The organism is Actinomadura chibensis NBRC 106107 (genome assembly GCF_001552135.1).
GTDB lineage: Bacteria > Actinomycetota > Actinomycetes > Streptosporangiales > Streptosporangiaceae > Spirillospora > Spirillospora chibensis.
The window spans coordinates 57,506-115,176 of the sequence record NZ_BCQP01000043.1 but is presented as its reverse complement, the minus strand read 5'-3'; the positions used below and the strand labels follow the sequence as shown (position 1 = coordinate 115,176).

The following is a 57,671-nucleotide window of genomic DNA, read 5'->3' as shown; positions in this document are numbered from 1 at the left end:
TCAGGAGGCCGCAGCCGCAATCGCCGAACTGACGGGAGAGAAGATCTCACACAACACCCTGTGGAAACTGCGCACCGGCAAGAACGACAACCCCACCAAGCGGGTACTTGAGGCCCTGGCAACTTTCTTCGGGGTCCCTCCTTCCTACTTCTTCGACGATGAAGTGTTCAGGACCGTCGAAGAACAGATCGAACTGCTGGCCATGCTCCGCGACACCGGGATACGTAGCGGGCACCTGCGCAGTTTCCTGCGGTTGTCGCCGGAGGCCCAGCGGATGGTCGGTGAACTGATCGAGTCGACCGCGCGCTTGGAGCAGCGTGCCAGGCCGGACGATCTCGATTCTTCTCCGGAGAGTTGAGCCACCTGTGCCATAATCACGTTCCGTAGTGGAATCGCTCCAGAGAGTCCGCTCATGAGTGTGGGCACTCAGCATGGGTCCGGGGAGGTGACCGGGTGCGGGGAGACACGCTGCGACGGCGGTGTCGTGCTCGTGTGGAGACTCTGAAGGTTCCCAAGCCGTGGGATTTTGAGCAGTTCTGTGCCCGCGTTGCTTCTCATACGGGCAGAACGTTGCGGGTGATCCTAGTCCCGGCCATGCCGGAGGGACTGTGCGGGGTATGCATCTCCACCGCTAGTGCCGACTACGTGTACACCCCGACAGGAACCACGCCGTTCCATCGGGAACACATCGCGCTACACGAGATCGGCCACCTACTTGCCGGCCACCGAAGTGGGGTCGAAGTGGCGGATCTGGCGAAGATGTTGCTGCCCGATCTGAACCCCGCGGTGGTGCGCGCGGTGCTGGGACGCACCAGCTACACCAGCGAGCAGGAGCGCGAAGCCGAGCACTTCGCCACCCTGGTCATGGAGCGGTCGCGCCCCAACCGAACCGGCCCACGGCCCGCCGTCGCCGACCCGGCCGTTGCCGCCGTTCTTGGCCGCTTGGAAGACACCTGGGGACGCCGCACTATGTCTCGACGGTCCGAGGCGGTCGGCTCGGCCACAGCCATCGGATCGCCCGTGGGCGATGCGAGAGGGGCTTAAGCCCCTAGCGGCTCTGGCGAACGGACGACCACTCACATCGGGGGCTGTTGGTGATCAACGTTGTTTTCTGGGCCGCGGCCGCGGCGGCGTTCGTTGCGGCGGCTTACAAGGCATATGGCCTCCGCAGTCCAGATTCGCCACCTGGGCTGGGTTCAATATGCCTGCTGCTCATGACGGCCGGCCTGGCATTGGTGCTTATCTCGGACAAGGCTCAACATGCAGAGAGCGCAATATATCCCAATCTGGGCCGCCTCTTGTCCAATCTGTGCACCATGGTCGCTGCTTTCGCAATCTTGACGTATCTCCTGAGCATTACATGCTCACGGGAAGAAACCCGCATACGCATCCGCCGGTGGCTGATGGTGTTGCTCGTCACTGTGACCGCAATGATCGGTCTTTTTGTCGCCAGCCCACTTCCTCCGGTTGTCGGAGACTTCGGCCCCATGTACCACGGGCATCCCACGCTGGTCGGATACATCTTGATCTTCGTCATGTTCATGGGATGGGCCTTTTCCAGTCTGGCCGTAACCACCGCACGGTACGCGGGACTGGCCCCGCGAGCTGCCCTGAGTGCGGGCCTGCGCATTGTGACTTTTGGCTGCGTGCTGGTGATCATCTACCTAATCGAGAAGACGGTGGTGGTGGTCGCGCTGTGGCTGCAACTGGGCACATTGGTGCCGGGGCACGACCGGCCCTGTCCCAGTCCGCTACATCCTCCCGGCTGTGTGTTCTCAGTCGGTCTGCCCGTGCTGGCAGCGCTGTCGCTCACGATCGGCATGACGTTGCCCGCGTGGGGACCAGCCGTCGCCGCCCCCGCGCGCTGGTTGCGGTACAGGCGGACCTACCGGCGCCTAGACCCGTTGTGGAGGGCGCTTGCGGCGGCGATGCCCCAGATCGTGCTACCCCGGAGCGGGCCGGATCGTCTGAGCTACCGCTACGGAGTCCACCGCCGAGTAATCGAGATCCGCGACGGACTGCTCATCCTTGGGCCATACCGAACCTCCGACGCGTCATTCCGAACAGAGAGCACTTCGTGTGGTGCTGAGTCGGAGACCCGAGAGATGGCGGCACAGCGAGAGGCGCTGTCTGTCCGCAGGGCCTTAGCCGCCTATCGATCCGGCCAGCCAGTCGGCGAACACGCCCGCAACCCCACACTCACCGAACCCGAGTTCCAGACCGGCCACAAGGGCAAGGACCCGATGCACAGCGAGGCCGGAGGCGATCTGGACAGCGAAGCCGACTGGCTGATGCGCGTGTCCTCAGCATTTTCCGCCTCCGCCAACCTGCCTGAAGCCGTGACTCAGGGCCCACGCCCGGTAGACGTCCATGACGCCCCAGGTCCCTCTGATCCCGATTGAGGAGTTCCTTGTGTTCGACGCCGACTTCCACCGCAATCCCTACCAGGCTTACGACAGGCTGCGCGCCCAATGCCCGGTCCAGCAGGTGAGAGTCTCCTCCCGCGGCCACCACTCCTGGATGATCACGGGGTACGAGGAGGCCCGCGCCGCCTTGGCCGATCCACGGCTAAGCAGAGACACCCGCCGATTCGGATATCTGTTCGGCGACCGCCGCGACATTCCCTCGGCCCTGCGGGCCAACATGCTGGCCACCGATCCGCCCGACCACACACGACTGCGCCGCCTGGCCGCTCAAGGGCTCACCTCCGCCGCTGTGAACCGGCTCCGGCCCCGCATCCAGAAGGTCACCGACCAACTGCTGGACACGATCGCGCCACGGGGCGCCGCCGATTTGATCAACGACTTTGCCGTGCCTCTGCCGGTCACCATCATCTGCGAGCTTCTGGGAGTCCCCGAGCGCGACCGGCCACAGCTTCGCCTCTGGTCCAACACGCTGTTCACCAACGCCGATGCCGCTACCCGCGATCAAGCCTCCCACGGCATCGCCGACTACATGGCGGACCTGGTCGACCGTAAACATCGTCGCGCAGTCGACAGCCCTGCTCCCCACGACGAGGACGGAGACTTGCTCAGCACCCTGATCGAGGCCCGCCATCGCGGTGACCGCCTCACCCATGAGGAGTTGGTGTCGCTGGCAGTGCTCCTCCTGATCGCCGGGCACGAGACGACCACAAACCTGATCGGCAATGCCACGCTGGCGCTACTGCTCCATCCTGCTCAGCGCACCACCCTGGCGTCTGAGCCCGGCCTGCTCGACGCGGCCATCGAGGAGTTCTTGCGCTACGACTCGCCCCTCGGAATCGCCACCGTCCGATTCACTACCCAACCGGTCGCCTACGGCCCAACCACGATTCCTGCCGAGCAGATCGTCATGATCAGTATCGGTGCCGCCAATCGTGACCCCGCCCATTACCCCGGCCCGGCCACTCTGGACTTCGCCCGCGCCGGGGCCGGGCACGGTCACCTGGCCTTCGGCCATGGTCCCCACTACTGCCTGGGATCCGGACTGGCCCGAGTTGAAGCCCATATCGCCCTGACCGGCCTACTCACCCGCTTCCCCCACCTACGCCTGGACACCACACCCGAACAGCTTGCCTGGCGCCCGAGCCGGATGATGCGCGGCCTGCGCACTCTCCCAGTCCGCTGGCACCTCGGCTCATGCTGAGCCCTGCCCAGACGAATGGTCGTTGGGGGCAAGCCCCGTCCTGAGCGGAGGCGCCGTAACCCGTCGTGTGATCGCGGGACGACGTGCAGATGAGTGTGATTTCCGCCCGCAGGGTGAGCTCAGGGGGCATGGCGGCCCGTAGTGAACCACCGACCGTCGCGTTCCCTCCTGCGTGGACCCACTTGGCCGCGTGTTCACGGATGCTCGTGTTGAAGGCGTTCCGGTGCCGCCACGACTTGAGGTGTCCGAAGATCCTCTTGGCGAAGCACGGCGCGGTCTCCTGGTCGGGCCACACCTTCAAGACCCTTGCGATGCCGCTCACGGGACGTCGAGAGATCGCATGGCGTCCTGCATCCCAGCTGCCGGGTGGGTCGCATGGTGCGAGGGCAGAGGCGAGGCGCGGGGCAGTCCATCACTTTCAGTCCAAACTCGACGAGCAGTCTGTGGCCCACTCGTTGACAATGAGTGCGAGAGTAACTACTCTCCGTAGCCGTCGCTTCACTTATAAGTGAAGAGCCATCGTTCAGCTGGCAACACTACGGGGGATACACCATGAGCCAAGCTGCTCACCCATCAGGCGAGGAAGCCGTCGGGGCCCGGACGACCCTTGACCCGGCCGTGCAGGCGGTCGCGCGGATCGTGGACGCCTACGCACCACCGCAGGCGTCGACGTTCCTGCCTCATCAGTGGAAGGGCCTGCAGGCCGACCCCTACGCTCTGCGCCGCGAGAGCGACGCACTGGCCGATCGCGAGGACCTCGACCTCGAACTGATGGCCATCGGCATCGCGGCCCAGGCCATCGCCCTCGGCCCCGAGCTGCACCGCATCGCCATGGCCACCCGCGGCCGCGTCCGCTGCCACACCAGCATGGGGGTGAGCTGGATCATGATGGCCGCGCCGCCCGCCACCGGTTCCGCGGCATACATCACCGCGTGCCGGTTGCTCGCTCAGGCGGGCGCCACCGACCAGCAGCTGCGCCGCCGGGGCCTGCTGCTCAGCCCGCCGCAGGTGGCCCAGTCCGCCTGACCACTCGCACCAGCCGCCTGGACTCAAGGCGCAGGGCAGGTGGAAGCCGGAGAGCTTGCCGGGGGCGCCATCCCCGGCAAGCTCCGCTGGATCGCTCTGGTGATCAACGCAATGACGGCGATCGGGTGATGTCTATAAGGAGCCAAACGGCCGGCTTCTGCGACTCACCGTCGCTCCAACTGATCTCCAGCGGCAAGACCCCGAGGAATGTGAGCATCATGACCGTCACGGTGACAAGCCAGGTCAGTATCTGCCACTACCCCGCCAAGCCCACGGTCGTAGGCATGGCTCGCGATCACACCTCTGCCGCTCTTCGTGATTGGCGTGCCCCGGTGTCGGTCGACGATGCCGTACTGGTCGTCAGCGAACTGGTCACCAACGCCATTCGCATCTCGGGGTCGACTGACCGCGTCACCCTCCGCCTGCAATGGATCGGCCACGGGCTTGTGCTCGGCGTCTGGGACGGCTCCACGGAAATGCCGACAGTCGACACTACCGGAGATCCGACACTAGACGAAATCGATCCCGACCCTGCAGCCCTTGGGTGCGGCGATGACCGAATGGGCGGATGGGGGCTTCCGCTAGTCCGAGCACTAACCGTCGCGTTCCAGGTAGAGCGAACATACTCGCCGATCGGTAAGTGGGTAACCGCGCTACTCCCCGTCCGTGGCCACGGCGACAAAGTCGCGGCGGCCAGCAATCTACGGAGATCACCTTGAGCAGATACGAGCGAACAGTAATCAGGTCCATGCTCCAACGCTGGTTGCTGCTCCCAGTTGCCATGGTTCTCCTAACAGGGTGCGCAGGTGAGAATGGTGCCGTTCCACTACCACCCGCTGCCGACTCGCCGAAGGCTCCGTCATCACCACGCTCTGATGTCGCGATCAAAGTTGCCTACGTCGCATTCATCGAGATCCTCGACCGCGCCGACTCATTGCCGCCAAGCACGCGGGGAGAACAACTCTCGATGTATATGACCGATCCTCAACTGACACGAGTGATCGGCAGAGTCCAAGCAATGAAGAGGGACAACCTCGCCTCATACGGACGAGCAGTTCCCCACGTACAGCACATTGAAGTCACGGGCGGAGACGCTACGCTTCGCGACTGCCAAGACTCTAGCAAGGCCGGGATTCTCAACGCACTCACCGGACACAGGATAAATCGCGGAATCGAGATGGAGGGCATTACAGCCTATCTTTCCAAGAGCTCTGACGGTCGGTGGCGCGTCACTAAGACGATCTCTCGAGGGAAGGGGTGTTGAACGTTGGCCACCTCAATCGCGCTTTTCATGGGTGCAACGGCACCGATCATCCTTGCGCCCACTTCATCTCTCCCCGAGAAGCCGCTCCCACCGGTCAGCCAAGGCAACATTCGTGGCTACTGGTTTGGAGCCGAGCAAGACGGAAGACCAGGCCGCTCCAGTGGCCAACCTCGATCACCGGCCGATGGGAAACCCGCCTCAGAGGGCGATGAGGAGGAATCGATCGGGCCCCATGAGTGCAAAACCGTGGGTGACAACGTTCAGGTCTGCCGCCCTGTCCCTGATGGGAAAAGCGGTTCTGGTCCGTCACCCGCAGACCTTGCGATTACAGAATGGGCGCGATTGCCGGTCCCGGCTCCGCGTGTGCGTACGGCTCCGCCACGACGGAACGCCGGACTAGTAGGGCTGCCGGAGTGGTTCTGGGCGGTGAACTGGCGGTCGTTGAGCGGGCGAGCATCGGCTGGCGCTGTGTGGGCCAGGGTGAACGCCCTCCCGCAGCGAATGACTATCGAGCCGGGTGACGGCTCGCACCCCGTCGAGTGTGCGGGGCCGGGCGCGACGTATGACCGATCCAAGCCTGCGGTCTCGCAACGTACGCGGTGCTCGCATACCTATGCGCGGTCGTCAGCCACTCAGTCGCGGGGCGCTTATCGGGTGCGGGTGACGGTCGTGTGGGGCGGGACGTGGACGGGCTCGGACGGGTCCGGCGGGGTGTTGCCGCCGCGGAGCCGCTCAGCGAGTTTCCAGTTGCGCATCGCCGAAGCCCAAGGCTTGTACGGATGAGGAGCGACATGTCGTCGAGCAGCAGGACGCGGTCGAGGCTGGGCCTGTCGCCGTCCGCCTCGTCGGGACGAGGGGACGTCGACGGCGGTGCGGGGAGGCGGTTGGCGCGCCAGCGGCGGCCGGGGTGGATCGCGGCCGGGCTGATGCTCGTTGCGCTGGCCGTCTTGACGAACGTGTATCTGTTTCGTTCGTCAAGTGATCGGGTGTCAGTGGTCCGGCTGGCGCGCGACGTCCCGGTCGGGCAGCAGCTCGTGCGTGCCGACGTCGATATCGCCTGGGTGGCGTTCGACGCGGCAGTGGCGACGGTCCCGGGTCGTCAATTGACGCAGGTCATGGGGAAGCGCGCGACGGTCGGGCTGTACAAGGGGACGTTGCTGGCGGCGACTCAGCTGACGGCGCAAGCGTCCCCGGGGCGAGGGCAGGCATTGGTGCCCGTCCCGCTCAAGGCCAGCGCGATGCCGCCGGGGCTGGCGCCTGGGTGGCGTGTACGCGTGGTGTTCACCTCGGACGCTCCAAGCCGGGAAGCCGTAGCTGACGCCGGGTCGGCTCGCGCTTCTGTGCCCGCGCCGGATGACGTCCCGGCGGTCGTCGACCAGGTGAGCGAGCCGGACGCCGACGGGCTCGTGACGGTGTCCTTGCTGACGTCCGAGACGGACAGCAGCGCGGTGGCACGTGAGGCGGCGGCCGAGCAGGTCGTGCTCGTGGTGAGCGAAAGGCGAGGCTGAGCATGGCGCTGTACTGCCTGGTTTCGGCCGGTGGGTCGCCGGGAGTGACGACGACTGCGCTTGGCCTCGCTCTGGCCTGGCCCGGCAAGGTGCTGCTGGCCGAATGCGATCCGATGGGCCGCCGGGTACTGCCCGGCTACATGGCCGATCGGCTAGAGGGATCGGCGGGGCCTGGCTTGCTCGGTCTGGCGACTTCGGCTCGTGCCGAGCCGGAAGGTTCGTTGTCCTTGGAGGACTACGTCTTTCCGATCGCCGACGACGGCCCTGTCGGGTTGCTGCATGGTGTCCGGGATCCTCGGAACGCATCGCAGCTCGTAGCGCTCTGGCCTCTGCTGGTCCAAGCGCTGACGGCTCGTGACGGGGATGCGATTGCCGATCTAGGGCGTGTAGGAGGTGCGGAGACGCCCGTCCCCCTTCTAGCGGCCGCCGACGTGGTGGTCGTGGTACTCAAGCCCACGCTCGTTCAGGTCGACGCGGTGAGACCGCGCCTGGATGTTGTGCGGGCCCTCGTAGCTGACCAGGCGTTGGTCGGGTTGTGCGTGGTCGAGGACGGGCCCTACCGCACGGTCGAGATGGAGCGTGCGCTGAAGGTCCCCGTGCTGGCTGAGTTGCCGCATTCAACGTCCGATGCGCGGGTGCTTTCGGATGGTGCGCGCCCGCGTCGAACGTTCCGCACGTGTCTGCTTATGCGTTCGCTCACTCGCCTGGCTACGCGGCTACGTGAAGTCGTCGGCCCTCCTCCTGCGCTCAGTTCCACCGCGGACGGTCCGTCTAACCCGGTCGGGCAGACGTTGGCGGGCGAGCCGATATGTCCCGAGCCGACGAGGAGCCGCTCGTGACCAGACCAACTTGGAGATCGTCGGCATCTTCGGCGGTCGCCTTCACGGGCGACGTGCCGACATCGGCCTTCCAAGCGCCCGCGATCGACCTTTGGTCCGCCGTGCGCGAGGTGTCGGCGCAGTTGGTGGACGCGCTTACCGACACCGTGGACCGAGTTCGAGCGCGGCAGCTGATCGAGGCACAGGTGGAGGTCTGGGCTCACGAGCAGATGTCGGCCGGACGCACGGTCGACGTCGAGCTTCAGCAGCAGGTAGCGCGGCTGGTGTTCGATCGCCGATTCGGGCTGGGTCCGCTACAGCCGTACGTGGAGCGCGCGGACGTGGAGAACATCGTCGTCAACGGCTGCGGAGAAACATGGGTGACCTACAGCAGCGGGGTGAAAGAGGCAGGTCCGGCGGTCGCCGAGACCGACGACGACCTCATCGAATGGGTGCAATTGCTGGCGCGACGCGGCAACACCGGCCGGGAGTTCTCGCACGCCTCGCCACTGCTCGACGTCGCATTGCCAGGTGGTGTAAGGCTGGCGGTCGTGGGGTGGGTGTCTCGGCGCCCGCATCTGGCAATCCGGGTGCACCGGCTCGTCGACATCACCCTGGAACAGCTCGTCGCCCGCAGAACTGTGTCGCCGTCGTTGGAACGGTTCTTGTCAGCGGCGGTGCGGGCGCGGCGGAACATCATCGTCTGCGGAGAGGTCAACACCGGTAAGACGACGCTGGTCCGTGCATTGGCGGGTGAGATCCCCGCGGCAGAGCGGTTGATCACGCTGGAGAGCGACTTCGAGCTGTTCCTGGACGACCCGGACCTGGCGCATCGACACCCGGACGTGGTCGCGATGGAGGCGCGCCAGGCCAACGCCGAGCGCGCCGGGCAGGTGCGCCTGGAGGAACTGGTGCCGGCGTGCCTGCGGCTGAACCCCGATCGGGTGATCGTGGGCGAGGCACGACACGGTGAGCTGGCACCGATGCTGGAGGTGATGTACTCGGGAGCGCGTGGATCGATGTGCACCCTGCACGTTCATCGTCCTGAGCACGTGTTCAACCGGGTGGTACAGCTCGGCCACCGCGCCGATCTGGGGCTGTCGCCCGAAGACTTGCATCTGATGTTCGGACTGGCAGAGCCACTGGTGGTGTATCTGCGGCGGGACCCGGCCAACAACGACCGGTTCGTATCGCAGGTCATGGAGGTCGGCCCGCCTGCCGACTCTTCCGAGCCGACTCGCAACCAGATCTTCGTCCCCGGCGACGACGGCCGTGCCACCCCTTCGGGTGGGCACGTCAGTGCCGCGCTGCTGGACGAGCTGGCCGAGCACGGGTTCGACCCGGATCTGCTGGCTGCCGAGCCCACCGTGAAGGGCGGTGGCTGGTCGTGATGGGACTTCTGGCCGCGTTCACCGGCCTAGGCGGCGCTGTGGGCTTCCTCGCGCTCGCCGTCGGCGTCCGGGGCACTGATCCGACGGTCAAGGCGGTGCGTCCGCCGTCGCGGCTTCGGCTGCTGGTGCGCTCGTTGACGTGGCCCGGACGGCGGAACCGCCTGCTGGCGGGGCTCGGTGCCGCTTTGACGGTGTTGCTGCTGACCAGTTGGCCCGTGGCCGCCCTGGCGGTCGCCGCCGGGGTGTACGCGTTGCCGCCGATGCTGTCGGGACGGACACCGCAGCGGCGGATCGCGCGGTTGGAAGCGCTGGCGCAGTGGTCGCGGCGGCTGGCGGAAATGATCGGCGCCAGCCGCGGTCTGGAACAAGCCTTGGCCGACAGCCTTCGCGTCGCTCCCGCCCCCATCCGCGCCCAGGTCGACGTGCTGGCGGGACGGTTGAACAACCACGCGGGGACCGAGCAGGCAATGCGCGCGTTCGCCGACGAGCTCGACGACCCGATCGGCGACCTGATCGCCTGCTCGCTACTCCTGGCGGCCCGCCGCCGAGGTCCCGGCACCCGCGAGGCGCTGGGCCTGCTCGCCGACGCGGTCGAGCATGAGGTCATCGTCCGCCGCGACGTGGAGGCCGAACGAGCCAGCTTGCGGACCACGTTGATCGTGATCGTGGCGTCCGTCGGCGCGTTGAGCCTGCTGTTCGCCAGCTCGCAGACACTCGCCGAGCCATATGGCACGCCGCTCGGGCAGATCGTCCTGGCCGTCGTCGCCGGAATCTACGCGGCGGGGTTGTGGTGGATGCAGCGACTCTCCGACCTATCGATCGGCACTCGCTTCCTACACACCCGCGATATCCGGACGGAGGTGTCACAGTGACCGCGATCGCTGCGCTGGCCGGGTGCCTGGGCGCGTTCGGAATCGTCCTCATCGTTCGGGATCTGCGTCCCGCGCCACCGCGGCTGGACGCGGCACTGGCCCGGATTCAGCCCACCCCAATGCTGTCCGCGATGTCCGGTGTCAAGGCGACGAGCGGCACCGAGAAACTTGGCCGGTGGCTTGCTGAGCACTTGGCCCGCCCGACCGGGATGCTCGCCGTTCCCCGCGCGGACCTGGCCTTGCTCGGACACACCGTCGAGCGGTTCATGCTCCAAAAGCTCGCGCTCTTCCTCGCCGGGCTCGCCGCACCCGCATTCGCCACGGCGCTCCTCACCCTGGCAGGCGGCTCGATGCCCTGGACGTTTCCTGCCCTGGCCGGATCGGCATTGGCCGTGGTGCTGGCGATGGTCCCGAACTACGGCGTCCGCTCGACCGCACGGCAACGCCGTCGCGATTTTCGGTACGCCTTCACCTCCTATCTCCAGCTCGTCGTCCTGGAACGGCAGGCAGGAGCCGCCCTGAACACCGCGCTGGAGGAGCCTACGAAGATCACCGACGGGTGGCCGTTCCAGCGCATTCACCGCGCGCTTTCCCGTGCCCGCCACGCCCAACAGCAGCCCTGGCATGTCCTGGCGGACCTCGGTGAGCAGATCAATGTGCCCGACCTTGTGGATCTGGCTCACTCCGCGCAGATCGCCGGTGCAGAGGGCGCGAAGATGCACGACGTCCTGATCGCCAAGATCGGCTCGATGCGTCACGAGGCGTCCGCCAACGCCCGCGCCGAGGCCAACGCCCGCACCACCGCGATGTGGGTGCCCACCTCACTGCTGATGCTCGGCTTCGTCATCCTGATCGGCTTCCCGTTCTTCTCCAAGCTCCTGGCGTCCGGCTGACGCCCCACGAAATCGGGGGATCATGAACACTCTCAACACCGTGGCGACGCACCTAGCGGTCGCCGTCCTCAACCGCATCTCCGCCGTGGACGTCCGGCGCGACCGAGGCTCGGGCGTGGTCGAGACGATCATCATCGTGGCCGGGTTCGCGGGTCTGGCCTTCGCCGTGTATGTGGCCGTCTCCGGAAAGGTGCACGGCTGGATCAACAAGATCCCCGGCTCCATCGGCCCATGATCCGTCCCAGTCTTCTCACCGCGCGAGACGCAGGCTCGGCCACCGTCACCACCGCGATCGTCTTCCCGGCCGTGGGGGTGCTGTTCTTAGTGTTGGTGCAGGCCGTGATGGTGTCGGTCGCCCGTGACGTCGCGCTGTCGGCCGCCGAAGAAGGGCTCCGCGTCGCCCGCGCCCACCACGGCACGGCAGCCCAGGGTCGGGCGGCCGCGACACGCTTCGCCCACGCCGAACCCGTCCTGCGAGAACCGGTGGTCACCGTGTCCGGTACTACGACGATCAACGTGCAGGTGACCGGGAGCGCTCCATCAATCCTGCCCGGCGTCACGATCGGGATCACTCGCACTGCTCGTGGCGTTCATGAGCGCTTCACCGTCGATACCCGCCGGTCCAATCCGAAAGGCGCGGTCCACCGTGGGTGAACTGAAGTCTGTTGGCCTGGGGACGCTTCGGCGCCAGCGCGCTATCCAAGCGGCCGTGAAGACTCGGGTCGGACGTTTAATGTCGCTCTCCGCGCGGGACGCGGGGAACGCGGCGGTTGAAGTCGCCATTCTTGCGCCGTTGCTCATCGCGTTCCTTGCCGGGTTGCTGGTGGCGATGCGGATCCAGCACGGCAGCGCGGTCGTGGCCCAAGCCGCTGCCGACGCTGCCCGGCAAGCCTCTATCGCTCGCTCAGCCGCGCAGGCTCAAGCGGACGCCACGTCCAGCGCGATGACCACGCTGCGGGACCGAGACCTGCACTGCATCCCGTCCGTCCGGCTCGATCTTTCCGGGTTCAACCGGCCCGTCGGGCAATCCGGGACCGTCGCCGCGAGTGTCTCCTGCACAATCCGGCTCTCCGATCTCGCACTGCCCGGCATGCCGGGCAGCCGCGCTGTCACCAAGACACGTCGGTCCCCGATCGACCCCTATCGGGGGAAAGCTCTCGGAATCGCGGATTGTGAACTGGTGGTCGCGCTGAACTGGGGGTGGGGGTCGTAATGGCCTCTCTTAGGGGCTCAGGTTTCCTGAACCGGTGCTCAGAGGGCGACGGGCAGGGTCTCGATCCAGCAGTGGGTGAAGTGTGGTTGAAGTTGTTGGCGGGCGTCTTCGGCGTCTTGTGGGGTGAGGAAGACGCCCGCGCCGGAAATCTCTGGGCCATCTGGTTCGTCCATTCGGGTCATGAGGACGTGGACGAGGCGGAATCGTTCTCGTCGTGCCGCTGCGGGCGATGCGATGGCGTTGATCAGGTCTTCGGTGGTGGCCTCGTTGAAGCCGGGATTGACTCCGCCCAGGGGCTGGGTGGGCCAGCGGGGGTCCCAGGGGCCAGCATTGTTGAAGAAGCTGCGCCGGGTGGGGCCGAGGATTCCCTCGTGCCAGCCGACGGCCATGCTGACGATGTAGCCGGTGGTGCCGCGGCTGTCGAGCAGGAAGACCCGATCGTCTACCGAGAGCGAATCGTCGGCGAGCGAGGCTTTGATCTGGGCCTCTTCGACGGCGGGGGCACGGCGGATGACGAGCCCGTGGAGGTCTGTTTCGACCTTGAGGGCGTCGACCGGCTTGAAGAGGATGTCGATCGTGGTCTCGTGGCTTCGGCCGAGCCCGTCGTCGCCCCAGTTGCTGCGAAGCAGCAACTGGCTGTGGCTGGCGGAGTAGGCCCACAGGGAGAAGCGGCGGTCACTGCGGAAGATCTCCGTCCCCGGCTCCATCTCATGCTCTTGGTTCAGCCACGTCCCGTCGGTCATGGGCTTGAGGATCTCGATCAAGTCGGGTTCTGGTCAACCGAGATGGGCCCTGATGGTCCGGCCGGCGAGGAGGCCGGGATGGTCCAGCGGCAGCAGAAACCGGGCGGCGGCCTGGACGCTGCGCCCCGACAGGACGACGGCAAACACACAGTGACCGTCATGGGCGCACGGGCACGCCCACATGGACGTAGGTGGCGCTCCGATGGCGGCAGCGTGAGCGTTCTCGCGGTCATCCTCACCGTGGTCGTGGTGATGTTCTTCGGCGCCGTCGTCGACTTCGAGCAGAAACTCGAGGTACGACAGGATGCCAACGCCGCCGCTCAGGAAGCCGCACGTGCCGGCGCAGGCCGCGTCGACCTCGACCGCGCCTACGCCCGCGGTGAATTCGTCATGGATGGCCAGTCCGCCATCCAGGCCGCGCGCGCCTACCTGCGAAGCGGCCGTTACACCGGCACCGTGACCGCGTCCGGCACGCACGCGATCCGCGTCCGGGTCTCCATCGACCGTCCCTCACTGTTCCTGCAGGTCATCGGGATCGCCAGTTTGCACGCCGACGCCACCGCCACCGCGAACCTCACCACCGGAGTGCGAGGAGCTCGCCAGCCATGACCCGCTCCACCCGATCGCGCACCGTCGAAGTTTTGCGAGGAGTCTGCGCCCTGCTGGTGTTCGCCATCCTGCTGGTGGGAGTGCCGGTCGGTCTGTACGCCGTGGCGGGAAATCCCCTGCCTCACCGGGACGTGTCCTGGGATCGCCTCAGCGCCACCTTGATGCAGCCGGATACCGATCACCGCCTGTTTCTGGCCGGGATGGGGCTTCTCGGCTGGCTGGCCTGGGGGCTGTTCACCGCTGTGACCTGCACCGAAACGATCAGCTACCTGGCCGGGCGATCCGCTCCCCGCCTGCCGCGTCCAGTCGGGCCCCTCCAACTCTTGGCCCGCGACCTGGTCGCCACCGCAACCCTCGCCTTCAGCGCCACCGCAACCCTGACCGCGCCCGCCTCTGCCACCGTCCACGTCACGGCTGAGGCGCAGCCGCTCCCTCCCCAGCAGCCACCATCCCGGCAGGACGCGTCCGCGGCCCCGAGGCCGCACTGGGAGCCGCTGCTCGGTGATGAAACGCCGCACAACACCGCTTCGGAACGGGAGGCTTGGCGGACGCGCATTATCCGGCGCGGCGACACCCTGTGGAACCTGGCCCGCCGCGCCTACGGCTCCGGTGACCACTATCCAAGGATCTTCAAAGCCAGCCGTGACCTCGATCAGCCCAAGGGAATTTCGAGCCTCACCGACCCCGATGAACTCCATCCCGGTCAGCGCGTCCGAATCCCTCGAGTTCGGGCCACCAACCCAACTCCTCCACCAGCACCCACAAGCCACTCCTCGAACGCTGAAGCCCCCTCGACAACTGAGCCGGAGCCCAGCCACGCGAAGCAGGTGCCGGATCCCGTCGTCGCACCACCAGTGGAGAACCCATCCTCCAACGGATCACCGCCCACACCGCACCACGCAGCCGAGGACCAGCCGTCGCCAGGAGTCACCCTGCCGTCCGGCTCCTACATCGGCCTTGGCCTTGCCGCAGTCCTCAGCCTCGCCGTTGCCGCCACCCGGCTACACCGCCGTCGCCAGGGCTGTAGCACGGACAGGGGGGACGTCCCCGCCGACGTCGCCGCGCCGCCGCCAGAGCCCGTTGCCAAGGCCCGCAAAGCTCACCTGGACCGCGACTACGCCGACCGCGACATTCCTATCCCGTCTGACATCGATGTCGTCGCCCAGGACCGCGCCGTCCCCAGCCCAGACCAGATCACCGTAGGAGTCCGCGACAACAGGCCCATCGCCCTGCCACTATCCGGACTGGACCTGGGCCTGATCGGGGACGGTGCCCACGCCGTCGTCCGTGCGCTCACCACCGAACTGCTCGGGCGAGCTCCGCGCGACCGTGTCGAACTCCTTATTCCTCAGTCCGACATCCAAGCCGTCTTCCCTGGGAGCGACTTCACCGATCCGGCCAGCACGCTGCCCGGCTTGACCATCACCTCGACAGTGAGCGCAGCCATCACCCACCTGGAGGCAGAGCTCCTCCGCCGTGCCCGGCTCCTGGAAGCCACCGACCAGCCCGACCTGGCTGCCTTCCGTACCACTGACCCCGCCGAGCCCATCCCCACACTGCTTCTGGCTGCCGCCATACCCGAATCCGCCACCGCCGCTCTGCACGCCATCGCCCAACTCGGGCGCCGCTACAGCATCGGTGCGCTGGTCCTCGGCCCCTGCCCAACCGGCACCACCGTGCGCATCAGCGACGACGCCACCGTCACTGAAGCCCAGGGCCCACACGCAAACGACCTACGCGGCGTACACCTGTTCCACCTGACCGCCGACGATGCCGACAGCATGCTCTGCACCCTCCGCACCGCTACCGGTGCTACGGACACCGCCGAGGCGCCACCACCAACAAACAACGTCCCCGAAGACGAGTCCGACGACGCCGCCCCCAGCACCGACAGCGCCTTCGTCCCGCCATCTTGCCCCTCAGCTAAGGACCACTCCCGCCCCATCCGCCTTGAGACGCTCGGCCCAGTTCACCTTCACACCGCCGACGGCCCCATCACCACCGGCGTCCGCCGCAGCGCCCGTGACCTACTCGCCTACCTCGCCCTGCACCCCAACGGCATAACCCGTGACCAAGGCATCGAGGCTCTCTGGCCCGACCACAGCGCAGACAGCGGGATCACCGCGTTCAACACCGCCGTGGCCAACATCCGCAAGGTCCTGCGTACCGCCACGGGCCTTCGCGAACCAATGTTCGTCATCCACGCCACTGGCCGCTACCGCATCGACGCCGACCTCATCGACGTCGACCTTTGGCGCCTCACCACAACCCTGACCAACGCCCATCACGCAACCAACGACACGGACCGCATCGACGCGCTCCGCCTCGTCGGCGACCATTACACGGCCGAGTTCGCCGCCGATCTCACCTACGACTGGACCGAAGCCCACCGCGAATACCTTCGCCGCACCGTCATCGACGCCCTCGCCCGCCTCGCCCAACTCGTTCGCCAGGACCACCCCGACCAAGCGCTGACCGCGCTCGAACAGGCCATCCACCACGACCCGTACGCCGAACCGCTCTACCGCACCGTCATGCAATTCCAAGCCCAACTCGGCCACCTCGATGCCGCAGAGCGCACCTATCGGCTCTTGGCGACCCGCCTCACCGACCTCGACACCGAGCCCGACGAGCAAACCCACCGACTCCTCCTGGACCTTCAACGCCCCCGAGCCCCTGATCGCCTACCCCAGCGCTATTGACTCCCGACGCGCTTTCAATAAAGCCGCATCGGTTTTCCTCAAAGGGGTCCGGAGGAGAGCGCCCGTAGGTTGCTGACGACGGTATTGCTGGAGTAGTCCTCGATGCGCTGATCGAGTTCGATGGCGAGGGGTTGACGGGCGTAGCGGGGTGCCGTGAGTTCGGGCCGCAGTTGGCGCAGTCGGTTCAGGACGGCCTCGATGCGCCGATCCGGGGAGAGGGCTAGGACGGGAGCGAGGGCGTCGGCGGCGGCGTCGAGTTGGCCGTTGCGCAGCAGCACGGTCGCCAGCACGATGCTGGTGCCCGCAACGTATCCGTAGTAGTGGTCCTCTCCGGGTGCGGGACCAGCCTGGTAGAGCTCTGCGGCCTGCCGGAGTTCTTGGATAGCTTCAGCGCTGGTATTGGGCAGTTCAGCCAGGGTCGACCCGGCCAGGAAGTGCTGAGTAGCTCGGGAGAGCCCGAATTCGCCGCCGATCTCCAGGACCTCGTCATGATGGTCTGCGGCGCGTGCCTCGTGTGCGGCTGTGATCGCTGCGCGGGCGGTGTCCGCGTCGCCCAACCGGGCGGCCGCGCGGCCGTATTTGAGGTGGAGTTGGGCGGCGGCTTGGCCGGTGTTCAGATACTCCAGGCCGGATCGGGCGAGTTCGCGGGAGTGACGAGGCCGCGGCCAGTAGACGATTCCCGCCAGTTCCAGACGCAACTGGGCCATCAGGGGCCGGTGATCGATCCCGGTGGCGTACGCCCAGCCAGCCCGGACCAGTTCTTCGGCGGCGGCCGGTTGGCCCAGGCTGTTAGCGGAAGCCGCCATCAACACGTGTAGGACGCCAAGCAGGAAGTACAGCTCGGTCTGGTCCCGTGGCCACAACCGCCGGTCCAGAGCCACCCACATCCTGCGCCGCAACTGGCGGGCGTCCCGGAAGACCGTGAACGGCTCACCGGTCATGTGTTCGTGAGACAGTCGTACGACGTCGGCGCGCATCTGCTCCAGGGTGGCTGCGCCGATATCGCGACGTTCCGCGTGTTCGGCATGCTCGCTGCTCTCGTGCGCGGCCATCGCCACCACCTCGCGCCAACCGGATCGACCGTCGGTGTCTGGTTCGTCCCATTCACGGTATGCGGTGGCTGGCGGGCCCTGCACGTCGGACTTGTCATTGCTGCTCGGGCGCGTGCTGTCGCGGAGCATGTCACGATAGGCGCGTCGGTCGGTGTCGGGCATCCGCGCCAGGTCCACGGCATCGACCACCTGGTCCAGAGTGGTCTCCCACAGCTCTGCGAGCTGGGCTAGTACCCGCATGCTCGGCCGGTCAGAGCCGGTATCCGGCCACCGCTCGTATGCACTGATACGACTTTCCGACATCGGCGCACCGCCGGAGGGATCGAAACGCAGATTGTACTTCTGCGCGGTGATCGCCTGAGTCCAGCCATAGGCATAGCGCCACGCCCGCCGGGATCGCACGCCCCACCGCCACACCATCTCGTTCTTGATCGCTGGCGTCGGCATCCCAGCCGCCATCAACTCTTCCCGTAGCGCGTCTCGTTCTGCCCGGGTACTGCGATCAACGACCTGCCGTCCTACAGACCATCCGCCGGGCATTGGAGTAGGCCGCGCATTCTGGCTGAGTTTCACACGGCGTGGTCCCGTCATCGCCTGGTCCTTCCCCCACGAGCGGATGGGCCTTCCTATTACGCAGTTTCCAACGATGACACGCACCTCCCGAACCGGGCTGACATCTCGGCGTGTCCGTGGAAACACGCGGTCGTTGAGGAGTTCTTGCGGGTCGATGGGCGGTCGGCGTCCGTAGTTTTGGCCGGTCCTCCGCGTCTGCCTCGGGGGGTTGATCGAGCGTTGACTGTGCGCCATCACCGTTCGCTTCAACCGGAGATCGTCATGACACGCCCAATGGGCTGCGGGGCAACGACGTCCTCACGTGTGACCTCGGCCGGCACTCGCCATCAACTGCCTGCTCCAAAGGCACTTAGGGCGGGAGTGGTGTCGTGGTGATCGATGGCCTAAGTGCGGCGAGCGTGCGGGACCGGTCCCCCGCATCGGCTGCCCTTCCCCGGCCCTTAAAAGCGACCGTTGGGGCAGACAGGACGCTCCAGAAGCCCTTCACAGATTATGGGCCTCTGGGCCATATGGCCTCACTACCCGACCCTTCGCCCCTAGAGCGGCGCCTCCCCAATTCTCGGCCTAGTGGAGTGCGTCGGGGCTGGTCAGGGCGGGCCGCCCTCCCAGGCGGTGCTCTGAATGCGGGGAGGATGTATGGACAGCAATAGCCCTGGGCCCGAGCCCGTCGGCCTGCTGTGGGTTCGCGCTCCCGGAGTGGTTGAGGCCCTGCTCGCGGAAACAGAGCTGGTTCCGCCGAGGGCAGTGACGGCGTCGGCCTGGCCAGACAGTCCGACCTGGGATCAGGTCGACCTTTGCCACGGACTCTGCCGCGTCCAGGTGGGTGAGCAGTGAGCGCGGTTGCGGTGGTCCGGGATGTGGTCCAGGGCTGGATGCCGCGGGTGCGGTGTGTCGTGGCGGACTACGGCGGGGTTCTGGATTTGCGGCCCGGCGCGGACGTGGGCGATGTTCCGTCCGGCTACGAGGGTGTCCTCTACGAGGCCTTCGGCCACCAGCGACAGGCGGGTAAGTCGTTCCCGGTGGCGCCCATGGCGGCCGAGGCGATCCGCGCACTACGTCGGCTCGGGTTGGGTGTGCTGGTTGCCTCCAACACGTTGCCGGGCCAGTCCCGCGAGCCCGCGCTGACGGCGGCGGGCGTGCGGGATCTGCTAGGCGCGGTGCTGCACAGCGCCGAGCTCGGCGCGGCCAAACCCTCGGCCGAGTTCTTCGACGCGCTCGCCGCAGCAGCCGGATCCAGGCCGAAGGAGATCTGCTACGTCGGCAACCGAGTGAGTCTCGACGTGCTCCCCGCCCTGGCGGCGGGGATGCGCGGAGTGCTCATCGCTCCGAGCTGGTCAGCCGCCCCGGACCCTGCGCGCACGGCCCGGGTACCGGACTGCGTCGCGGTGATCAGTCACGTGCGGCACCTGCCCGGCCTGTTCGCCCCGGTGACAGGAGCCGTCCGGTGATCACCGTCACGGCGGCCTACACGCTGCATGCCGACACCGCCGGGCGTGTGGAACGGTCGTCCGTGCTGGTGGCGCAGCCGGGCGTGGCGATGGTGCGGTACCTCCCCGCCCCCGGCTGGTCAGTCCTCGGCGGGAGCGTGCTCGTGGCGCCCGTCGGTAGAGGCGACAGCACGGTCCGTCGTCTTCCCCGTTGCTCTGGTCCCGCGATGAAGGCCCACTTCCTCAGGGTGAAGACCGCCATCAACTCCGCACCCGCCTCCTTGTCGACGTCCTCGCAGGTGGGTCCGCACCCTGCTACGACCTCACCGGTGGTGGCGGCGTCGAGGGCGCCGGGCGTGCCCGTGCTCGTGTCCACGGCCCATGGACAGCATCCGGCTGGGCTAGGCCGGCCCGTCCCGGTGACGGCCAGACCCAGGGCGGTAACTGGCTCATCGCGCCACCACCCCGCACCCGCCGCCGCGAGCGGACACGGAGCAGCCCAGCTAGAGCCGCGAGCCCGCGGCCACCCGAGCGTGGGAACTCCGGGCCCCCGCATCGGGGGTCTCCGGACATTGCGATCGAAGTCTCCTCGTCCCGCGCGTGGCCGCACCACGCGGGCCCGGCCTGCCGTTGTTTGGCCGCGTCGCCGCGCGGACCAGCGCCGTGGCCCCAAACGTTCGGCAACAAGTCCCAAGGAGTGTGAGCCGCTTCCAACAGATAGACCCGACCGTTCATCCACACCCACCGGCCTGGGCGGTCCACCTCCGAGGCAGAGCACCCCGTCCACGCCCTTTGGCAACCAAACCTCGAGACTAGAAACCCCGTAGATGACCAAGTCCCTTTTCCTGCGCGGCGCGGGCGTGTTAGCCGTGCTGTTCGGCCCCCACTTCGCCACAGCCCTCAATGCCTTCGCCGAACTGGCCGGTACCGACACCGACATCGGCTGGCCCGGTCTGCCAGGGCCGGTCAACGTCTCGGCCGTCAGCCTCACCGCCGCCGGGATCTGGCTGCTGATACGCGCCCGGCGCTGTTCGCAAGGCGGCGCGGTGTGGTGCGCGGCCGCCCTCGCCGTCGCTGGGGCGGTGCTGCTGCCGCTGGTCGGCCAGGCCGCCGACACTGCCGCAACGGTGCTGCTGACCGGTGCAGGTGCGTGGTTATGCTCCAGCATCGCCCGCGACGCCGGAATGCCGCTGTGGCGGGGCCGTCTGCCCAGCGAGATCGCAGGGCGCTGGGACACCGACGCGGTCGCGGCCTGCGCGGTCGTGCTGGCCGGGCACTCGGCCGCGATGATCTTGGATCCATGGTTCGCCCGGCTGGGCCCTGCCGTGACTGACCAGGCCGCGCAAGCCGACGTGACCGGCTTGCACAACCAGGTGCTGTTCGCCGTCCAAGCACTCGCCGCTGGGGTGCGGGAGGAGATCCCGCTTCTGGCGCTGCCCGTCGCGCTAATGCTCGGCACCCGCCGCCCGGCCTGGCAGATCCTCCTCACGGTCTGCGTGCTGCGCGCCCTTCCGCACGCATACCTCGGCGCCGCGGCCCTCTCGTCCGTCGCTTTCGCTGCGGCGGCCTGGTGGATGTATCGGGCCACGCGCAGGGTCGGCCCGATCATCGTCGGCCACACCCTGTTCAACGCCATTGCCATGTTCGGCGGCCCCGCTGGGTACGCAGCGCTGCTGACCGCGCCAGCCCTGGCCTGCGTGCTCCTTGCGAACGCGCCCAACGCCGCTCCCCGATGGTTCCGCAGATGGATCCGGGGCAGCCGGGATGGTTCACGAGTAGAGCCCAGCCCATGCCTGGCAGAAGGTGCCCCCCGATCACCGGCTTCGAGCCCAACGAGCCGCGCGGCCCTCTCCGAACCCAGAAACGGACACGAACAACAGTGATCAAGTTCAGTGAACACCCGGTCTCGGGCGTCGGAACCATCGGTGATGCCGGTCGGCTGGTGGACGCCCTAGCACGTGCTCACCAGGGGCCCGGCCGGCGGTAACACCTGGCTGCGGCGGTGCACCCGAAGAGGGCGCCGCCAGGGGCATGGCGGAGCGGGGGTTATCGGCTCCGCCCATAGCGCGGCTTCCGCTCCGCCACGCCTCTTCCAGATCCAACCAACTGTGAAACACCGACCGCGACCTGGCCGCCCGGGAGCGTGGAACGGCCGCATTGGGAGCATCACGTGACCATCAATAGCGAGCTGATCAGTGAGTCGCTGCGAATACGCCGCAGCGCTCACCAGTTCTTGGTCGGCTACGCGCCGCTTTGGTTCGCCTTGCAGGAGGAGTTCACCGGGCCGATGCTCGTGCCCCCATCGCTGCCCGTGGGGCCGGACGCCGAGCCGATGGAGCGCTCGGTGGCGCTCGCGGCAGACGAGGCCGAGCGGCTCGGGCACGCCGAACTGATCACCCTGGACCCTGGCGCCACCGTGGCCGCGACCTCCTATGGGGCTCGCCTTCAGGCCAGCGCCGCGGTGGATGCACTGGCAGGCCACGGGACGATCGCAGGGCATGGCATCGTCCCGCCCGCCACCGCAGGGTTTCTGCGCTGGGCAACACCGATCACCCGCGGCGCCGACGAAGCACCGATCACTGGCGTGCACTGGGGCCGCGTCACCACCCCGGAAACCTCCGGAGTGTGGCTGGCGTTCTGGGGCGATCTGTCCGGCCTGTTCGTGCGTGGACTTGCCGACATCGCGGCACCGCACTGGTTCACCCCGCAACTCGCCAACGACATGCTGACCGAGCATCTCCCGATCTACTACGACGAGTCATTCTTCCTGCAAGAGCGCGACATGCCGCTAGGTCCCGGCGCCACGCCCGACCCGGCCCCCGCCACGTTCCCGTTCACGATGCTGCGTTTTCTGCCGCTCACCACGCTGCCCGCCGAGCTGCCCGCCGACCGGCTCGATCCCGATCCCACCCTGGCCTACATCGTCCTGGCGTCGTGGGCGATGCTCACCCCCGACCCAGACGAGCCGACCCGGCCGCCGCACCTTGCCCGGCTCCCCGTCTCCGCGCAGGAGGCCGAGGCCGACCGGCAGGCCGGGCTACCGCCCGCACGCCACGTCACGGTGGTCAGCGCCCCCACCCTCCGGACCACCGATCCCCTCCCCGAGGGGGTGGACGATGACCTCAACCACCTACGCATGCGGATCGTCGCTCTCGTCGCCCCCGATGCACCCGACGGCCCCTCGCCCGATGAAGTAATCGCTGATCTGTTGGGCCGGTATGAGCCCGAGGTGGCGATGATGGCCTCCTACCACGCCAGCCAGCAGGTGCTGCACGCGCTGACCGTCAAAACCGGCACCACTCACAAGAAGGCCCTCACCCAGATCCTGAGGACTTTTGCACCCGGCACGGGCAAGCCTTTCGACGACCGGGCATGGCCCGCGCTGCGACACCTCCTGCTAGCGCAGCACCAAGAACCGACACTGCCGCCCCCCGAAATCGCCCCAGCCGATCTGCTTTGGGCGCTGGGGACCTTCCAGGCATGCGCGCTCATGCGCTTGGCAGGAAACGAGCACCGCAGCGACCGCTCCAAACACAAGCCAGCGACCCGGCCGCCCACCAAACGCGCCAGGAAGAAACGGCGTTGATCAGCCACCGAACCCACAGTCAACAACCGGAACACGAAAGTGAACACCTAAGCATCGCCTCACACCCGCTCAGCCTCCACCCCGCGCGCTATCAACTCGCGGCCGCAATGTCACCGACGACCAGATCGCACAATTGCCGACCCTGGTACGCCGACGACCAGCTCCCGGTGCGCGAGTGCAGCTAGGACCTCGGTCTCAAACCGGGCCCCGTGCGCAAGGCCACCCGCACAAGGCGGTCGAGGTCCTGGACGTCGGGCTCGTTCTGCACCAGAAGCCAGACCCCGGTCCCCCGTCCAAGGCGCTGCCGCACTACCTATACGCCGCAGTGCACCAAAGCGCCGTACGCTTCGACGCCGCCGACGCATCCCTCCCTCGCGCCCACCAAGGCCGCTAGACCGAAGCCGCCGACACCCTGGCCGCGCACCGCAGCATCGGCACCCGCCTCCTCGACAAACGCCAAAACAAGATCATGTCATTGCTCGAGCACGGCCTCACCCAACAGCCCACCCAGACGATCGAATCCAGCATCCTCACCCAACCCTGGGAGAAGACAGTCGCAGCGATCCTGCTCATCGCCTCCCGACCAAAGCCCCCGCCCACACCCCAACAGGAACTAGACCATCTCGTGTTGGGGCGCTCACGCTGGTCGCCGAACCCGAACCCGAACCCACGACCGCCGTATTCCGCACCTGCTCGGCCTGACCACGCTCGACCTGGCGACCGACCGACCAAGCCGCGACGCCGCACGGCTACGCGACGCGGTCATCAACCTCGCATCCTCCGACGCCTACGCGACCCGAGACGTCCTGACACATCAAGTCGCACGCTCTCACCTCCCCCCTCGGCAAGAACAAGAACTCACCGGTGTCCTCGCCACAGCAGGATTGGGCGTCAAGAAGCTTCCAACCGCACATGAACACCCTTGAAAAGGCTGCACACAGAGCGGAAGAACAACTACGGAGCCTGCTCGCCCAACCGCGCACCAACGGCAGACCTGATGCTGCGCTCACCGGGCGCAACGAGCATCAATGACGCCCCCGAACCAGCACAAGCGGGTCTGCTCCTCCCAACGGCCACAGTCCCAACCATCCCCGTCGCATGCGCGGGGATCACGGCACGCCCTGGACGTCCTGAAAAGCGCTCTGGGACCATCCCCGCGTGCGCAGGGCTGACTCACCCGCGACACCGTCCAGCATCCGACGAACCGACAACGCAAGGTGGAAATCCCAGACCAACTCGGCAACCGTGGCCGTGTCCAGCAAATGCTGCAACAGCAGGTTCGCCCGCCCACCAGCCCTGCCCGCACTCTTACCCTCACAGCACCGCCAGTGGGTTCCCCGCACTCGACGCCAACCACCCGGTACTCACAGAACGTAAGCTAGCCACACCCACTGACAAAACCACCCGCCCCACCAACCGAACCCACGACAACAGCACAAGCCCGGGGCCCTTCCACCAACCATGATCACAAACCAACCAAATGAAAACCCGCCCTCCCGCCGATAACGTTGCAGGTCAGAAAGTGTCGGCCCCGCGCACGCGGGGATGGTTCCATCGATCCCACGGAGTGGGCGGTCGACGTGGCGTCGGCCCCGCGCACGCGGGGATGGTTCTCACGGGGGCGCGACGCCGACGCATCGGAAGGCGTCGGCCCCGCGCACGCGGGGATGGTTCCCACATCCCCGCCGCCTCCGCGTCCGTGCGGGTGTCGGCCCCGCGCACGCGGGGATGGTTCTTCGACTGACCGCAGTTGTGTGTCGCGTGACGCGTCGGCCCCGCGCACGCGGGGATGGTTCGATCGTTTTTGATCGACTGGTTTCGAGTCACTGGTCGGCCCCGCGCACGCGGGGATGGTTCTGGACCCGATGCAGCCGATCAAGCACGGCATCCGTCGGCCCCGCGCACGCGGGGATGGTTCGCCGGAGTGCCCTCCGGCACGACCCCCGATGTAGTCGGCCCCGCGCACGCGGGGATGGTTCCACCCCGGGCGACGTCGCCGAGTACGTCAGGACGTCGGCCCCGCGCACGCGGGGATGGTTCCGAGTCGATCGCGCGCTGCACGGTTGCCACGAGGTCGGCCCCGCGCACGCGGGGATGGTTCCCCTGCAGCTCCCCGCGCAGCGCCGCGGACCGCGTCGGCCCCGCGCACGCGGGGATGGTTCCTGGGCTTCGTCGGCGACCAGGAGGAACCGGCCGTCGGCCCCGCGCACGCGGGGATGGTTCCGTCTAACACGCGCTGGTCGATTACGCGTGTGGTCGGCCCCGCGCACGCGGGGATGGTTCGCCGGGGACCAGGAAGAACCACGCGGATCCGGCGTCGGCCCCGCGCACGCGGGGATGGTTCGCCGACGCCGAAGGGCACGCCATGACTCGAAAGGTCGGCCCCGCGCACGCGGGGATGGTTCGGCGAGTGCCGATCTTCTTATCACCCTTGGCGCGTCGGCCCCGCGCACGCGGGGATGGTTCATTCTCACCCACCACTGCGGGTCAGCGGGCGTAGTCGGCCCCGCGCACGCGGGGATGGTTCCGGGCGCACGACCGCGTACCGGGCGACCGTCCAGTCGGCCCCGCGCACGCGGGGATGGTTCTCAATGAGGACGGCGTCCAATTGGTACGCCAACGTCGGCCCCGCGCACGCGGGGATGGTTCTTGATCTCAGTTGAGGCCACGATCCCGCCACGAGTCGGCCCCGCGCACGCGGGGATGGTTCAGCGCGTCGAGGGCGAGGTCGTAGAGGTGGGCGGGTCGGCCCCGCGCACGCGGGGATGGTTCCGCGGTTGTGTTCCTCACCGGCCACCTCGCGGCGTCGGCCCCGCGCACGCGGGGATGGTTCCTGGCCCGCGACGTGGTCGCGGCCGAGCATCCCGTCGGCCCCGCGCACGCGGGGATGGTTCGCCGATGCCCTCGCCGCCGAGCGCGTTGCTGCCGTCGGCCCCGCGCACGCGGGGATGGTTCCCGGGCACCGTTGACGATTGGGACACTATGGAAGTCGGCCCCGCGCACGCGGGGATGGTTCGACGTCGCCGAAGCGCCTTGTCTGCGTCAGGGGGTCGGCCCCGCGCCCGCGGGGATGGTTCCCGGTCACCGACGCCTGGCACGTCGCCGACGACGTCGGCCCCGCGCCCGCGGGGATGGTTCGCGTCCCCGGACCGGCCGGGTTCACGGGTTCTCGTCGGCCCCGCGCACGCGGGGATGGTTCGCGCAGACGCTCGACACGGAGATGCGTACCGGTGTCGGCCCCGCGCACGCGGGGATGGTTCCGCCATCGCCAGCGGAGTGCAGTTCCGCCGCGCGTCGACCCCGCGCACGCGGGGCGGACCTGTTGCTGCGAGACAACTCGCCCCCTAGCCGTGGACGATCCCCGCGTGCGCGGGGCGGACGGCCGGGGGCCCGACCTCCCGCCCGCCACGCTGGGACGATCCTCGCGTGCGCGGGGCGGACAGGGCCCCACACGGGGTGGGGCCCATTCTTCGCGGACGATCCCCGCGTGCGCGGGGCGGACGTGGAAGACGGGCAGGACGCGGTGCCCTAGCTCGGACGATCCCCGCGTGCGCGGGGCGGACTTCGCCTCCTCGGTGTCCGCCGTGACCTTCGTGGGACGATCCCCGCGTGCGCGGGGCGGACGGCACCGCTGGGCTCGCGGACCATGTCGAGTGCGGACGATCCCCGCGTGCGCGGGGCGGACCTAGCCACCGACCTCACCCCCGTCGGGCTGTCGGGACGATCCCCGCGTGCGCGGGGCGGACGTCCTCCTCGCGGCCGACGCGGGGGCTCCCGCCGGACGATCCCCGCGTGCGCGGGGCGGACGGAATGTCCCGCCAGACGCGCGCGGGCCGCATGGGACGATCCCCGCGTGCGCGGGGCGGACTCTTGGAACCCGCCGCCGAAATTCCCCCATCCGGGACGATCCCCGCGTGCGCAGGGCGGACCATCCTGCTGGGGGCCGGGGTCCTGGGGGCTCGGGACGATCCCCGCGTGCGCGGGGCGGACGAGCTAGCGGTGCGGACACCCCACTCGACGCGGGGACGATCCCCGCGTGCGCGGGGCGGACACTTGTCAACCTGGGGGTTTATCTGGTGGGGGGCGGGTTTTGGTTTGGTTGGTTTCGGTGGCGTGCAGACAGGATGAGGCCGTCGAAGTCGACGGGTTTCCAGCGGTCTTTGCCTGCGGTGCGGACGGTCCAGCCTTGTTCGTTGGTGGCTGGTTCGACGAGGATGGCTTGTCCGTCGCCGATGCGGGTGGCGAGTAGATCCCAGAGGCGGTCGCGGATGCGGCGGCTGGGGTTGCCGACGAAGACGCCGGCGTGTACTTCGACCATCCAGCGGGTGAGGTGGCCGCGGAGTCCTTGTGGTGCGGCGATGAGGACAATGACGGTGCTCATGTGGTGGTGCCGTTGGCAGGCGGGTCGAATTCGGGGCCGATGATGGCGACGTGCTGGTCGCCCATGCCGGGTTGGACAAGACCTTCGTGAGGGCGCGGCTCGGGTGGGGTTCTGTTGCAGAAGAACCCGCTCTGTGGTCGCCTCTTGATTCTGGTTCGGTGGAGCCAGGCACGGTTTTCCATCATGATGAAGGTGGTCTCCCGCTCATGGACGGGAGACCACCAGGCTCCGCCGTCTTTGACGACGGTTCTACCGGCCCGTTACGTGATGAGGCGGCGGAGCACCTCCCAGCACAGCCGCGCACCGAAGTTGATAAAGATCAACTTCGCTATGTCGCGCAGAGGCTGAGCGCTAATCAGCGGCTTTAATCGCTTAAAGATCACCGCCCTCCAGTTGATCTTGTTCGCTGGGACTCGGTCTGACACACATCCCCCTTAGGGACTTGGCGTCCCCGCACTGGACGCATCACACGAGGACTACACCACCCGAACGTGTGCCGCCAGGCGGTCACTCAGATAGGCATAGCAAGATGAAGACCAAGTGCCTGTCGATATGCTTAATAACTTAGAACATGTCTTGCCTCCAGAGTCCGCGGACCAAGCTCGGGCATGCCGCCTCAGCTTCGCTCCACTAATGCGGAGATTGTCCGTTATTGAGCACTTCGGTGGACACTTGCCCCGCTCTAGCGGGGATGAGATCGATGAACGTAAATCTTGTTCACCTTCGGTGAGAGTGCCGGGATACGGCTGAATTCTGTCGGTGGCCGGTTGTACAACAAAGGCATCCAGGTGAGGGGGTTTCATGGAGCCGCTGTCGGACGCGGCGCGTGCCGCGTGGGGCAAGACAGGGCTGGCGAGTCGGAAGAAGTCGGTTCCGGCGCAGGCGTGGCACCCGCTCGTCTCTCACCTCATCGACACGGGCAACGTGGCCGGGTGGCTGTGGCGTGAGTTTCTACCGCAGCCCCTCAAGTCGCAGCTCTACGCCGTGGTTCCTGGAGGGGAGGCTGAAGCGGAGCGGCTGGTGTGCTGGCTGGCGGCGCTCCACGACCTGGGGAAGGCGTCGGACTTCCAATCCAAGAGCGCATGGCACGCGCGGGTTGGGCGTCGAGCCGGGTTGCCGTTCTCCGAGCGGACACGCACACCGCACTCGTTGGTGTCGGCCTACTCGTTGCGGCAGTTGCTGGACGCTTCGGGGTGGGAGGAGGCGGACTGGGCGGCGCTCGTGCTCGCTGGTCACCATGGCGTCTTTCCCGGTCCGTTGTGGCGGGACGTCGCTGAGCGGGCGTTGGTCGGCGAGCATCCGGGCTGGGCCACGATCCGGCAGGAGTTGTTCCAGGCGGTGTCCGCTCATCTGGATGTCGAGCCAGGCTCCTGGGGCCAGGTGCGGCTTCCGGTTCCGTTGCAGGTGGGCGTCGCGGGAGTTGTCATCCTGGCGGACTGGCTGGCCAGTACCGAGAGTCTCTACAGCTACCAAGCGCCGTTCTCAGATGAGTATTTGCAGGTATCCCCGGCGACGGCGAGACGGACGAACGACGTGATGGGGCTGCGGGACGTGTGGCGGCCGGATCCGAGTCTGGCTTCGGCCGAGCCGCCGGCGTTCTTCGCCGTTCGATGGCCGGCCATTACCCGACCGCGGGATGTCCAGACGAAGGCGTTATGGCAGGCGCAGCGGGCCGAGGGGCCCGAGTTGATGATCATTGAGGCGCCGATGGGCGTCGGCAAGACCGAAGCGGCCTTGGCGGCGGCCGAGGTCTTGGCGGCTCGGACCGGTGCGCGTGGGATCTTCGTGGGTTTGCCGACGCAGGCCACGTCCAACCAGATGTTCGGTCGGGTGACCAAGTGGCTGGAGAAGCAGGAGGGTCAGACCACGGTCGTTCTCGCCCATGGCAAGGCGGCTCGGCGGGAGGAGTACCAGCAGCTGCTTCTCAACGGCATCGGGGTCGACGAGGGCGATGGTGGGCTCAGCGCCTCGCAGTGGTTGTCGGGCGGTAAGAAGCGGCTGCTGGCCCCGGTGGTGGTGGGCACGGTCGACCAGTTGCTGCTGGCGGGAGTGGCCGCGCGGCATGTCGCTCTGCGGATGCTCGGGTTGATCGGGAAAGTGGTGATCGTCGATGAGGTCCATGCGTACGACGCCTACATGTCGGTCATCCTTCGACGTGTTCTGTCGTGGCTCGGCGCTTTGCAGGTCCCGGTGGTGTTGCTGTCGGCGACCCTGCCGCAACGGACGCGCCGAGAACTGCTGGCGGCCTATTCAGGTGAAGCTGTCGAGTCGGCCGCGGTCATGCGGTACCCCCAGATCATCAGCGTGCGTCGTGGCGAGTCCCAGATGCGGGTGGCACCGGCACGATCCGCGGGCAGTGTTCCCGTGCGTCTGGATTTCCTTGATGAACCTGGCGAGGCCCCTGACGCCGTTGTCAATGCCATCACGGAATTGCTTGCGGAAGGCGGCAGCGCTCTGGTCATCCGTAACACCGTCGGGCGCGCGCAGCGGACCTGGCAGGCGCTGAAGAACAAGTTCGGTCCCACAGCGGTGACCTTGGCTCATTCTCGGTTCACGGTAGCGGATCGTCGAGTTCGCGACGATTGTCTGATCGCCGAGTTCGGCCCGCAACGGAAAGCTCGGCTCGGTCCTCGTGTTGTCGTCGCCACGCAGGTAGCGGAGCAGTCATTGGACGTCGACTTCGATGTGGGGGTCAGCGATCTGGCACCGGTGGACCTGCTGTTGCAAAGGCTCGGACGGGTGCATCGTCACCACGGAAGGGAGCGGCCAGAGCCCTTGCGGGAACCGCGCCTGCTGGTAGCGGGCTGCGCGCACGTCCCGGACGGGCCGCCGCGTCTACCGTTCGGCAGCGCCCTGGTGTATGGCGAGCATCTGCTGTGGCGGACGGCTGCGGCGTTGCGTAGCGGTGGCCGCGATCGGGTGAACCTTCCCGAAGACATCCCCGGCTTGATCAACGAGGTGTACGGCGACGAGCCGATCGGTCCGGATTCCTGGCAGCGTGACCTGCGGCGTGCTGCCGAGGACCATCAGGACACGTTGGCGTCGATGGAGCTCGCGGCACGTCAGATCATCCTGCCGCCGCCCGACTGTGACGCCCTGACCGATATCGGCAGCATCGGAGAGGCCCGAGACGAAGACGATCCGGAGGTTCAGGCCACCGTGCGTCTCGGCGCCCGGACCATCGAGGTCATCCTCCTGCGGGAGATCGACTCCGAAAGCGGCGCCAAGCAGCAGCCCGACCACGCCGTCCCTGTCTCTGCGGCGAGCGACCCGTCTCCCATCGCGTTACGACGACGCCCCGCTCCGGGCGAGATCGACACGATTCTCGATCAAGCCATCCGGCTTCCGCAGCAACTGACCGATGCCGCCCTGGAGCAGACGTTCACGCCCACGGCATGGCGCTGGACGCCCTGGCTGGCGCGGGCACGGGTGTTGTTGCTGCCGCCCGATGGCCCACTCCGCATGGCCGACCGCCATGTCAACTACAGCCCCGAAACCGGTTTGGAGGTCACCCGTGCCTAGCCCCCCGAGTGGCACTACCCCGCAGTCGTCTTCGGAATTGGCGTTCAATCTCGTGGACGAGCCGTGGCTGCCGTGTCTGCTCGTCGATGGCACCGCCAAGCCCCTGTCATTGAGACAGGCCCTCATTCGAGCTCACGAAATCCAGGACCTCGCTCTCGACGTCGCCACCCAGTACCCGCCGATCCTGCGGTTGATGCTGGCGGTGGTCCACCGAGCCGTGGGTCAATGGCCTCATCCCGGCCCCCGTTCCAGCCAAGAATGGATCTCACTGTGGGAGCCGGGGCGGCTGCCCGTCGACTCGATCAACCGCTATCTCGACACCGTCCGGGATCGATTCGACCTGTTCCACCCGCAGAAACCGTTCGGGCAGGTCGCCGGGCTGCGCAGCGGCAACGGCGAGACCAAGACGATCGCGTTGGCCATTCCCTTCCTGGCTGCTGGCAACAACGCGCCCATATTCTCCGCGGTTCGCGACCACGAGCCGCCGTCGCTGACCCCGGCCGAGGCCGCACGCTGGCTGCTGCACGCACACGCCTGGGACACCGCAGCCATCAAGACGGCCGCCGTCGGCGACCCCAAGGCCAAAGCCGGCAAGACCACCGGCAACCCGACCGGGCCCCTCGGCCAGCTCGGCGTCCTCATCCCGACCGGGCCGACACTCTGGCACACCCTGATGTACAACCTGATGATCTTGAACGGTACCAACAGCGGCTCTGGGGACATGCCGTCCTGGGAACGTCCCCCCGTGGATCCGAGCTGGCGGGAACGCACACTCGCCGGCCTGCTGGACCTGTACACCTGGCTCGGACGCCGAGTCCGCCTCGTCGCCGACATCACGCCCGACGGGCCACGGGTCCGACGGCTCGTGCTCTGCGCAGGCGACCGACTCCGCACACCCGACCTGTGGCAGATCGAGCCCCACACCGCCTGGCGACGCAGCTCCGTCCAGGAGAAGAAATTGGGGCGGACGGTGTTCATGCCGATCACCCACCGGCCGCAACGGCAGTTGTGGCGCGGCCTGGGTACGATCCTGGCCCACCAGTCAGTGACCGACACCACGCATGAGGAGTTCAAACCGCCCGAGGTGTTGGTCCAACTTCGCTTCCTGGCCAAGGGTCCCCTGGCGGGGCGGCTTCTGCTGCTGCGCGCATTCGGCATCGTCTACGGCGCCAAAAGCGCGACTATCGACGACACCTACGTCGACGACCTGCCCCTTCCCATCGCGGTCCTGCACTCGACCGGCGATCGTTGGGAGCATGTCGCCCTGAACGGTGTTCGGGACGCCGAGGCCACCGCGCGCCACCTGGGCACCCTGGCAGTCGATCTGGCCAAGGCCGCGGGTTGCAAGGACGACCGCGTTCTGAAGGGCCGCCGCGACGACGCTCGCATGAGTTTGTACGCGACCCTCGACCAACAGTTCCGCCGTTGGCTCGCCGGTCTGGGCGGTGACCGTCCCCCTCAAGAGGCAAGCGAACAGTGGGGGTCCACGATCCGCGCTAGGACCTATCAGATCGCCGACCGGCTACTGCTGCAGGTGCCACCGAGCGCCATTCGCGGCCGCCTGGTCCGTTCGGGCCGTGACCGTACGGAATGGATCGACGCCGCGCTGGCCGAACGCCGGTTCCGCAGGGACTTGGACACAGCCCTTCCCCGCCCGTCTGCAGAGGTTGGTTGATGACTTCTTCCACCACGGCCGTGCGGCCTCGTTGGCAGGCAGAACTGGCGGTCGTTCTCGACGCCTTCCTCGTCCGCCGAAATCAGGCCGTCGACTTCGACCGGGCCGGGCTGGCGGCGTGCCGCCGGGGCCTGAGCAAAAAGCCGATGGACATACCCGCCATGTTCCAGTACATCGCGCCGGTGAGCCTGGCGGTCCCCGCCCGCTGGGGGCCGCAGGCCCAGGCCCGGGTGGAGGCCGCCGCCCACTACACGCTGGCCCTGTACGCCTTCCACCAGCAATCACAGGATCGTCGGATGCACCAGCCCTCCCAGGGCCGGCAGAGAACCACCGTGGGCAGGGCCGCCGGGCGCCTGCACCAAGCGCTCCAAAGCACCTCCCCCGAAGGAGTGGACCGCCGATTCCTGGCAGCCGCGACCGCCGACAGCATCGAGGAGGTGGTCGGCCACCTGCGTGTCCTGGTCCCCCAACTCCGCCAGCACGCCATCCCTATGGACTACCTCGCTCTCGCCGCCGACCTGGAGTCCTGGCCCGTCCCGGAACTCCGCGCACAGACCCGCCGACGCTGGGGCCTGGACTACCGATGGATTCCCAGTACCGAAGACGACCAGGACGACACCACCGACACCTACAGTTAGGGGCTTGATCGATGACCTTCCTCGACGTCCATGTCCTGCAGTCCGTACCGCCCTCCAACCTGAACCGAGACGAGTCCGGAAGCCCCAAGACCGCGACCTACGGCGGTGTGCTCCGGGCCCGAGTGTCCTCCCAGGCGTGGAAACGCGCGGTTCGCGACGCCTTCCTCAACGACCCGAACCTGGCCAAGGACGGAGGTCTGCGCACCCGGCAACTCCCCCGCGTCATCGGCGACGCCGTCACCGCACGCCGACCCGCGTTGGGCGCGGCGTCCGACGTTATCGGCACCGCGGCGACACTCGCGCTGTTCAAGAAGGTGAAGCTCGCCAAGAACAAGCCGATCACCGAGTACCTGCTGTTCCTCGGCCACGACCAGGTCGAACGGGTCGCCGACGCGCTGGTGGCCGCCGACCTCGAAGAGGTCGTCGAGGATCCCGACCAGATCCGTGCCCGCATCACCGGCCTTGATCTACACGAACTCGGCATCAAAGGGCACGCCGGTGCTGTCGCCCTGTTCGGCAGGATGGTCGCCGATGCGCCCGAACTGAACGTCGATGCCGCCTGCCAGGTCGCCCACGCCCTCTCCACACACAAAGTCGTCAGCGACCAGTTCGACTACTTCACCGCCGTCGACGACGAATCCCGCCGCCAAGACGAAACCGGCGCCGGAATGATCGGCACAATAGAGTTCAACTCCGCCACCCTGTACCGGTTCGCCACCGTCTCGATGCGCGACCTGATCGCCAACCTCGATGGTGAGACCGACCGTGCCCTGGACCTCGCCTTGGCCTTCGCCAAGACCTTCGCCACCGCCATGCCCACCGGCAAGCAGAACACCTTCGCAGCCCACACCAGACCCGACCTGATCATGATCAATGTGCGCGCCGACCAGCCGGTCAGCCTCGCCGGCGCGTTCGAGGAACCCGTCCGCGCCCCCGAAGGCGGGATCGTGCCCGCGTCCGTCGCACAACTGGTCACCTACCACAGCGAACAAGACAAGATGTACGGCACCAGCCCGCTCACCAGCGCCCTGATCTACCCCGCCTGGCTCGGTGATCGGGTCAACGACGAAAAGCAGATCGAACTACCGCCCGCCCAGCCCCTCGACACGGCACTGGACACCGTCCGCGCCACACTGGGCGAACGGATCACACAATGAGCGTGCTGCTTCTTCGGCTGGCCGGCCCCCTGCAGTCCTGGGGCATCGCCAGCCGCCACAACACCCGCAGCACCCGCACGGCCCCCACCAAGTCGGGCGTGATAGGCCTGCTCGCCTCAGCCCTGGGCCGTCCCCGCGGCGCCGACCTGACCGACCTTGCATCACTCGACTTCGGCGTCCGCATCGACCAGCCGGGACAACTCCTCGTCGACTACCACATCGTCACCGCCGCATCTCGAAGCGCCGACCCTGCCCTGCAGCGAATGCCGACCGCGGCGGGCTCCACACTCCGTCCCCACGAATCGACCAAGGTCACCCGCCGCCACTACGTAACGGACGCCGTCTTCGTGGTCGCGCTGCAAGGCCCGCCCACGGGCCAACTCGCCGAGGCGCTGAAGACGCCGCGCCATCCCTTGTATCTCGGACGACGTTCCTGCCCGCCCTCTCGTCCAATACTGATCGAGCACACCGACCGCTACACCTCGGTCGAGGCTGCTCTCGCCGACCTCGAATGGCAGGCAGGCCCGGCCGAACAACGCCGTCGCCGCCGCAACGACGATCTCATCACCTGCGAAATCCTCGTCGACGACCGGACAGGCGACGGCCACATGACCGACATACCGCTGCCCTCTCCGCCCTTTCAGCGCCGCTTCGGCAGCCGGGGCGTCAGACACGATCGCGTGTTCCCGCCCATCCGCCCCGCCAACCACCCTCACGACCCCATGGATTTGCTGGGATGACCCCCTCATGTACCTGACGCGCGCCTATCTCAACCCGCGCCGGGCCGGCGCGATCCACCTGCTGGGCAGTCCTCAACGCATGCATGCCGCTGTGATGACGGGCTTCCCGCCCATCCTCGAGCCCGACGACCGCGTCCTGTGGCGCCTGGACACCGACTCCAGACACAAGGTCTCCCTCTACATCGTCTCCGCCCACCGCCCCGACCTCACGCACCTGGTCGAACAAGCCGGATGGCCCCGCTCCGACGTCCCGTCCTGGGCCACAAAGTCCTACGAACCGCTCTTGCAGCAACTCAAGGCCGGGCAACGCTACGCCTTCCGGCTCACCGCCAACCCCACCTACGTCGTGCCTCGCCACGGCCAACGCGGCATCCGCCGCCCCCACGTCACAGCCGAACAGCAAACCACCTGGCTCCTCGAACAATCAATAAAAAAAGGCTTCGAAATCCCTCCCGCCACCACCCCCCACCCACTCCCCACTGAACAAGCCCACAACCTCCGCCTGATAGAACGTCAGCGGATCAGATTCACCAAAGGCCAAGGAGAAAAGGTCGCCCTCCACCAAGCCACATTCCAGGGCCTCCTCGAAGTGACCGATGAAGCCGCCCTACGCGCAACTCTCATCTACGGCATAGGCCGCGCCCGCTCCTACGGATGCGGCCTCCTCACCCTCGCCCGCCCCACCACAGCCCCCACACCACACACCGGGTAAACCGTCAGCCCGGCTCCTGCATCACGAACACGCTTCTTCGTTGAGAGCATTCGCCGGACCCCACCCATGCATCAATGCTTCTCTCCGCGTTCCACCTGGCCGTCCTGCGCTCATCCCACGCACACGCAGCCAGTTAGGCGGAAGGCGGCGAAGCGCATAAGCGCGGAGCGTCGGCCCCGCACACGCGGGGACGGTTCCCCCTACGACGACGCCACCGGCGACCGCACCGGGTCGGCCCCGCGCATGCGGGGACGGTTCCCGATGGGGAGTGCTGGGCCCCGCCACCAGTGGTTGGCCCCGCGCACGCGGGGATGGTTCCCTGGCCTGCGCGCGTCGCAGCCGCGCGGTCCGGTCGGCCCCGCGCACGCGGGGATGGTTCCGTCATGAGGTGGACGCCCTCCGGGGACTTCCAGTCGGCCCCGCGCATGCAGGGATGGTTCCTCGCGACCGCAGCACAGGTCCCAGTAGCGCCCGTCGGCCCCGCGCACGCGGGGATGGTTCGACCTTCGGTGGCCATGCCAGCGGTCCTGAACCGTCGGTCCCGCGCATTCGGGGATGGTTCGGGTTACCGGAACCCTTGCCGGAAGGGTTAGGCGTCGGCCCCGCGCCTGCGAGGATGGTTCGCCTTGGTGGAGGAGGGCGAGCAACCCAGGCACGTCGCCCCGCGCATGCGGGGATGGTTCCTCCAGCCCGTTCTCGGGGTCGGGCGTCGTCCAGTCGGCCCCGCGCATGCGGGGATGGTTCTTCCTTTAGCGCGTCGCCGGTTTTGTCGATGCCGTCGGCCGCGCATGCGGGGATGGTTCTCGATTCGCGCCCGTCCGTGCCCGTTGCGTCGAGTCGCCCCGCGCATGCGGGGATGGTTCTCGAGCGAGATGACTCCTCCGCAGAAATGCCCCGTCGGCCCCGCGCACGCGGGGATGGTTCCGGCAAGAGCGTGCTCACGGACACGCTCACGTAGTCGGCCCCACGACACTTGCCGGTCGGTGACGAGAAGGCCCTGGTGCCGCCCTCCTACTACGACCCCACCTCGGCCGACACCAGTCAGCGGGCCGGCGTGGACCTGGACGCCGTCTTCCAGGTCATCGGAACTCGCCCGAAGGAGACACCGGCGATAACGGTCCTGGAGAGGACCGACCTGACCCGCGTCACGGCGCAGTCAGCCAATCTCTACCTCGCGACCTTTCAAGGGGCTCACCTGGAGTCGGCACGGTTCCAACGCGCACGCCTTTTCCAAGCGGATCTGCGGAACACCATCTCCTGCAACGCAAGTTTCTCGAATGCGGACATGCGTGAGGCTTCGATGTCGAATGCGTTCTTCGACGGCGCGGCCTTCGATGCCACCAACCTCATCAAGGCGTTCCTGCACCGGACGTCCATGAAGAGGGCTAATACTCCAGCTGTAGATCGCGATCTTGCTGGTCGGGGAGGCGGTTATGGGGACGGATCGATATCGGATCGCGTGAGGCGGTCGCCAGCTGGCACGCTGCGTCCATGGATCACGCGGAAGTACTGCTCATCGGCGGACGGGCCGGGGTCGGCAAGACCACGGTGGGGTGGGAGGTCTCGGCGTTGCTGCGTGCCGAGGAGGTTTCCCATGCGGTCATCGACGGTGACTTCATGGGGCAGGTGCATCCGGCACCGGAGGGGGACCCCCACCGTTCGGAGATCACCGAGAGGAGCCTGACTGCGGTGTGGGCGAACTTCGCCGAGAGCGGCTACCGCCGCCTGATCTACACGAACACCGCGAGCGTGCTGCCAGAGACGACGGGCATGTTCAGCCGCGCCATGGGGGCGGAGGTGCGGATCGTACGGGTTCTGCTCACCGCTTCGGACGCCACCGCCCGCGAGCGGCTGGTGGGCCGGGAGCTTGGCTCCGAGCTGGAGCACGAGCTGGAAGGCGGCGCGCGCAACGCACGGCTCCTGGACCGGCGGGCCCCAGCGGGAACGGTGCGGGTGGTGACGGACGGACGGCCTGTCGTGGACATCGCGCGCGAGGTGGTGGCCGCCACCGGCTGGGCCAGGCGGTATGCCGCCCGCTGCTGATGATCGCGCTTGTGGGCTGGTCCCCGAACAGATGCAGCCACCGTTGATCATCGGTGTGTGAAGACAGAAGATCAGACGGCGGCCACAGGTCACAGCATAGATCCTGGCCGCTGGCAGGAGACATTCGAGGTCCTGATGGGCCGTATCGCGGGGCGGTTCGCGCGGGTGGAACCACGGCGTCGGGCACGGGCGTTCGTGGTTGGGCTGCTGTCGGACCTGCCGCGAAGAACTGCTGGACGCTCGCCGAGCACGTCGGGGACGCGAACCCCTACGGCCTGCAGCACCTGCTGTCGCGGGCCAGGTGGGACGCCGCCGCGGTCCGCGACGACATCCGCGGCTTCGTCGTCGAGCACCTGCACGACACCGCGGCGGTGCTGGTCGTCGACGAGACCGGTGACCTCAAGAAGGGCGCCGCCACGGTGGGCGTGCAGCGGCAGTACACCGGCACCGCCGGACGCGTCGAGAACAGCCAGGTCGCCGTCTACCTCGCCTACTCCACCCGGCGCGGGCATGCGGCGATCGACCGGGAACCATGTGTCCCGCGCTCATGGACTGAGGACACGGCCCGCCGCCGGGCCGCCGGGATTCCCGACACCGTCGGGTTTGCCACGAAACTCGCACTCGCCGCCCGCATGATCGGCCGCGCTCTGGATGCGGGCGTCCCCGTATCCTGGGCGGCCGGCGACGAGGTCTACGGAGATAACCCGCACCTGCGGACCGCATTGGAGAAACGGCAGGTCGGCTACGTTCTTGCCGTTGCCCGTGACCACCAGATCGCCACCCGCGCGGGCAAGTTCCGCGCCGACGCCCTGGTCAAGAGGCTGCCGAGGCGGGCCTGGCAGAAGCTCTCCGCCGGGGCTGGAGCCAAGGGCCACCGCTTCTACGACTGGGCCCTGGCCAACATCACCGACGGCCGGCCCGGCCACCACCAACTGCTCATCCGCCGCAATCGGCGCACCGGCGAACCCGCCTTCTACCGCTGCTACTCAGCTACCCCGGTTCCGCTGTCTACCCTGGCGCGGGTTGCCGGACGCAGCTGGACGGTCGAGGAGACCTTCCAGTCCGGCAAGGGCCTGGCCGGACTGGACGAGCGCCAGGTCAGACGCTGGACGTCCTGGCACCGCTGGGTCACCCTCGCGATGCTCGCCCATGCCTTCCTCGCCGTCGTCCGCGCCGACGAACACGCCCGCCACCCCAGCCCGGACAAGCTGATACCGCTCACCTGCAACGAAATCCAGCACCTGTTCAACACGCTCGTCGTCCGGCTCGTCCACAACACGGCCCACCGAGTCCCACTGGCGACGCCGCCACCAGGCCCGATCCCAGACCAGCCATTACCAGCGACAAGCCACTCAAGCATGAGCATCGCGATCTACAACTGGAGTACCAACCTCAGCAGGGCCCACCTGAGCGGTGCGATCTTGGATGACGCCGACCTACGCGGCGCCAACCTGGTTGGTGCCGATCTGCGGGGGGCGAACCTCAACGGCGCCAAGCTGGAGGACGCCGTGACGGACAAGGGGACGCGGTGGCCTGATGGCTTTGATTACAGGGCTCGTGGCGTCAGGATCTGCGAGCAGCCCGTCGGGCTTTGCTGAGGGTCGTCCCCGACAAGATTGGAAACACTCAACTCGGCAACCGCGACCGTGTCCAGCAAATGCTGCAACAGCAGGTTCGCCCGCCCACCAGCCCTGCCCGCACTCTTACCCCACAGCACCGCCAGTGGGTTCCCCGCACTCGACGCCGACCACCCGATACTCACACAACGTAAGCTAGCCACACCCATCGACAAAACCACCCGCCCCACCAAACCCACCCCACGACAACACCACAGGCCCCAGACGCCGCCACCGGCCATGATCACAAACCAACCGAATGAAAACCGGCCCTCCCGCCGATAACGTCGCAGGTCAGAAAGCGTCGGCCCCGCGCACGCGGGGATGGTTCCGTGAACGTGCATTTCACCTCCTAGGCGCACGGGTCGGCCCCGCGCACGCGGGGATGGTTCCCGCTCCGCCGTGAGCTTGGGCGGGATCCGCCAGTCGGCCCCGCGCACGCGGGGATGGTTCGTCACGGCGCGTGATCGCCTCGACGACCTTGGCGTCGGCCCCGCGCACGCGGGGATGGTTCGCCGTGCCGGCGGCGTTGGTCGCGTAGCCAGCGGTCGGCCCCGCGCACGCGGGGATGGTTCTGGCGATCCCGTTCCTCGGGCATACGATCCGATGTCGGCCCCGCGCACGCGGGGATGGTTCGATCTGAAGGACGTCCTCATATTCTGCCCGGCCGTCGGCCCCGCGCACGCGGGGATGGTTCGCTGGTCTCCATGATGGGACTGATGAATGGGGAGTCGGCCCCGCGCACGCGGGGATGGTTCGGACGAGAACGACGAGGACTGGCAGGTCAACGCGTCGGCCCCGCGCACGCGGGGATGGTTCTCGCCTGGCCTGCTCCATCGAGCGACCCTAAGAGTCGGCCCCGCGCACGCGGGGATGGTTCAGGTGACCATTCCCGCCTCGACCGCGCCGCGCAAGTCGGCCCCGCGCACGCGGGGATGGTTCGGCTGACTGGTGGGACTACGCCATTGAGACCTAGTCGGCCCCGCGCACGCGGGGATGGTTCGACCAGGCCGACGACGACGCAGGCGATCGCGACGTCGGCCCCGCGCACGCGGGGATGGTTCCTTCTCGGCGAGGCGAGCCATGTCGATCGACTCGTCGGCCCCGCGCACGCGGGGATGGTTCTCGCGTAGCAGTCGACGATGAAGCCCGTGAGCTGTCGGCCCCGCGCACGCGGGGATGGTTCGCAGCGCCGACAGTCCACCTCCACGGACTCGGGGTCGGCCCCGCGCACGCGGGGATGGTTCGGAGATGGACGCGCGCCGGCGCGGTCTCCGCGGGTCGGCCCCGCGCACGCGGGGATGGTTCCCCGCAGCTCTGGTACGGCGGCTCCGCGCCCGAGTCGGCCCTGCGCACGCGGGGATGGTTCCACGTACCAGCCGTAGACGATCTCCATACGGAGGTCGGCCCCGCGCACGCGGGGATGGTTCGCAGCAGAAGGAGTGGGCAGACAAGTACACCCCGTCGGCCCCGCGCACGCGGGGATGGTTCGGTAGAGGCGGCGCACGTCCCGGTGTTCGTCACGTCGGCCCCGCGCACGCGGGGATGGTTCGACGAACGCGGGCGGCGGCTGGGACAAGACGTTGTCGGCCCCGCGCATGCGGGGATGGTTCCCCGCTGAACACCACGCAGTCGGCGCCGGGCGCGTCGGCCCCGCGCACGCGGGGATGGTTCCACCCATCAGAGCATGCGGCGTCCCACGGCACGGTCGGCCCCGCGCACGCGGGGATGGTTCGCATGTCGTCGGGGAGCTGAAGGAATGGGCGGAGTCGGCCCCGCGCACGCGGGGATGGTTCTCGTAGGTCTTTTCCTGCTGCGATCTTCAGGATGTCGGCCCCGCGCACGCGGGGATGGTTCCGGTCGTCACCAGGGCCACGGTGACGATCGCTGGTCGGCCCCGCGCACGCGGGGATGGTTCTCGGTGACCGGGCTGATCAACACCTATAATTTGGTCGGCCCCGCGCACGCGGGGATGGTTCGCCCATCACCGCCGTCGCTGCGGCGTTGACGGCGTCGGCCCCGCGCACGCGGGGATGGTTCTCAGTGGACGAGCCGGACACTGTGGCAGAGCCCGTCGGCCCCGCGCACGCGGGGATGGTTCGCTGTACCGGCGTGTTCGCCTCGTTCATCGCGCGTCGGCCCCGCGCACGCGGGGATGGTTCCGCGCGAGCGTAGGCGTCGTGCGCCAGCTTGCCGTCGGCCCCGCGCACGCGGGGATGGTTCGCCTGGTGAGCACGTCGTAGCCTTCGGGCCGACGTCGGCCCCGCGCACGCGGGGATGGTTCCCGCAGATACCCGGCGCCGTCCCCCCAGAGCAGGTCGGCCCCGCGCACGCGGGGATGGTTCCGACTACCTGGCCCGACTGCACCGGCTGCAGACGTCGGCCCCGCGCATGCGGGGATGGTTCGAGGTCGACGCGGTCGGCGGGCACCCGGCGATGGTCGGCCCCGCGCATGCGGGGATGATTCGTGGTGCTACAAGGCCGCGGGCGTGGACATCCCGTCGGCCCGCGCATGCGGGGATGGTTCGGCCAAGATGATCAACCAGCCGTACGGCCAGGCGTCGGCCCCGCGCATGCGGGGATGGTTCCGGGTCTCCTTCGGCTGGTCGGGCACGGGGCGGGTCGGCCCCGCGCATGCGGGGATGGTTCGCTGACGTTCATCGCGCTGGACGAGTCCCCGCTGTCGGCCCCGCGCACGCGGGGATGGTTCGCCGCCGCCGCAAGGATCCGGTCCAGGCTCTCCGTCGGCCCCGCGCACGCGGGGATGGTTCTTCCGGTGAGCTGATCATTACTCTCTGCGTACCGTCGGCCCCGCGCACGCGGGGATGGTTCCAGCCCGCGGGTGCGGTGGGTGGCCATGTGCTTGTCGGCCCCGCGCACGCGGGGATGGTTCGGTGGCCTTCACCTGCTGCTCCTCATGCCTGCGGCCAGCCCCCCGCGCGCGGGGATGGTTCCTCGATGACCTCGGTCGCGTCGCAGTCGGCCCCGCGCAGGCGGGGATGGTTCGGACGTCGTCCTGTCCCTGGGCGCGGTCACCCTGTCGGCCCCGTGCACGCGGGGATGGTCCACATCTTCCGCTGCTACAGGCTAAGGACAGAGGCCAGCTCATGGGCACCTAGCCGCGGGGCGCCGTGCGACCATGTCGGCTCGTTGTCTGCTCGGCGGTTTCGAAACGGACTGGCAGGGAGCGGGATGTAGCGGCACGGGGATGGTGCTGGATGCGGACAGAGCGGTACAGTCTGATACTCAGAGCGCTGCTCTGATACGAGAGCAGGCTTTTAATCCGTAGGTTGTGGGTTCGAGTCCCACGCAACCCACCCACCTTGACCAGGGCAAACACTGTCCACGGCGGCTGAGGCAGGCGCTGCCTGGGACCGCGCTGAGGCCGTCCTGGGTCCCGGTCATTCCAGGCGCATCGGACACCCGTCTAGCCCACCCCGCAGGCGACGACTCGCCTCCTCCGCCGGGCATGGCTGACCACCGCATCGGTCCTGAACTGGGCGATGCGGACACCTATTCGATTAGCCCTTCAAAGTGTCGGCGATAGGAACCGAAGGAGCCAAGGGCTCTGAAAGAGCATGGTCACGCCCCACGGCCGCTGCTTCAGCGTCGCTGCGGGCGGCTTATCTGCCGGGCCGGATGCGCCGCTGAAACACCTGGCCGAGATCCCGTCTTCCTGGCGCCACGGCGCCTTTTCCGGCCCGGTGTTCGGCGGCGGGTCCGATTGGTTCCTGGGACCACGCCTCGCGCTTTCATCACGTGAGCAGCGGTCTTCTCCGCTGCCTTGTGCGCGACCTCGGGGAGGACGGAGGTGTAGGTGTCGGCGGTCAGCACGATGCTGGAATGTCCGAGCATGTCCTGCACCACCTTGAGTTCTACCCCGGCAGCGAGAGCGAGGGTGGCAGCGCCGTGTCGTAGGTCGTGCAGCCGGATCGGCAGCAGCCCATGCTCGGCGATCAACGCGCGGAAGGTGCAGCTCAGCCGATCAGGGCCCAACGGATCACCGCCAGGGCGGGTGAAGACGTAGCCGCTGTCCCGATAGTCCTCCTGCGCCCGTTGCCGTTCGGCTTGCTGGCGGTCGCGGTGGGCGCGCAGGGCGCGGATGGTGGTGCGGTCCAGGGCGATGACACGGGCGCTGGAGGCTGTCTTGGGTGGGCACACCGTCAGATGTCCCTGGTGCTGTTGGATCTGCTGGGAGATCATCGCGACGCCCTGGTCCAGGTCCAGGTCGCACCAGCGCAGCCCTGCCGCTTCTCCGCGCCGCAGCCCCCGCAGCGCGATGAGATGGTAGGCGGCGTACAGGCGGTGATCACGGATGGTGTCGAGGAACTCGGCGGTCTGCGCCGCAGTCCACACCGCGACCGGCGGACGCTCCCCCGTCCGCTGCCAGTGCTGCACACGTTCCGCGGTCCACACGACCGCGCGCGGGCGCCGGGCCGTGGGCAACTCGACCCGGGACGCCGGGTTGTCGCTGATCAGCCCTCGACGGATGGCGGCGTTGAGAGCGGTCCGCAGCGTCGCCCGGATCCGGTTCAGCGTTGCTGGCGTCAGCGGCGTTCCTCGTGCTTGATGGTGGCGGGCGATGCTCGCGAACACCGCCTGCAGATGCGCGACCGACAACTCGGCCAGCACCACCGTGCCCAGATAAGGAGCCAAGTAGAGACGCACGTGACTCGCGTACCCACGGATGGTGGACGCCGCGCCGGTTCGGGTGGCCAGCCAGTGGTGGAGCCACTCGCCCACCGTGACCAGCCCACCGCCCGAACCGGACGGCGCGCGAAGCTGAGCCAAGGTCTCCTCAGCCGCTTTGCGTGTGGTGTACCCGCCACGGCGGATCCGCCGACGCCGACCATCAGAACCGACCGGCAGCTCCAACCGCAGATACCAACTCCCGTGCCGTCGACCGGCCGCCAACTTCGGGCAGTGGTCTCCCCACGCCTTCCCCGTCCGCGGATCCACGCACCCGCATCGCCGGTAGATCCCACCAGCACTCTTGGTAATCGCCATGCACGCTTCGTACACCAGCCTCAACCGCACAGTGGCGAGCTTCCTGCCGCACGCCCAAAACAGAACGGTCCCACTGGGAGCAACCACCACGATGCTCCTCTCCCCGCCGTGGCCACGCAGGTCTCGAGCCGCTTCACACAGCCCGGTACAGCTCAGCCGGCGTCAGCGCGGACGATTCCTGCGCCGGTTCCGCCGCGAGGTGGAGGCCGCGCGCCGGGTCGGCGGCGAATAGACGGCGCCCGTCCTGGACGCCAGCACCGGCTCGGCGAACCCGTGGGGCGCTACCGGCTACGTGCCGGGCCCCACCCTCGCCGACACCGTCGAACAGCACGGCCCGCTGCCCGAGGCACCCGTCCTGGCGCTGGCGGACGGGCTCGCCCGCGCGCTGCGCGCCGTGCACGCCAGCGACCTGATCCACCGGAACCTCAAGCCGCCCAACATGCTGGTGACGATCGACGGCCCCCCGCGTGATCGACTTCGGGATCGCCCGCACCGTGACGCGAGCGTCGCCCCCCGGACCGGCGCCCTGGTCGGCTCGCCGCCCTTCATGGCTCCCGAGCAGGTCCAGGGCGGCCAGGTCACCGCGGCCTGCGACGTGTTCAGCCTCGGCTCGGTGCTGGCGTACGCGGCCACCGGCCGCCGCCCGTCCAACTCAGGCGCCGACGGGCTGCACGCCCTGCTCTACCGCGTCCTGCGGCAGCCGCCGGACCTGGCGGGCCCGTCCGGACTGGTTCGGGACCTGGCAGAGTCCTGCCTGACCAAGGAGTCGGAGCGCCGCCACACCCCGGACGAGGTCCGCGCCACGCTGCCGCCCCCCGCACTGGCTCCCGGCCGCGATCACCGTCGAGATCGGCCGCATCGCTGGCCTGCTCGACCTGGAAGCCCCCACCCCCGCGCCCGCCCAGCCAGCGCCGTCCCCTCCGCCGGGGTCGACGCTCTCTTCCGACAGGGCCGGGTCACGGCGCTTGGCCACCCGGTGCTGGATGCTGCGGGGGCCGGGGGCACCGCCATCGCGGCCACGATGGCCCTCACCGTCCAGTGGGACGTCCACAAGGCGGACGGCGCCAGTGCGGGTACCACCTCCGCGGGCACGCCCGCCCGGGGCGACGTCCCCGTGGACGTGGTCGGAACCCAGAATCGAAGATATATTCGCAGCAAAAAAGACAAACCATGACTGCCGAATGGCAGATTGCGGCCATCTCCAAAGGAATGTGACTCCCCAGGGGACTATTCTTGATACTCCTGACAGCCTCAGCCAGAGCGGACGCCAGTCACCAACGCTTGGGAGGCCGCCTTGGAACAACCACGGCTGTGGTGGCAGGCGGTACAGCACTCCGATTGGGCGGTGTTCTCCCTCTCCGACGATCTGGCACGCGATCGGTGGACCGCGCTCCTAGCGGCACTGGAACGCTTGTCGACCCGCGGCCCCATGGCCGATCTCGATGAGATCACGGCCGAGATGCGCGAGATCGGGTTCCACGCTCCATTGTCGGAGCAGGATCTGCGTAGCGCCTTGGAACGCCTGGCAGGCGACGGGCTCGCCGAACCCTTCCGCGACTACACCGTCCCCGTCCGCAATTACCAAGGGCTGATCGTCAGGCAGGAGGCATGGGCGCTGACGCGCCGGGGCCGGACGGTCGTGGCGGCCGTACGGGACGCGGTCCTGGACGTCGGCCGCGCCTTGCAGTTGCCCAGCCGCCTGCTCGACAGCATCGCCACCACGATCCGAGAGATCATCAGGCATTTCGCGGAAGGCGACGACACCGCCCATGTCAGGGAGGGCAGGGGCAGGGGCCTGTTGCCGATGGACCTCGACGACGTCCGGACGCGCATCGGCGAACTCCAGCGTGTGACCGCCGACTTCTACGCCGCGCTCGGCCAACTGGTTCAGGCGGACGTCACCAACGACATGCTGTTCGGAGCGAACAGGGATCGTGTCATCGAGGCGCTGCGGCAATTCCCCCGCGAGTACGAGAGAGCGTTCGTCTCGGTCGAAAAAGCACTGGCCGATCTGGAGCGGGTCGGCCACCGCCAGGTCGCCGAGGCCGCGGTCGCCCACGCCGGGCTCATCGACGCCCGCGACCAACACCACTGGGTCGAGGAGCGGGTACGGCTGCTGTCGGCTCTGGGATCGTGGTTCGCCCCGGAGGGCACCGTCCAGCGGCTCATCTCCTCCGCGTCCGGCGCCGTCTACACGCTCCTCATCGCCATCGACCGCCGCTATTCGGCGCGCCGCCGCGGCTCCGACCTCGGGGCCGACTTCCACGCCCTGGCCCAGAGCCTGCACCGGCAGCGGTCCGACGAGGACGCGCGGCGCGTCCATGCCGCCGCCTTCGGCGACTGGTCCGCATGGCATGCGGTCACCCCCCGGGCCGAGGAGGATGTGGCCCACGGCACCGAGGCGGCAGGCCGCCCCGACCGCCACCGTGTGGAGGTGACGCTCCGGGAGCACGAGCGGCAAGGCCGGACCAGCGGCCGTCCCCGTGCGGTTCCTGACACCGCCGCCGACCGGAAGGCCGCGCTGGCCGAGGCCATGGCGGAGGCGGAGCGGAACCGCCGCCTGGCCGAGTTGCTGGTCACCTCCGGCGAAGTGGAACTCTCCTACTTCGCGGGGCTGGGCGCGGAGGCCGTCGAGGCCCTGCTGCGCGCCGTGGAGACCGCGCTTATGCGCCTCGACCCCGTGACGGGAACCGGGGCGGGGCACGTGGACGGGGCGAACGTCCTGGTCGAGATCCGCTGCATCGACCATGGCCCCACAGCCCGAGCGGACTTCGCCGAAGGGGCTCTGTCCTTCTGGGGACGCGACCTGCGCCTGCGCGTCACCTCGCTTGAGCCGGGTGCGTCCCCTCCCATCGAGAACGTGCCGTCCCGGCAGGGCATCGCATGACCGGGCGGCGCCTCGACCCCGACCTCAGCCCGGCCGCGCGCATCCTGAACGCCACAGGGCGGCTCCGGGCCGAGACCCACCCGGAGGAATACCGCACAGCGCTCAAAGGGCGCGAACGGCTCACCGCCTTCTTCCACGACGAGCTCGGCTGGACGCTAGAGGTGTCGGAGACCGCCTCCCTCATCCGACTGCACAAGCGCCGGGCGGACGTGCCGTCCGATCGAGGGCCTCGGCTCCAGCGTGCGCGCGGGGACGGCCCCCTCGCGTCCAAGAAGGTCCTGATCTGCTGTGCGCTGATTTGCGAGCAGCTGTGGCGGAGGTCGCGGATGAGCCTCCAGGAGCTCCTCCAGGCCATCGCCCAGACGTGCGCCACTGAGGAAGACGAGGGGACCCTCCCCCCGTTTCCGGTGGTTCTCGCCGAGGACGTGTCCAAGCAGCAGGCGCGGAGCAATCGGCTCTGCCTCGTGGACGCGCTGAAACTGCTGGTCGCCGAAGGTACGGCCACCGTCGACGACGACCTCGACCGCGTGGTGGACGACGAGGACGCCAACCTGGTGGTCACGGCCTCCCGGGAGCGTCTGGCCACCAAGTTCTCCTCTCTGTCCCCCCTGCTGCTCGGCCTCGCGTCACTCCCGCCGGAGCAGCACGCCGCGGCGCTGTCGCGGGCGACCCTGAGCGATTCGGCCGAGTCCGACGTGCCGTCGCTGGATGAACGGCGGGTGAGGCTGATGCGCCGGATCGCCGACGACCCCGCGACCGATCCGGTGGACGACCCCACCGAGGGCTCCCCCTACCTCCACACCCCCGCGGGGCGCGAGCGCGCGCTGGACCTCATCACCTCGTTCGGCTACATCGCCACGGTCCGCCGGGACTGGTGGGAAGTGACAGATCGCGACGGAACCGGAACAGGCATCGAGTTTCCCCACGGACGCCGCACCGAACGGCAGGCCGCCCTCGCTCTGCTGGCGGCGATCGTTCGCCGCACCGACCCCGCGGCTCCGCTGTCCACTCCTGAGGCGGTGGAGGTGCTGGAACTGGCGCGCCGGGATCGGCCCCGCTGGGCCGCCGCCTACGCCGGAAGGCTGCCGGTGCTCGCCCGTGTCGCCGCCGCCGAGCTGACCAACGTCGGGCTGCTGCGTCCCGATCCGCACCGGGGCGGCACCTGGCTTTCCACACCCGGCGCCCGCCTGTGGCATGTCAAGGTCCACTCCCCGCCGGTTCCCGCCGCCCGCAGGGACGCCGGAGCAGCGGTTCAGCCTTCCCTTCTCACCGACGAGGACTGAGGAGTCAGCCGTGTCCCCTGACGCAAACCCGCTCCACCCGGTGACCGAGACGGCGGTGCTGGGCGTTCCAGGTGCCGAGGGCCGCTGGCAGCCGACCCGGGCCGGCGCGATCAACTCGTGGGCCTGGTCGGACGAGGTCCTCTTCTTCGCCGGTGGCTGGCTCGCCCTCGCCGGGCCCAACGGCTCGGGCAAGTCGCTCACCGCCTCCATGCTGATCACCGTGCTGCTCGACGCCGAGATCTCGCAGAAGGCGCTGTCAGTGTCCGGAAAGGCCAGCGGGACCCTGGCCAGCAGGCACACCGACCGCAACGAGCAGGAGGACCGGACCGGCCTGTGGTGGCTGGAGTACGGCTACCGCGACGAGCACACCGGGCAGACCCGGTACATGACCACCGGGATGTGGTTGCGCTCGACTGGCGGGAAACTCCAGCGCGCCTTCTTCATCGTGCCAGCGCGCGTGGGCCACGAGCTGGCCCTGCGGCGCGAACGCGCCACGGTGAAGATCGACGATCTCGGCGGGCAGCTCGCCGCACTCGGCGGCCGGCTGTTCCTGTCCTCGGCCGTCCCCCGCTCGGCACTCGCCGACGTGCCGCTGAGCCTCGGGGACGAGCACGAGTTCCGCGACGCCGTCCGGAACCATCTGTTCGCCCCGTTGAACGAGATCCAGTTCGAGGCCCTCGTCGGTGTGCTTCGCAGCCTGCGCAGCGTTCGGACGGCTGAGGCGATCTCGCCCAAGGAAATGCGCCAAGTCCTCACCGACGCGCTGCCAGCGCTCGAACCCGATCGGCTCAAGGTCGTCGCCGATGCGATGGCGCGGATCTCCGAGCTGGAGAAGCAGCTCGACCAGTCCCGCAAGGAGGCGCGGCTGCTGGCCCAGACGGACAAGCACTACCGCAGCTACCGCAACGCGGTTGCCCAGCTCCAGGCCGCCGAACTGGCCGCGGCCAACAACGCCTACGACGAACAGACCCGCCAGGCGCGCCAGGCGTCCCGTGATCTGGAGAGGGCCCAGGCGACGGCTCAGGGCATCCAGCGGCGGCTCTCGCGGAAGTACGAGGGCATCTCCCGGCTGGAAGGCGAGCTGTCCGCCGCCGAGGGGATGCTCAGGGACCACGCGGGGGCCGAGCTGCCCCTTCACGAGGAACGCGCCGCCGAGCTGGACGACACCGCCGCCGACGCCGAGGCTCAGGCCGAGCAGGCCGCCACTGATGCCGGTACGGCGATGGACGGCTCCGCGGAATCGGCTTCCAGAGCACACCAGGCGCAGGGTCATCTGCTCGATTTCGCCGAGCGGCTGCGGCAGGACGGTGAACATCTCGGTGCCGCGTCCGCGACCGACCGCATGATCTCGGTCTACCGCGGGCTCTGTGCCGCCGAGCCGCACACCGAGCCGCCGGCGGTCGATCTGGACGAACTGTGCGCGACACCGCTCGCCTGGACCGAAGCGCGCACGGGCAAAGTCGCCCGGGTCCGGACCGCGCTGCGCCTGCACGGCGAGGCCCAGACGGCGGAACGGACCCTCGCCCAGGGCAGGCAGGAGGCCGAGACCGGGGAGTCCGTCACGCGCGAAGCCCTGGAAGGCGCCACCCGCGATCGGCAGGAAGCCGAGACCGTGTTGCTCGACGAGCTCGGCACCTGGTCCGGCCGGCTGCGCCACCTACGGCCACCGCCACCCGACCTGTGCGCACCGGATCAGGCCGCGGAGAACGACCGCCTGCCCGCGGACCGAATCCGGCGATGGCTGTCCGAGGAGGTGGCGGCCGCCAGCCTGCGCATCGACCTGACCGGGCATCGGGAACGTGCGGCGACCGCCGAGGCCCTCGTGAACGCCGCCGAAGTGCTCGCCTCCGACGCCCACGCCGCCCACCGCCGGGCACTTGGCGTGGTACGGGAGGAAGAAGGCGGCCTGCTGGACGCCCAGGCCGAGAACGCCGCCGCGGAACAGGCCGATGAGACCGAACTCGAGCAGGGGCGTGCCGACCACCACCGCGAGATCACCGACGCGGGGGCGGCCGAACGGGACGCTTGGCGGCGCCGCTCCGACGCCGCGGCCGCCGCGCTCCAGGCCGCCCGCGACTGGCTGGCCGGCGCTCACCGCTGGCGAACGGCGTTGGCCTACCTCGATCCCGGCGCCATCTCGCTCCCCGAGCCGTCGGCTCCGCTCTCCGACGAGGCGCTGCGCGGGGTCGAGCCCACGTCCGTCCGCCTGGCCGCCCACAAGGCCCACGCGGCGGCCGCTGCGGAACTGCACCATCAGGTCGCCGAGGCTCGCGAGGTCATTAAAACGGTCGAAGCAGGCATCGAGGAACTGCGCGCCGACGTGGTGCGAGCGCGCCGGACCGCCCCCGTACCGCCCGCACCGCAATGGCGGTCGCGCTCGGGCGACGACGGCGTCCCCCTGTGGGCCGTCGTCGACTTCGCCGGCCACCTTTCCGCCGAGGAGGCCGACCGGCTCGAAGGAGCCCTGCTGGCGTCGGGCCTCCTCGACGCGCTGATCAGGCCGGACGGTCGCCCGGTTGCCGGTGATCTCGTCCTCACCCCCACCGTGTCCGCCCCGCACCGGACACTGGCCGACTTCCTCCAGCCCGACGCGCAGGAGGGCGGCTCCGCCGAGGCGATCCACCGGCTGCTGCGCTCGATCCCGGTCGACTCCCCCGCGCCCGGCGCCCTGCGCAACGGGGTGCTCACCGCCGCCTGTCCCGAGGGCTACCAGGCGGCCTACATCGGCCGTACTGCCCGGGAACGCGCCCGGCGACAGCGCCTCGCCGAACTGGAGCAGCGCCTCGCCGAACACGAGCGGGAACTGCGACAGGCCGACCAGGAACTCAGCCGACGCGAAAGCCACGTCCTCGCCGCGGCCACCGAACGGGATGCCCTGCCCACCGACGAGGCGCTCTCCTCGGCCCGCCACGACCTCGCCAGCCGGACTCGCGAGCATTCCATCGCCGAGCGGCAGGCGGCGCAGCGCACCGCTCAGGCGGACCTCGCGCTCCAGCAGGTCATGACGACCCTCCGGCAACGCTCCGACGCACGTTCCGCCCGGCTCGATCGAGCCCGGCAGAGCCTGGAGCACGCCGAGCGGACAGCACGATCCGCCGGCTCCGCCGCGGCCAAGGCGGAGGAGAACGCCGCGGAACTGCGGCGATCCGCCCAAGAATGCGAGACCGCCCGCCTGGAAGCCACCCGCGCCCAGGAGGAGGCTGACGGAGAACAGAACGGGTTCCCCCACTCCGCGGTGAACGCCGTCCGCACCGCGCACAGCGCCGAAGATCGCGCTCAGGAGGCGCTCATCCGCGCCGAGACCGCCGCCATCGACGCCGCCGAGAAGCATGACGAGGCCACCAGGACGGTCCGGTCCGCACTGGGCGCCCTCAACAAGGCGGCCGCCCTCCCGGACGGTTCCCTGCTTCCCACGTCCCATGACGCCCTGGACAACCACGCCGGAGCGGTCGGCACGCTCGAACTGCTGGTCCGGGACGGCCGCATGGCGGCTCTCCGCTGCACCGAACTGATGCGGGCCGCCCGCCGCGATCACCAGACCGCCGCCACGGCCCGGGTCACTGCCGCCAGGATGTCCGACCGGGCCGGTCAGGCACGCGCCAAAGCGAGGAAGGCCATGGCCGCGGTCGAGACGATGCGCAGGCTCTACGGCGCCGAATACGACGACCTTCTCACCACCAAGAACCGGCTCTCCGAACAGCTCAGCCGGGTCAAGTCGGAGATCGAGACACTCCGCACCGAGAAGGAGGAAGCCGACAAGGAGCAGACCAGGGCAGAGGTCACCCTGGAGAACGTCGCTCCGCAACGCCGGGCCGCTGAGCAGCAACGCGACCGCTGCGTTCGCACCCTCGGCCGCCTGATCGACGAGGGTCTGGCCACGCTGCCGGACGGCATCACCGCCGACCCGTCCGGCCGGCCGGCCCACTTGACCGCCGCCCTGGAGTGGTCGCGACTGCTGCTGGCGGACCGCCACGCGCACGCGGACCGGCACGCCCAGCTCGTCCGGTTCCGTGACCGGGCACTGAAAACGGTCGAGAACAGCGCCCGCGACACCAGTGGCGAACTGGCCCGCTTCAACCGCCAGGTAATGCTCGTCTCGATCGAGGGGACCGAGTGGCGCCGCGCCGTCGTCGCCGAGCCCGACACCGTGCGCGGCGAGGACCTAAGCGATGCCCTAGCGTCTCTGGAGGCGAGCATCGCCCTGCTCGAAGAGGATCTGCGCGACGACTTCAAGCAGGCGATGCGCACCGGCATGTTCACCCGGCTCCGCAAGGACATCCAGATCCGCCGGGAGGCGGCCCGCGAGCTTGTCCGGCAGATCCGCGAGACGCTGGACGGCGTCCGCACGGGCGTGGCGAACGTCGGCATCCAGGTCGACTGGGACGTGCGCAAAGAGGACGAGGACGCGGTCCGCATGATCAAACTCATCGAGGAGGCCCCGACCGACCGATCCTTCGAGGAGATGTACACCGTCCTGCGCCAGCGGATGGACGCGAAGGCCGACGAGCCCTGGCCCGACCGGGTCGCCCACACCTTCGACTACCGCTCCTGGCACGAGTGGGACATCTTCGTGACCCACTCCTCCTTCGGCGACGGATCGTCGAACGAGGCATTCCGCAAGGTCGGCACGCGCTCCAACCCGCTGGAGACGCTGTCCACCGGTGAGCGCAGGCTCGCCACGATGCTGCCGCTGCTGGCCGCCGCCTGGTCCATGTACTCGGGCGACTACCGCGGGCCGCGCCTGCTGTCGATCGACGAGATCGACGCCGCCTTCGACGAGCCCAACCTGCGCCAGGTGCTGGCGCTGCTGCGCTCCTGGGACTTCGACGTGCTGGCCACCATGCCGTCCATCACCCCCATGATCAAACGGGAGTCGGGCCGGGCCATGGTCCACCAGGTCGTCGCCTCCGGCCGCAACCGCATCACCATCCCCTGGCTGTGGGAGGGCCACGGCGAACCCCGGCCGGTCACTCTGGACGGAATGGCATGAGCGGGATCCTCGCCGGGTTCGCCCGGGACCCGGACTTCGTCCCCTTCTGGAAGGCCCTGCACGACCGGCTCTGCGCGGGGCGGTCCGCCGACCAGATCGTCACCCTGAAAGTGACGGACCTTCCGCTGGGAGCCCTGGCCGAGCTACGTACATACCTGGACACCTCCACCCGGCGCCGCCGCGGCCGCTCCGCCGTCACCGTCGAGGGCACCACGACCGACGTGCCGCTGCGCGAACTCCTCCAGGTCACCGAGGCGTCCGCGAACGAGGTTGCTCTCCTGGCCGAGCAGGTCACGGGCAGGCCCGTGGTGAATCTGGCCGCCGACCGGCGGGAGGCAGCCGGGCAGCGCCGCGAACTCTGGGAGCACGCCGACGCGGCGTTCCCCCGCCTCCCCCGGCTGGTCCGCCGCTTGAAAGCCAGCGGCATCGGCGCCGACGTCCCCAAGGCCCGCCGCCTCATCACTGCCTTGGCCCAGGTCACCGAAGGCGTGCCCTATACCCCTCCGGTCAGTCTGCCGAAACTCGCCCACGACTGCGCGGGCGACCCGCACTACTTCGACCTGGGCGGATTCAACGGCGGCTGCTTGGTCTACGCGGTCATGGAGGTCACCGGCCACCCCGAGCCCACCCTTCCCCACCACACCCGTGCGCTGCTGGCCGAAGCGGGGATCTTCGCCGACCGGCTCACGTCAACCATCCTGTTGCACCGCATCCGTACCACCGCGGACGGTGTCATCGACCGCCGACTCCGCGAGTCCGACGTCCCGGTCGCCCTGACCCTGCTGGACCTGACCCGCGATCCCCCCACCCTGGCCCCGCAGACCGTGACGGTCGTCGAGAACCCGTCCGTGCTGGAGGCGGCCATGGCCTGCGGCTCCGACGTCCCGCTGGCCTGCACCAGCGGCCACCTGCGCGCCGTCGACCACGTGTTCCTGCAATTGGCCCGCGACCAAGGCGTCCGGCTCCGCTACGCCGGAGACCTCGACCATGAGGGCTTCCAGATCGCCGCCACGGTAGCCGACCAGTACGGGGCAGAACTGCTGGCCATGGATGCCGAGACCGTCACCGAAGCGGGCCCCTCCCCTTCCTCAGTCCCCCTCCGCGACCGCTTCGCCGCCTCCCTCCGGTCCGACCTCGGCCTCACCCACCACGCCGTGTTCCAAGAGCATGACGCCGTGACCCGCCGCATCCTGAGCCCCGACCTCCACGACGACACCTCGGGGCGCACCACCCTCCGAGCCCGCCCCTGAGCGCCGGGCCTCGAAGGCCATCCGCGGAAGTCTTCATCCCCAGTCCGGCGGAGAACCCCGCCCTACAGTGCCGAGAATTTCGTCCGTGCAAGTCAAGCGGCATGTTCGTCCTGGTTGAGGGTTTTCCGCCCTGGTGCAGGACTCCGACGTTCTCGCGTTTGGGTCTTGATGTCCGATTGCGAGTCCGAGGGTGGCGAGGCATCTGCGGGGTTCCGGTGGTGGTGTGAGCTTCCAACTGTTCCACGGCCACGTTGGTGTTGCCCCGGTTTCACGGACTCGCGGGTGAGGAGATCGGGCTCGACGGGTGGGTGGTTTCGAACTGTAACGGGCTCACGTAATCCAGGGCGGAGTGGCGTCGGTGGCGGTTGTAGAAGCCTTCGATGTACTCGGAGATCGCACTGGCGAGTTCGACGCGTGCTCGTGCCTGGGACAACACCCGCCGCCCCAAGCGGTGCCTGCTTCAGCGCGACGGCGAGTTGCGTGAGGTGGTTGCCGCCAGGCTTGTCGAGGGCTGGTCGCCCGAGCAGATCTCCGGCTGGTTGAAGGCCGCCTATCCCGAGCGAAAGGAGATGCGGGTGTCGCACGAGACCAATTACCGCAGCCTGTTCATCCAGGCCCGTGGCGTGCTGGCCAAGGAGTTGACCGCTCACCTGCGGCGACGACGTACGATGCGGCGTTCCAAGAAGGCCAGCGCCGCCGGCCTGCAGCGCGGCCGGATCCGCGATGCGGTCTCGATCCGGGAGCGCCCGGCCGAGCTTAGATAACGCTCCACATGTTCGGCGTAACCGGCCACCGCCGACGCCGCCCCCAGATGGTTCGCCAACCACCGCCCCAGCCACTCCGCCACCGTCAAGGGACTGCCCGTCGGCCCACGCAGCCGCCGCAACTGCCCCTCAGCCGCCTTCCGGGTGAGGAAGCCGCCCCGCCGGACTCGCCGACGGATCCCGCCCGGAGCGCTGCTCAGTTCCAGCCGCAGGTACCAGATTCCGTGGCTCGCCCCATCGCCAGCCGGGGGGCATCTGCCGCCCACCGCCCGGCCCGAAACCGGATCTCCATGCCCACACCGGCGGCACACGCCACCAGCACCCCGGCCACGTCCCATCCGACCATCGTGTGCTCCACCGGAACACCTCAGAAGGGACAAAACCACCTCAACCAAGCCAGACGTCACCAACGCCACCCGCTACGTCCACTCATGCACGACAGCCTTGAACCTCGTCACAGACAACCGGGCGGCTCAGTTCGCGCCGCTCCCTGCGTGCTGTCCCTGAGCGGTGGCATTCTGGTGCCGATGATGTGCAAGGTCCGTCTATCCAAAGCTGGGTGCATCTGTTCGACCGGGTTTCCGGGTTGAACGTCTTGCTCGATGACGTGCAGGTACGCCCCGAGCAGGTTTCCCGTGCCCCCCGTTACGTTTCGGTAGCGTTGACGAATGCCTGCGAGCTTCGCTGCGCCTACTGCTATGCGCCCAAGCAGGCTGCCGCGCTGGACGTGGACCGTGTGGTCGCCTGGGCGGTGGAGCTGGACGGTGCTGGATGCCTGGGCGTCGGTTTCGGAGGTGGCGAACCGACCGCTCACCGCGGGTTCGCCCAGCTCTGCGCTCGGGTCGCGGAGTCGACGTCGATGGCGGTGACCTTCACCACCCACGGGCATCGGCTGACCCCGGGCCTCGCCCATGCTCTGCGGGGGTCCGTGCACTTCGCGCGCCTGTCTGTCGATGGGGTCGGGGGCATCTACGAGCGGCTCCGAGGTCGGCCGTTCACAGCGGTGGTTTCCGCTGCCGCACTGCTTCGTTCAGTCGCTCCGATCGGCATCAACACGGTCGTGAACTCCGACACGATTGGTGTGCTTGACGATCTCGCCGAGTTCGCCGTCGACGTCGGCGCATCCGAACTCCTGCTGCTGCCCGAGCAGCCGACCGCGGCCACACCTGGTATCTCCGATGCCGATACAGAGCGCCTTGTTCGGTGGATACGCACTGCCAGGCCCGGGGTGCGGCTCGCGATCTCGCGTTCCGGGCTTGAGACCTCGGTGTCGGCCGTCGAGGTCATCCCAGGTGAACGTGCTTTGGATGCGCACATGCACGTTGACGCTACCGGCGTCCTGCGTCCCCACGCCTATGCGCCACAAGGAACGCTGATCGAGGGTTCCATCCTGGACGCCGTGCAAGCTCTGAGGGAGGCGGCATGAGGATCTGGCACAGCTACGGCTCGGAGCACTCGATGGATCTGGTTCTGATCGGGACGTTTGAGACGGTGGCCGGTGCGGAGGCGGCGATGGAGCGGATGGAGGCTTTGAAGCCCCTAGGCGAGGCCGAGTGGCCCGACAACGATTGGCGGCGCCAGGACGAGCGCATGCCCACCGCCCTCGCCGATGAGCTGATGAAGCTAGAGCTCTACGACATGGGGCGGTCCGATGTCGACATTTACGGCTACGACTACTCGATCGAACGCAACGGATCAACTG

At 68.4% G+C, this 57,671-nt stretch carries 40 protein-coding genes, 3 pseudogenes and 2 CRISPR repeat arrays (2 of these 45 running past the window's edge); of the genes and pseudogenes, 37 read left to right on the top strand and 6 right to left on the bottom strand.

From position 1 onward, the window contains the following. The 14 genes from ACH01S_RS25180 to ACH01S_RS25120 all read left to right on the top strand — a co-directional run. A protein-coding gene (locus ACH01S_RS25180; RefSeq protein ID WP_218010388.1) for a helix-turn-helix domain-containing protein crosses the window boundary here: on the top strand, positions 1-358 show its 3' portion. Its footprint begins 122 nt before the window's first position; 358 of the gene's 480 nt are visible here — the last part of the coding sequence; the start codon falls outside the window, past its left edge; the stop codon is at positions 356-358. 134 nt (positions 359-492) lie between these two features. Further along, positions 493-1,044 carry a hypothetical protein gene (locus tag ACH01S_RS42585; RefSeq protein WP_174564910.1) on the top strand — a complete coding sequence of 184 codons (552 nt, stop codon included), beginning with the start codon at positions 493-495 and terminating at the stop codon, positions 1,042-1,044. A 50-nt stretch (positions 1,045-1,094) separates the two neighbouring features. Continuing rightward, positions 1,095-2,402, top strand: a complete 1,308-nt coding sequence (locus ACH01S_RS25170; protein WP_342787071.1) for an MAB_1171c family putative transporter — start codon at positions 1,095-1,097, stop codon at positions 2,400-2,402. A 10-nt stretch (positions 2,403-2,412) separates the two neighbouring features. Then, complete coding sequence (locus ACH01S_RS25165; RefSeq protein WP_218010387.1) at positions 2,413-3,627, top strand: cytochrome P450 family protein; 1,215 nt, start codon at positions 2,413-2,415, stop codon at positions 3,625-3,627. Between the two features lie 552 nt (positions 3,628-4,179). After that, complete coding sequence (locus ACH01S_RS25160) at positions 4,180-4,653, top strand: hypothetical protein (protein ID WP_148344477.1); 474 nt, start codon at positions 4,180-4,182, stop codon at positions 4,651-4,653. Between the two features lie 218 nt (positions 4,654-4,871). Beyond that, complete coding sequence (locus ACH01S_RS43830; RefSeq protein WP_169809350.1) at positions 4,872-5,372, top strand: ATP-binding protein; 501 nt, start codon at positions 4,872-4,874, stop codon at positions 5,370-5,372. Positions 5,373-6,708: 1,336 nt separating this feature from the next. Then, positions 6,709-7,425 (top strand): SAF domain-containing protein, encoded by a 717-nt coding sequence (locus tag ACH01S_RS25155; protein ID WP_148344479.1) that lies wholly within the window; start codon positions 6,709-6,711, stop codon positions 7,423-7,425. 2 nt (positions 7,426-7,427) lie between these two features. Further along, entirely contained in the window at positions 7,428-8,264 is an 837-nt protein-coding gene (locus ACH01S_RS25150; protein ID WP_067896265.1) for a hypothetical protein, read from the top strand. Then, a complete protein-coding gene (locus ACH01S_RS25145; RefSeq protein ID WP_169809349.1) occupies positions 8,261-9,634 on the top strand; it encodes a TadA family conjugal transfer-associated ATPase in 1,374 nt (457 codons plus the stop codon). Before ACH01S_RS25150 ends, ACH01S_RS25145 begins: the two co-directional genes overlap by 4 nt. Beyond that, positions 9,634-10,506 (top strand): type II secretion system F family protein, encoded by an 873-nt coding sequence (locus tag ACH01S_RS25140; protein WP_067896302.1) that lies wholly within the window; start codon positions 9,634-9,636, stop codon positions 10,504-10,506. The genes ACH01S_RS25145 and ACH01S_RS25140 overlap by 1 nt, the downstream gene beginning before the upstream one ends. Beyond that, positions 10,503-11,399, top strand: a complete 897-nt coding sequence (locus tag ACH01S_RS25135) for a type II secretion system F family protein (protein ID WP_067896262.1) — start codon at positions 10,503-10,505, stop codon at positions 11,397-11,399. The genes ACH01S_RS25140 and ACH01S_RS25135 overlap by 4 nt, the downstream gene beginning before the upstream one ends. Before the next feature lie 40 nt (positions 11,400-11,439). Continuing rightward, positions 11,440-11,634, top strand: a complete 195-nt coding sequence (locus tag ACH01S_RS25130; protein ID WP_157406308.1) for a hypothetical protein — start codon at positions 11,440-11,442, stop codon at positions 11,632-11,634. After that, the gene (locus ACH01S_RS43825) at positions 11,631-12,053 is read left to right on the top strand and encodes a pilus assembly protein (RefSeq protein WP_148344480.1); all 423 of its coding nucleotides are present in this window, start codon (positions 11,631-11,633) and stop codon (positions 12,051-12,053) included. The genes ACH01S_RS25130 and ACH01S_RS43825 overlap by 4 nt, the downstream gene beginning before the upstream one ends. After that, positions 12,046-12,612 carry a TadE/TadG family type IV pilus assembly protein gene (locus ACH01S_RS25120; RefSeq protein ID WP_218010386.1) on the top strand — a complete coding sequence of 189 codons (567 nt, stop codon included), beginning with the start codon at positions 12,046-12,048 and terminating at the stop codon, positions 12,610-12,612. Before ACH01S_RS43825 ends, ACH01S_RS25120 begins: the two co-directional genes overlap by 8 nt. 38 nt (positions 12,613-12,650) lie before the next feature. On the opposite strand, the gene ACH01S_RS44600 is transcribed toward ACH01S_RS25120, so the two are convergent. Beyond that, positions 12,651-13,376, bottom strand: a complete 726-nt coding sequence (locus ACH01S_RS44600; protein ID WP_067896255.1) for a hypothetical protein — start codon at positions 13,374-13,376, stop codon at positions 12,651-12,653. 57 nt (positions 13,377-13,433) lie between these two features. On the opposite strand from ACH01S_RS44600, the gene ACH01S_RS44595 reads away from it, so the two are divergent. Beyond that, entirely contained in the window at positions 13,434-13,964 is a 531-nt protein-coding gene (locus ACH01S_RS44595; RefSeq protein WP_169809347.1) for a pilus assembly protein TadG-related protein, read from the top strand. After that, positions 13,961-16,666: an AfsR/SARP family transcriptional regulator gene (locus tag ACH01S_RS25105; protein ID WP_148344482.1), complete on the top strand. Its 2,706-nt coding sequence runs from the start codon at positions 13,961-13,963 to the stop codon at positions 16,664-16,666. Before ACH01S_RS44595 ends, ACH01S_RS25105 begins: the two co-directional genes overlap by 4 nt. Before the next feature lie 38 nt (positions 16,667-16,704). Here the strand turns inward: ACH01S_RS25105 and ACH01S_RS25100 are convergent, their stop codons facing one another. After that, on the bottom strand, positions 16,705-18,165 hold the full coding sequence (locus tag ACH01S_RS25100; RefSeq protein WP_067896246.1) for a hypothetical protein: 1,461 nt from the start codon (positions 18,163-18,165) through the stop codon (positions 16,705-16,707). A 956-nt stretch (positions 18,166-19,121) separates the two neighbouring features. On the opposite strand from ACH01S_RS25100, the gene ACH01S_RS25095 reads away from it, so the two are divergent. The 3 genes from ACH01S_RS25095 to ACH01S_RS43820 all read left to right on the top strand — a co-directional run bounded on the left by ACH01S_RS25095 (position 19,122) and on the right by ACH01S_RS43820 (position 23,304). Beyond that, entirely contained in the window at positions 19,122-19,739 is a 618-nt protein-coding gene (locus ACH01S_RS25095; RefSeq protein WP_067896244.1) for an HAD family hydrolase, read from the top strand. 806 nt (positions 19,740-20,545) lie between these two features. Then, the gene (locus ACH01S_RS25085) at positions 20,546-21,601 is read left to right on the top strand and encodes a CPBP family intramembrane glutamic endopeptidase (RefSeq protein ID WP_067896238.1); all 1,056 of its coding nucleotides are present in this window, start codon (positions 20,546-20,548) and stop codon (positions 21,599-21,601) included. Positions 21,602-21,888: 287 nt separating this feature from the next. After that, complete coding sequence (locus ACH01S_RS43820) at positions 21,889-23,304, top strand: hypothetical protein (RefSeq protein ID WP_067896235.1); 1,416 nt, start codon at positions 21,889-21,891, stop codon at positions 23,302-23,304. 1,109 nt (positions 23,305-24,413) lie between these two features. On the opposite strand, the gene ACH01S_RS46840 is transcribed toward ACH01S_RS43820, so the two are convergent. Together ACH01S_RS46840 and cas2e are read right to left on the bottom strand one after the other, a co-directional pair. Further along, positions 24,414-24,647 carry an HD domain-containing protein gene (locus ACH01S_RS46840; RefSeq protein ID WP_169809346.1) on the bottom strand — a complete coding sequence of 78 codons (234 nt, stop codon included), beginning with the start codon at positions 24,645-24,647 and terminating at the stop codon, positions 24,414-24,416. A gap of 181 nt (positions 24,648-24,828) precedes the next feature. Continuing rightward, positions 24,829-26,564: direct repeats of the CRISPR family, unit length 28 nt; unit sequence GTCGGCCCCGCGCACGCGGGGATGGTTC. A gap of 809 nt (positions 26,565-27,373) precedes the next feature. Then, on the bottom strand, positions 27,374-27,685 hold the full coding sequence (gene cas2e, locus ACH01S_RS42565) for a type I-E CRISPR-associated endoribonuclease Cas2e (RefSeq protein ID WP_083981103.1): 312 nt from the start codon (positions 27,683-27,685) through the stop codon (positions 27,374-27,376). An 801-nt stretch (positions 27,686-28,486) separates the two neighbouring features. Here cas2e and ACH01S_RS25070 point away from each other — a divergent pair. From ACH01S_RS25070 to ACH01S_RS25030, 10 genes and pseudogenes are all read left to right on the top strand, one after another. Next, positions 28,487-31,207 (top strand): CRISPR-associated helicase/endonuclease Cas3, encoded by a 2,721-nt coding sequence (locus ACH01S_RS25070; protein WP_067896229.1) that lies wholly within the window; start codon positions 28,487-28,489, stop codon positions 31,205-31,207. Positions 31,208-31,244: 37 nt separating this feature from the next. Continuing rightward, complete coding sequence (gene casA, locus ACH01S_RS25065; RefSeq protein WP_169809345.1) at positions 31,245-32,882, top strand: type I-E CRISPR-associated protein Cse1/CasA; 1,638 nt, start codon at positions 31,245-31,247, stop codon at positions 32,880-32,882. After that, positions 32,882-33,520: a type I-E CRISPR-associated protein Cse2/CasB gene (casB, locus tag ACH01S_RS25060; protein ID WP_067896223.1), complete on the top strand. Its 639-nt coding sequence runs from the start codon at positions 32,882-32,884 to the stop codon at positions 33,518-33,520. The genes casA and casB overlap by 1 nt, the downstream gene beginning before the upstream one ends. An 11-nt stretch (positions 33,521-33,531) precedes the next feature. Continuing rightward, complete coding sequence (cas7e, locus tag ACH01S_RS25055; RefSeq protein WP_067896220.1) at positions 33,532-34,677, top strand: type I-E CRISPR-associated protein Cas7/Cse4/CasC; 1,146 nt, start codon at positions 33,532-33,534, stop codon at positions 34,675-34,677. Continuing rightward, a complete protein-coding gene (gene cas5e / locus ACH01S_RS25050; RefSeq protein ID WP_067896217.1) occupies positions 34,674-35,417 on the top strand; it encodes a type I-E CRISPR-associated protein Cas5/CasD in 744 nt (247 codons plus the stop codon). The genes cas7e and cas5e overlap by 4 nt, the downstream gene beginning before the upstream one ends. Before the next feature lie 7 nt (positions 35,418-35,424). Beyond that, complete coding sequence (gene cas6e / locus ACH01S_RS25045) at positions 35,425-36,129, top strand: type I-E CRISPR-associated protein Cas6/Cse3/CasE (protein ID WP_067896215.1); 705 nt, start codon at positions 35,425-35,427, stop codon at positions 36,127-36,129. A 1,000-nt stretch (positions 36,130-37,129) separates the two neighbouring features. After that, positions 37,130-37,444 (top strand): annotated as a pseudogene (locus tag ACH01S_RS46835) (pentapeptide repeat-containing protein); the annotation flags it as partial. Between the two features lie 176 nt (positions 37,445-37,620). Continuing rightward, positions 37,621-38,172, top strand: a complete 552-nt coding sequence (locus ACH01S_RS25040) for an AAA family ATPase (RefSeq protein WP_067896212.1) — start codon at positions 37,621-37,623, stop codon at positions 38,170-38,172. Between the two features lie 135 nt (positions 38,173-38,307). Continuing rightward, positions 38,308-39,350: pseudogene (locus tag ACH01S_RS25035) on the top strand (IS701 family transposase); the annotation flags it as partial. A 180-nt stretch (positions 39,351-39,530) separates the two neighbouring features. Then, positions 39,531-39,770 (top strand): pentapeptide repeat-containing protein, encoded by a 240-nt coding sequence (locus ACH01S_RS25030; RefSeq protein ID WP_067896208.1) that lies wholly within the window; start codon positions 39,531-39,533, stop codon positions 39,768-39,770. A gap of 321 nt (positions 39,771-40,091) precedes the next feature. Then, positions 40,092-42,255: a CRISPR direct-repeat array (repeat unit 28 nt; unit sequence GTCGGCCCCGCGCACGCGGGGATGGTTC). Positions 42,256-43,391: 1,136 nt separating this feature from the next. On the opposite strand, the gene ACH01S_RS25025 is transcribed toward ACH01S_RS25030, so the two are convergent. Continuing rightward, positions 43,392-44,579, bottom strand: a complete 1,188-nt coding sequence (locus ACH01S_RS25025; RefSeq protein ID WP_246236818.1) for a tyrosine-type recombinase/integrase — start codon at positions 44,577-44,579, stop codon at positions 43,392-43,394. Positions 44,580-45,087: 508 nt separating this feature from the next. Between ACH01S_RS25025 and ACH01S_RS25020 the strand changes: the two genes are divergently transcribed. The 5 genes from ACH01S_RS25020 to ACH01S_RS25000 all read left to right on the top strand — a co-directional run bounded on the left by ACH01S_RS25020 (position 45,088) and on the right by ACH01S_RS25000 (position 55,205). Next, entirely contained in the window at positions 45,088-45,969 is an 882-nt protein-coding gene (locus tag ACH01S_RS25020; RefSeq protein WP_067896205.1) for a protein kinase domain-containing protein, read from the top strand. A 255-nt stretch (positions 45,970-46,224) separates the two neighbouring features. Beyond that, positions 46,225-47,682, top strand: coding sequence for a DUF2397 family protein (locus ACH01S_RS25015; protein ID WP_148344484.1), 1,458 nt, complete (start codon positions 46,225-46,227; stop codon positions 47,680-47,682). Beyond that, a complete protein-coding gene (locus tag ACH01S_RS25010; RefSeq protein ID WP_067896199.1) occupies positions 47,679-48,965 on the top strand; it encodes a DUF2398 family protein in 1,287 nt (428 codons plus the stop codon). Before ACH01S_RS25015 ends, ACH01S_RS25010 begins: the two co-directional genes overlap by 4 nt. Positions 48,966-49,173: 208 nt before the next feature. Continuing rightward, the gene (locus ACH01S_RS25005) at positions 49,174-53,955 is read left to right on the top strand and encodes an SbcC/MukB-like Walker B domain-containing protein (RefSeq protein WP_148344485.1); all 4,782 of its coding nucleotides are present in this window, start codon (positions 49,174-49,176) and stop codon (positions 53,953-53,955) included. Next, positions 53,952-55,205 carry a DUF2399 domain-containing protein gene (locus ACH01S_RS25000; protein WP_067896193.1) on the top strand — a complete coding sequence of 418 codons (1,254 nt, stop codon included), beginning with the start codon at positions 53,952-53,954 and terminating at the stop codon, positions 55,203-55,205. Before ACH01S_RS25005 ends, ACH01S_RS25000 begins: the two co-directional genes overlap by 4 nt. 268 nt (positions 55,206-55,473) lie before the next feature. On the opposite strand, the pseudogene ACH01S_RS42555 reads toward ACH01S_RS25000, so the two are convergent. Next, positions 55,474-55,623, bottom strand: a pseudogene (locus tag ACH01S_RS42555) (IS3 family transposase); the annotation flags it as partial. Between ACH01S_RS42555 and ACH01S_RS24995 the strand changes: the two are divergent. The 3 genes from ACH01S_RS24995 to ACH01S_RS24985 form a co-directional block, all read left to right on the top strand. Beyond that, positions 55,586-55,969 (top strand): hypothetical protein, encoded by a 384-nt coding sequence (locus ACH01S_RS24995; RefSeq protein ID WP_067896190.1) that lies wholly within the window; start codon positions 55,586-55,588, stop codon positions 55,967-55,969. The pseudogene ACH01S_RS42555 and the gene ACH01S_RS24995 overlap by 38 nt on opposite strands. A 559-nt stretch (positions 55,970-56,528) precedes the next feature. Beyond that, positions 56,529-57,395, top strand: a complete 867-nt coding sequence (locus ACH01S_RS24990; RefSeq protein WP_169809344.1) for a radical SAM protein — start codon at positions 56,529-56,531, stop codon at positions 57,393-57,395. Beyond that, positions 57,392-57,671 carry the 5' portion of a DUF6375 family protein gene (locus ACH01S_RS24985; protein WP_067896183.1) on the top strand. Its footprint extends 155 nt past the window's final position, so the window shows 280 of its 435 coding nt (coding positions 1-280); it begins with the start codon at positions 57,392-57,394; its stop codon lies off the right edge, out of view. The genes ACH01S_RS24990 and ACH01S_RS24985 overlap by 4 nt, the downstream gene beginning before the upstream one ends.

Coding starts and splice junctions, on each gene's coding strand:
- ACH01S_RS25160 (WP_148344477.1), top strand. CDS start 4,180: ATGAGCCAAGCTGCTCACCCATCAGGCGAGGAAGCCGTCGGGGCCCGG.
- ACH01S_RS43830 (WP_169809350.1), top strand. CDS start 4,872: ATGACCGTCACGGTGACAAGCCAGGTCAGTATCTGCCACTACCCCGCC.
- ACH01S_RS25155 (WP_148344479.1), top strand. CDS start 6,709: ATGTCGTCGAGCAGCAGGACGCGGTCGAGGCTGGGCCTGTCGCCGTCC.
- ACH01S_RS25150 (WP_067896265.1), top strand. CDS start 7,428: ATGGCGCTGTACTGCCTGGTTTCGGCCGGTGGGTCGCCGGGAGTGACG.
- ACH01S_RS25140 (WP_067896302.1), top strand. CDS start 9,634: ATGGGACTTCTGGCCGCGTTCACCGGCCTAGGCGGCGCTGTGGGCTTC.
- ACH01S_RS43825 (WP_148344480.1), top strand. CDS start 11,631: ATGATCCGTCCCAGTCTTCTCACCGCGCGAGACGCAGGCTCGGCCACC.
- ACH01S_RS44595 (WP_169809347.1), top strand. CDS start 13,434: ATGGTCCAGCGGCAGCAGAAACCGGGCGGCGGCCTGGACGCTGCGCCC.
- ACH01S_RS25105 (WP_148344482.1), top strand. CDS start 13,961: ATGACCCGCTCCACCCGATCGCGCACCGTCGAAGTTTTGCGAGGAGTC.
- ACH01S_RS25100 (WP_067896246.1), bottom strand. CDS start 18,165: ATGCCGACGCCAGCGATCAAGAACGAGATGGTGTGGCGGTGGGGCGTG.
- ACH01S_RS25085 (WP_067896238.1), top strand. CDS start 20,546: ATGACCAAGTCCCTTTTCCTGCGCGGCGCGGGCGTGTTAGCCGTGCTG.
- cas2e (WP_083981103.1), bottom strand. CDS start 27,685: ATGAGCACCGTCATTGTCCTCATCGCCGCACCACAAGGACTCCGCGGC.
- ACH01S_RS25070 (WP_067896229.1), top strand. CDS start 28,487: ATGGAGCCGCTGTCGGACGCGGCGCGTGCCGCGTGGGGCAAGACAGGG.
- casB (WP_067896223.1), top strand. CDS start 32,882: ATGACTTCTTCCACCACGGCCGTGCGGCCTCGTTGGCAGGCAGAACTG.
- cas7e (WP_067896220.1), top strand. CDS start 33,532: ATGACCTTCCTCGACGTCCATGTCCTGCAGTCCGTACCGCCCTCCAAC.
- cas5e (WP_067896217.1), top strand. CDS start 34,674: ATGAGCGTGCTGCTTCTTCGGCTGGCCGGCCCCCTGCAGTCCTGGGGC.
- cas6e (WP_067896215.1), top strand. CDS start 35,425: ATGTACCTGACGCGCGCCTATCTCAACCCGCGCCGGGCCGGCGCGATC.
- ACH01S_RS25040 (WP_067896212.1), top strand. CDS start 37,621: ATGGATCACGCGGAAGTACTGCTCATCGGCGGACGGGCCGGGGTCGGC.
- ACH01S_RS25030 (WP_067896208.1), top strand. CDS start 39,531: ATGAGCATCGCGATCTACAACTGGAGTACCAACCTCAGCAGGGCCCAC.
- ACH01S_RS25015 (WP_148344484.1), top strand. CDS start 46,225: ATGGCCGATCTCGATGAGATCACGGCCGAGATGCGCGAGATCGGGTTC.
- ACH01S_RS25010 (WP_067896199.1), top strand. CDS start 47,679: ATGACCGGGCGGCGCCTCGACCCCGACCTCAGCCCGGCCGCGCGCATC.
- ACH01S_RS25005 (WP_148344485.1), top strand. CDS start 49,174: ATGCTGATCACCGTGCTGCTCGACGCCGAGATCTCGCAGAAGGCGCTG.
- ACH01S_RS25000 (WP_067896193.1), top strand. CDS start 53,952: ATGAGCGGGATCCTCGCCGGGTTCGCCCGGGACCCGGACTTCGTCCCC.
- ACH01S_RS24995 (WP_067896190.1), top strand. CDS start 55,586: ATGTACTCGGAGATCGCACTGGCGAGTTCGACGCGTGCTCGTGCCTGG.